General features: G+C 69.9%; 48 protein-coding genes and 6 pseudogenes (1 of these 54 running past the window's edge). 28 read left to right on the top strand and 26 right to left on the bottom strand.

Annotated elements, in window-relative coordinates:
* From BLU79_RS34055 to BLU79_RS34045, 3 genes are all read left to right on the top strand, one after another.
* A protein-coding gene (locus BLU79_RS34055) for a beta-galactosidase (RefSeq protein WP_093909837.1) crosses the window boundary here: on the top strand, window positions 1–1751 show its 3' portion. It extends 613 nt beyond the left edge of the window; the window shows 1751 of its 2364 coding nt (coding positions 614–2364); its start codon lies off the left edge, out of view; the stop codon is at window positions 1749–1751.
* A gap of 100 nt (window positions 1752–1851) precedes the next feature.
* Complete coding sequence (locus tag BLU79_RS34050) at window positions 1852–2919, top strand: LacI family DNA-binding transcriptional regulator (RefSeq protein ID WP_093909836.1); 1068 nt, start codon at window positions 1852–1854, stop codon at window positions 2917–2919.
* Window positions 2920–3106: 187 nt separating this feature from the next.
* On the top strand, window positions 3107–3274 hold the full coding sequence (locus BLU79_RS34045) for a hypothetical protein (protein ID WP_177001287.1): 168 nt from the start codon (window positions 3107–3109) through the stop codon (window positions 3272–3274).
* 66 nt (window positions 3275–3340) lie between these two features.
* On the opposite strand, the gene BLU79_RS34040 is transcribed toward BLU79_RS34045, so the two are convergent.
* From BLU79_RS34040 to BLU79_RS34015, 6 genes are all read right to left on the bottom strand, one after another.
* Window positions 3341–5320 (bottom strand): heavy metal translocating P-type ATPase, encoded by a 1980-nt coding sequence (locus BLU79_RS34040; protein ID WP_093909834.1) that lies wholly within the window; start codon window positions 5318–5320, stop codon window positions 3341–3343.
* A gap of 83 nt (window positions 5321–5403) precedes the next feature.
* Window positions 5404–6276, bottom strand: coding sequence for a metal ABC transporter permease (locus tag BLU79_RS34035; RefSeq protein WP_093909833.1), 873 nt, complete (start codon window positions 6274–6276; stop codon window positions 5404–5406).
* The gene (locus BLU79_RS34030; protein ID WP_256333571.1) at window positions 6273–7100 is read right to left on the bottom strand and encodes a metal ABC transporter ATP-binding protein; all 828 of its coding nucleotides are present in this window, start codon (window positions 7098–7100) and stop codon (window positions 6273–6275) included. Before BLU79_RS34030 ends, BLU79_RS34035 begins: the two co-directional genes overlap by 4 nt.
* Entirely contained in the window at window positions 7097–8038 is a 942-nt protein-coding gene (locus BLU79_RS34025; RefSeq protein ID WP_093909832.1) for a metal ABC transporter solute-binding protein, Zn/Mn family, read from the bottom strand. Before BLU79_RS34025 ends, BLU79_RS34030 begins: the two co-directional genes overlap by 4 nt.
* Window positions 8039–8181: 143 nt before the next feature.
* The gene (locus BLU79_RS34020; RefSeq protein ID WP_093909831.1) at window positions 8182–8928 is read right to left on the bottom strand and encodes an SOS response-associated peptidase; all 747 of its coding nucleotides are present in this window, start codon (window positions 8926–8928) and stop codon (window positions 8182–8184) included.
* Window positions 8929–8962: 34 nt separating this feature from the next.
* Window positions 8963–9865, bottom strand: coding sequence for a LysR family transcriptional regulator (locus BLU79_RS34015; protein WP_093909830.1), 903 nt, complete (start codon window positions 9863–9865; stop codon window positions 8963–8965).
* 74 nt (window positions 9866–9939) lie between these two features.
* On the opposite strand from BLU79_RS34015, the gene BLU79_RS34010 reads away from it, so the two are divergent.
* The 3 genes from BLU79_RS34010 to BLU79_RS34000 are packed head-to-tail and all read left to right on the top strand — an operon-like array spanning window position 9940 to window position 11908.
* On the top strand, window positions 9940–10644 hold the full coding sequence (locus BLU79_RS34010) for an RraA family protein (protein WP_093909829.1): 705 nt from the start codon (window positions 9940–9942) through the stop codon (window positions 10642–10644).
* Window positions 10641–11300 (top strand): RraA family protein, encoded by a 660-nt coding sequence (locus BLU79_RS34005; protein WP_093909828.1) that lies wholly within the window; start codon window positions 10641–10643, stop codon window positions 11298–11300. The genes BLU79_RS34010 and BLU79_RS34005 overlap by 4 nt, the downstream gene beginning before the upstream one ends.
* Window positions 11297–11908 carry an RraA family protein gene (locus BLU79_RS34000; protein WP_093909827.1) on the top strand — a complete coding sequence of 204 codons (612 nt, stop codon included), beginning with the start codon at window positions 11297–11299 and terminating at the stop codon, window positions 11906–11908. Before BLU79_RS34005 ends, BLU79_RS34000 begins: the two co-directional genes overlap by 4 nt.
* Here the strand turns inward: BLU79_RS34000 and BLU79_RS33995 are convergent.
* Window positions 11878–12696, bottom strand: coding sequence for an alpha/beta fold hydrolase (locus BLU79_RS33995; protein ID WP_093909826.1), 819 nt, complete (start codon window positions 12694–12696; stop codon window positions 11878–11880). The two genes, BLU79_RS34000 and BLU79_RS33995, sit on opposite strands and share 31 nt — an antisense overlap.
* A 92-nt stretch (window positions 12697–12788) precedes the next feature.
* Entirely contained in the window at window positions 12789–13343 is a 555-nt protein-coding gene (locus BLU79_RS33990; protein WP_093909825.1) for a GNAT family N-acetyltransferase, read from the bottom strand.
* Between the two features lie 177 nt (window positions 13344–13520).
* Here BLU79_RS33990 and BLU79_RS33985 point away from each other — a divergent pair, with 177 nt between their 5' ends.
* From BLU79_RS33985 to BLU79_RS33975, 3 genes are read left to right on the top strand one after another with little or no spacing between them, the layout of a single operon-like run.
* The gene (locus BLU79_RS33985; RefSeq protein WP_093909824.1) at window positions 13521–14894 is read left to right on the top strand and encodes an MFS transporter; all 1374 of its coding nucleotides are present in this window, start codon (window positions 13521–13523) and stop codon (window positions 14892–14894) included.
* Complete coding sequence (locus tag BLU79_RS33980; protein ID WP_093909823.1) at window positions 14891–16270, top strand: alpha/beta hydrolase family protein; 1380 nt, start codon at window positions 14891–14893, stop codon at window positions 16268–16270. Before BLU79_RS33985 ends, BLU79_RS33980 begins: the two co-directional genes overlap by 4 nt.
* Before the next feature lie 52 nt (window positions 16271–16322).
* Window positions 16323–17183, top strand: a complete 861-nt coding sequence (locus BLU79_RS33975; RefSeq protein WP_256333570.1) for a PaaX family transcriptional regulator — start codon at window positions 16323–16325, stop codon at window positions 17181–17183.
* 387 nt (window positions 17184–17570) lie between these two features.
* Here BLU79_RS33975 and BLU79_RS33970 read toward each other — a convergent pair whose 3' ends face one another.
* Window positions 17571–18164 carry a TetR/AcrR family transcriptional regulator gene (locus tag BLU79_RS33970; RefSeq protein WP_093909822.1) on the bottom strand — a complete coding sequence of 198 codons (594 nt, stop codon included), beginning with the start codon at window positions 18162–18164 and terminating at the stop codon, window positions 17571–17573.
* Between the two features lie 84 nt (window positions 18165–18248).
* On the opposite strand from BLU79_RS33970, the gene BLU79_RS33965 reads away from it, so the two are divergent.
* Entirely contained in the window at window positions 18249–19172 is a 924-nt protein-coding gene (locus tag BLU79_RS33965) for an SDR family oxidoreductase (protein WP_093909821.1), read from the top strand.
* 27 nt (window positions 19173–19199) lie between these two features.
* Here the strand turns inward: BLU79_RS33965 and BLU79_RS33960 are convergent, their stop codons facing one another.
* Window positions 19200–19613 (bottom strand): aldehyde dehydrogenase family protein, encoded by a 414-nt coding sequence (locus tag BLU79_RS33960; protein ID WP_256333569.1) that lies wholly within the window; start codon window positions 19611–19613, stop codon window positions 19200–19202.
* A 200-nt stretch (window positions 19614–19813) separates the two neighbouring features.
* Here BLU79_RS33960 and BLU79_RS33955 point away from each other — a divergent pair, with 200 nt between their 5' ends.
* Window positions 19814–20653, top strand: a complete 840-nt coding sequence (locus BLU79_RS33955) for an NmrA family NAD(P)-binding protein (protein ID WP_093909820.1) — start codon at window positions 19814–19816, stop codon at window positions 20651–20653.
* 76 nt (window positions 20654–20729) lie between these two features.
* On the top strand, window positions 20730–21389 hold the full coding sequence (locus BLU79_RS33950) for a nucleoside deaminase (RefSeq protein ID WP_256333568.1): 660 nt from the start codon (window positions 20730–20732) through the stop codon (window positions 21387–21389).
* An 85-nt stretch (window positions 21390–21474) separates the two neighbouring features.
* Here BLU79_RS33950 and BLU79_RS33945 read toward each other — a convergent pair.
* Window positions 21475–22026: pseudogene (locus tag BLU79_RS33945) on the bottom strand (cation transporter); the annotation flags it as partial.
* A 26-nt stretch (window positions 22027–22052) separates the two neighbouring features.
* Between BLU79_RS33945 and BLU79_RS33940 the strand changes: the two are divergent.
* Window positions 22053–24008 (top strand): bifunctional copper resistance protein CopD/cytochrome c oxidase assembly protein, encoded by a 1956-nt coding sequence (locus BLU79_RS33940; protein WP_093909818.1) that lies wholly within the window; start codon window positions 22053–22055, stop codon window positions 24006–24008.
* Window positions 24005–24673 carry a DsbA family protein gene (locus BLU79_RS33935; RefSeq protein WP_093909817.1) on the top strand — a complete coding sequence of 223 codons (669 nt, stop codon included), beginning with the start codon at window positions 24005–24007 and terminating at the stop codon, window positions 24671–24673. Before BLU79_RS33940 ends, BLU79_RS33935 begins: the two co-directional genes overlap by 4 nt.
* 62 nt (window positions 24674–24735) lie before the next feature.
* On the opposite strand, the gene BLU79_RS33930 is transcribed toward BLU79_RS33935, so the two are convergent.
* The 3 genes from BLU79_RS33930 to BLU79_RS33920 all read right to left on the bottom strand — a co-directional run bounded on the left by BLU79_RS33930 (window position 24736) and on the right by BLU79_RS33920 (window position 27321).
* Window positions 24736–25812 (bottom strand): sensor histidine kinase, encoded by a 1077-nt coding sequence (locus BLU79_RS33930; RefSeq protein ID WP_093909816.1) that lies wholly within the window; start codon window positions 25810–25812, stop codon window positions 24736–24738.
* On the bottom strand, window positions 25805–26500 hold the full coding sequence (locus BLU79_RS33925; RefSeq protein WP_093909815.1) for a response regulator transcription factor: 696 nt from the start codon (window positions 26498–26500) through the stop codon (window positions 25805–25807). Before BLU79_RS33925 ends, BLU79_RS33930 begins: the two co-directional genes overlap by 8 nt.
* Window positions 26501–26616: 116 nt before the next feature.
* Window positions 26617–27321 (bottom strand): VanZ family protein, encoded by a 705-nt coding sequence (locus BLU79_RS33920; protein ID WP_093909814.1) that lies wholly within the window; start codon window positions 27319–27321, stop codon window positions 26617–26619.
* A 361-nt stretch (window positions 27322–27682) separates the two neighbouring features.
* Here BLU79_RS33920 and BLU79_RS33915 point away from each other — a divergent pair.
* The 4 genes and pseudogenes from BLU79_RS33915 to BLU79_RS33900 all read left to right on the top strand — a co-directional run.
* Window positions 27683–28552: pseudogene (locus BLU79_RS33915) on the top strand (chitinase); the annotation flags it as partial.
* A gap of 105 nt (window positions 28553–28657) precedes the next feature.
* Window positions 28658–30811 (top strand): RICIN domain-containing protein, encoded by a 2154-nt coding sequence (locus tag BLU79_RS33910; protein WP_093909994.1) that lies wholly within the window; start codon window positions 28658–28660, stop codon window positions 30809–30811.
* Between the two features lie 88 nt (window positions 30812–30899).
* Window positions 30900–32015, top strand: a complete 1116-nt coding sequence (locus BLU79_RS33905; protein ID WP_093909812.1) for a chitinase — start codon at window positions 30900–30902, stop codon at window positions 32013–32015.
* A 26-nt stretch (window positions 32016–32041) separates the two neighbouring features.
* Window positions 32042–32809 carry an NPP1 family protein gene (locus BLU79_RS33900; RefSeq protein WP_093909811.1) on the top strand — a complete coding sequence of 256 codons (768 nt, stop codon included), beginning with the start codon at window positions 32042–32044 and terminating at the stop codon, window positions 32807–32809.
* Window positions 32810–32854: 45 nt separating this feature from the next.
* On the opposite strand, the gene BLU79_RS48645 is transcribed toward BLU79_RS33900, so the two are convergent.
* From BLU79_RS48645 to BLU79_RS33885, 3 genes are all read right to left on the bottom strand, one after another.
* The gene (locus BLU79_RS48645) at window positions 32855–33097 is read right to left on the bottom strand and encodes a hypothetical protein (RefSeq protein WP_093909810.1); all 243 of its coding nucleotides are present in this window, start codon (window positions 33095–33097) and stop codon (window positions 32855–32857) included.
* Window positions 33098–33105: 8 nt separating this feature from the next.
* Complete coding sequence (locus BLU79_RS33890) at window positions 33106–34215, bottom strand: acyl-CoA dehydrogenase family protein (RefSeq protein ID WP_093909809.1); 1110 nt, start codon at window positions 34213–34215, stop codon at window positions 33106–33108.
* 349 nt (window positions 34216–34564) lie between these two features.
* Entirely contained in the window at window positions 34565–35422 is an 858-nt protein-coding gene (locus tag BLU79_RS33885) for an ABC transporter substrate-binding protein (protein WP_256333567.1), read from the bottom strand.
* Window positions 35423–35479: 57 nt separating this feature from the next.
* On the opposite strand from BLU79_RS33885, the gene BLU79_RS33880 reads away from it, so the two are divergent.
* The gene (locus BLU79_RS33880; RefSeq protein ID WP_093909808.1) at window positions 35480–36406 is read left to right on the top strand and encodes an amidohydrolase family protein; all 927 of its coding nucleotides are present in this window, start codon (window positions 35480–35482) and stop codon (window positions 36404–36406) included.
* Between the two features lie 85 nt (window positions 36407–36491).
* Here BLU79_RS33880 and BLU79_RS33875 read toward each other — a convergent pair whose 3' ends face one another.
* Window positions 36492–37667, bottom strand: coding sequence for a cytochrome P450 (locus tag BLU79_RS33875; RefSeq protein WP_093909993.1), 1176 nt, complete (start codon window positions 37665–37667; stop codon window positions 36492–36494).
* Between the two features lie 273 nt (window positions 37668–37940).
* On the opposite strand from BLU79_RS33875, the gene BLU79_RS33870 reads away from it, so the two are divergent.
* Window positions 37941–38801, top strand: a complete 861-nt coding sequence (locus BLU79_RS33870) for a S1 family peptidase (protein ID WP_371132001.1) — start codon at window positions 37941–37943, stop codon at window positions 38799–38801.
* A 141-nt stretch (window positions 38802–38942) separates the two neighbouring features.
* Here the strand turns inward: BLU79_RS33870 and BLU79_RS33865 are convergent, their stop codons facing one another.
* A complete protein-coding gene (locus BLU79_RS33865) occupies window positions 38943–39971 on the bottom strand; it encodes an isopenicillin N synthase family dioxygenase (protein ID WP_093909806.1) in 1029 nt (342 codons plus the stop codon).
* Window positions 39972–40616: 645 nt separating this feature from the next.
* Here BLU79_RS33865 and BLU79_RS33855 point away from each other — a divergent pair.
* Both BLU79_RS33855 and BLU79_RS33850 read left to right on the top strand, forming a co-directional pair.
* A complete protein-coding gene (locus BLU79_RS33855) occupies window positions 40617–41447 on the top strand; it encodes a DUF1684 domain-containing protein (RefSeq protein WP_093909805.1) in 831 nt (276 codons plus the stop codon).
* Between the two features lie 579 nt (window positions 41448–42026).
* The gene (locus BLU79_RS33850; protein ID WP_093909804.1) at window positions 42027–43247 is read left to right on the top strand and encodes a metallophosphoesterase; all 1221 of its coding nucleotides are present in this window, start codon (window positions 42027–42029) and stop codon (window positions 43245–43247) included.
* Window positions 43248–43782: 535 nt separating this feature from the next.
* Here BLU79_RS33850 and BLU79_RS33845 read toward each other — a convergent pair.
* Window positions 43783–44271, bottom strand: a complete 489-nt coding sequence (locus BLU79_RS33845; protein ID WP_177001286.1) for a GNAT family N-acetyltransferase — start codon at window positions 44269–44271, stop codon at window positions 43783–43785.
* A gap of 585 nt (window positions 44272–44856) precedes the next feature.
* A pseudogene (locus BLU79_RS33840) lies at window positions 44857–45021 on the bottom strand (pirin family protein); the annotation flags it as partial.
* 121 nt (window positions 45022–45142) lie between these two features.
* Between BLU79_RS33840 and BLU79_RS33835 the strand changes: the two are divergent.
* The 5 genes and pseudogenes from BLU79_RS33835 (at window position 45143) to BLU79_RS48415 (ending at window position 50182) form a co-directional block, all read left to right on the top strand.
* Window positions 45143–46270 (top strand): tyrosine-type recombinase/integrase, encoded by a 1128-nt coding sequence (locus tag BLU79_RS33835; RefSeq protein ID WP_093909992.1) that lies wholly within the window; start codon window positions 45143–45145, stop codon window positions 46268–46270.
* Between the two features lie 219 nt (window positions 46271–46489).
* Window positions 46490–47037 (top strand): annotated as a pseudogene (locus BLU79_RS33830) (transposase family protein).
* 772 nt (window positions 47038–47809) lie between these two features.
* Window positions 47810–49048: an IS256 family transposase gene (locus tag BLU79_RS33825; RefSeq protein ID WP_093909801.1), complete on the top strand. Its 1239-nt coding sequence runs from the start codon at window positions 47810–47812 to the stop codon at window positions 49046–49048.
* A 462-nt stretch (window positions 49049–49510) separates the two neighbouring features.
* A complete protein-coding gene (locus tag BLU79_RS49380) occupies window positions 49511–49690 on the top strand; it encodes a hypothetical protein (RefSeq protein ID WP_256333566.1) in 180 nt (59 codons plus the stop codon).
* A 318-nt stretch (window positions 49691–50008) separates the two neighbouring features.
* Window positions 50009–50182 carry a hypothetical protein gene (locus BLU79_RS48415; RefSeq protein WP_177001284.1) on the top strand — a complete coding sequence of 58 codons (174 nt, stop codon included), beginning with the start codon at window positions 50009–50011 and terminating at the stop codon, window positions 50180–50182.
* A 90-nt stretch (window positions 50183–50272) separates the two neighbouring features.
* On the opposite strand, the gene BLU79_RS33810 is transcribed toward BLU79_RS48415, so the two are convergent.
* Both BLU79_RS33810 and BLU79_RS33805 read right to left on the bottom strand, forming a co-directional pair.
* Entirely contained in the window at window positions 50273–51103 is an 831-nt protein-coding gene (locus BLU79_RS33810; RefSeq protein ID WP_093909800.1) for an ABC transporter permease, read from the bottom strand.
* The gene (locus BLU79_RS33805) at window positions 51100–51711 is read right to left on the bottom strand and encodes an ATP-binding cassette domain-containing protein (RefSeq protein WP_177001283.1); all 612 of its coding nucleotides are present in this window, start codon (window positions 51709–51711) and stop codon (window positions 51100–51102) included. The genes BLU79_RS33810 and BLU79_RS33805 overlap by 4 nt, the downstream gene beginning before the upstream one ends.
* Window positions 51712–52161: 450 nt before the next feature.
* On the opposite strand from BLU79_RS33805, the gene BLU79_RS33800 reads away from it, so the two are divergent.
* On the top strand, window positions 52162–54189 hold the full coding sequence (locus BLU79_RS33800; protein WP_256333565.1) for a polyprenyl synthetase family protein: 2028 nt from the start codon (window positions 52162–52164) through the stop codon (window positions 54187–54189).
* Window positions 54190–54264: 75 nt separating this feature from the next.
* On the opposite strand, the pseudogene BLU79_RS49375 reads toward BLU79_RS33800, so the two are convergent.
* From BLU79_RS49375 to BLU79_RS33785, 3 genes and pseudogenes are all read right to left on the bottom strand, one after another.
* Window positions 54265–54381 (bottom strand): annotated as a pseudogene (locus BLU79_RS49375) (nitroreductase family deazaflavin-dependent oxidoreductase); the annotation flags it as partial.
* 433 nt (window positions 54382–54814) lie between these two features.
* Window positions 54815–55825: an RNA-binding protein gene (locus BLU79_RS33790; protein ID WP_093909798.1), complete on the bottom strand. Its 1011-nt coding sequence runs from the start codon at window positions 55823–55825 to the stop codon at window positions 54815–54817.
* Between the two features lie 207 nt (window positions 55826–56032).
* Window positions 56033–56687: pseudogene (locus BLU79_RS33785) on the bottom strand (IS5 family transposase); the annotation flags it as partial.

The raw sequence follows: 56687 nt of genomic DNA, 5'->3' as shown, positions 1-56687 counted from the left end.
GCCTGAGCGCGCCGCTGTGGACGTCGACCGCGTGGGGCGGAGTCCAGCTCCCGCCCGACGAACTGCTTCCGCTGTACGGCGGCTACCCCGAGGCCTTCTGGACCGAGGCGGACGGCGGCTGGCCCGACACCTGCCGCAAGCACTACTTCTTCACCCACCAGCGCGACGACGAGGGCATCGGCGCCGACCTGCGGCCGACCACCGTCCGAGGCGGCGACCCGGACGCCCTCGCCGACCGATTCCCGTGGGCCACCTGCGAGTTGGGCGGCGGCATGGCGGTGGCCTACCACCGACGGCCACGCCTGGACGCCGCCGACATCGGCGCGCTCGGGCTCGCCAAGATCGGCTGCGGCTCGGTATGGCAGGGCTACTACATGTTCCACGGCGGCACCAACCCGCTCGGCGAGCAGTCCACGCTCCAGGAGTCCCACGCCACCGCCTACCCGAACGACCTGCCCGTCCTCACCTACGACTTCCAGGCCCCGCTGGGCGAGTACGGCCAGTACCGGCCCTCGTACGACGAACTCCGCCTCCAGCACCTGATATTGGCGGACTTCGGGCACCTCCTCGCCTCGATGGAGTCGGTGCTTCCGGAGCGCCTGCCCGACGGTCAGCACGACCGGGAGACACTGCGGTGGGCCCTGCGCGGCGACGGTGCCTCCGGGTTCCTGTTCGTCAACAACCACCAGCCGCACGAGCCGCTGCCGGATCACCCGGGCACCTCCTTCACGGTCGAATTCCCGGGCGGGGCACGGACGTTGACGCTGCCGAGCTCTCCGGTGACCGTGCCTGCGGGCGCGTACTTCTGCTGGCCGCTGCGGCTCGATGTCGCGGGTGTGCGGCTGGAGTGGGCGAGCGCGCAGCCGGTGTGCACGGTCGAGGTCGGCGGGCGTGCGGTCCTGGTGCTCGCCGCCACCGACGGCATCGCGCCCGAACTCGCCCTGGACGCGGCCACGGTGACGTCCGTCAGCGCGCCGACCGGGGACATCGCCGAGGTCGACGGCCGGGTCCTGGTGACGGGGCTGCGGCCCGGAACCGACGCCCTCGTCGAGGTGGAGACGGCGGAGGGCACACGGGTCGGGCTGCTGGTGCTGGACGCGGCGACGGCTCGTACCGTCTATCGCGGTGAGGCATGGGGCGCCGAGCGGCTCGTGCTGTGCGCGGACGGGGTCGTGTTCGACGGCGACGAGGTACGGGTGCACAGCACTGCCGTACGGTCGTCGTTCGCCGTGCTGCCCGCGCCCGAGCAGGCGTTGATGGTGGACGGGGAGACGGTGGCCGGTGCTGCGGACGGGGTGTTCGCCCGCTATCGCGTCGGGACCGGCGGCGGTGCGACTGTTGAGGCGCCGGTGGTCGTGGTCCGGCCCGCGGGCCCGGCGCCCGAGCCCGCGACGGGTGTGCTGGGGCGGGCGAGCGTGCCCGCCGACGAGTACTTCGACACGGTGGCCGCCGAGTACCGCATCGACGTACCCGAGGATCTTCCGGAGGGGAGCCTGCTGCGGCTGTGTTGGAGCGGGGACGTGGGGCGGGCGTATGTGGGAGACGGGCTCGTCGCCGACCAGTTCTTCTCGGGGCGTGTCTGGGACATCGGACGGCTCCCGGCGGGAGCGGAGCTGCGGGTGCGGGTGCTGCCGTTGCACGCCGATGCCGAGGTGTACGTGCCGCAGGACGCCCGGCACGCGACGCGGACGGCTGCCGTGACCCATGCCGAGTGGGTCACCAGCCGTGCCTGGTCGGTCCGGTCGGGCTGAGGGGGCTCATGTGCGGGGTCCCGCCCCGTGGGCCTGCCTATGCTGGGGACCTGCCGGGGCGGGATGCCACCGCCGTACCGACGTCGAGGAAGCAGCCATCATGACCCGAAGCTCCGCCGACGGCTCCGCTCCGAGAGGGCGCAGCAGACGGAACTTCGCGGGCGCACGGCCCGTGATGGACGACGTGGCGCGGCTGGCCGGGGTGTCCAAGCAGACCGTGTCCCGTGTCCTCAACGACCATCCGTCGGTGCGGCCGGAAACCCGTGAGACGGTCCTGACGGCCATGCGGACGCTGGGCTACCGGCCGAGCCGCAGCGCCAGGTCGCTGGCCAGCGGGCGGACCCGGATGGTCGGTGTGATCTCCTTCGATGCCGCCCGTTACGGGCCTGCCAGCATCCTGACCGCGATCAACACCGCGGCCCAGGAGGCCGGTTACCTGCTGAGCTCGATCGCGCTGGACACGGCCGAGCCCGACACGGTGGTCGAGGCAGTGAACCGGCTGTCCGCCGAGGGCGCGGACGGCGTGATCGCGATCGCCCCGCAGCTGTGGGTGGGCAAGACCCTGGCGGACACCCGCCTCGACACCCCCCTGGTCGTCCTGGAGAACGGCCTCGCCACCGACACCCAGCAGGTCACCGGCGACTCCCGGACCGGCGCCCGCAAGGCCGTCGAGCATCTGCTGAGCCTGGGTCACCGCACCGTGTGGCACATCGCGGGCCCGACCGGCTGGACCTCGGCCGATCACCGCACGGGCAGCTGGCAGGCCTGTCTGGAGGCGGCCGGCGTCGAGGTCCCGGCCCCGCTGATCGGCGACTGGAGCGCCGACTCCGGCTACGAGCTGGGACGACGGCTGGCCGCGCGCCCGGACGTCACCGCCGTGTTCGCCTCCAACGACCAGATGGCCCTCGGCCTGCTGCACGCCCTGCACGAAGCGGGCCGCTCCGTCCCCGGCGACATCAGCGTCGTGGGCTACGACGACATCCCCGAGGCCGCGCACTTCCTGCCCCCGCTGACCACCGTACGCACCGACTTCGCCGAGATCGGTACCCGTTCGCTGCGCCTGCTGCTCGACCGGCTCGACGGCAACGCCGAACCGCCCCGGGTCGACTCGCTGGTCCCGGTCGACCTGGTGGTCCGCCGCAGCAGCGGCCCGGCGCCCGGTCACTGACGGCCCTCGCCCTCGACGACGGCCGGACGTCATCTGTGGGCACACCCGCCCCGTTGAGGGAACACCGAGCGCAACCGATCGGTTTACCGGGTGCGACGGCGCTGTTGAGCGTCGTCGCACTCGTCGTCTCGGCGGCTCCCGCCGACGCGCCCCCGATCCGATGGCACCGCCGCCGAGCCCGGGCGAGGTGATCCCTGGACAGCGGACGGACACGCCGGCGCTGGTGCGGGGCATCCGGGAGCAGGCCCCGGTCAAGGGCAGCGCGGCAGCCGCCGCGCGCGCCTATCTGGACGGCGAGCAGGGCCGGTACCGGATCCCGGACGCCGAGCGCGCGCCGGCTGGTCGCTGCGACTGACGTCAAGTAGCGGAGCAGCGGGGGCCGTTGACCGCCGGGTGAGTCACTGGCGGCCCACGGCTCCTGTCAGCCGGTCCCCTCGGCCGCCGCCCGCTGCCAGGCCGAGTCCCGCAGCAGCCGCAGCCCGTTCAGGCCGACGAGGACCGTCGAGCCCTCGTGGCCCGCGACGCCGAGTGGCAGGGGCAGGGTGCCGAGCAGGTCCCAGGTGACGAGGCCGGCGATGAACACCCCGGCGATGACGAGGTTCTGCGTGACCAGTTTCCGGGCGCGGCGGGACAGGGCGACGGTGGTGGGGACGGCGGCGAGTTCGTCGCGGACGATCACCGCGTCGGCGGTCTCCAGGGCCAGGTCGGAGCCCGCCCGGCCCATGGCGACGCCGATGTGGGCGGCGGCCAGGGCGGGCGCGTCGTTCACCCCGTCCCCGACGACCAGCACCTTGCGTCCCGCACCCTGCAACTCCTGTACCGCGCCCATCTTGTCCTGCGGCAACAGCCCGGCGCGCACATCCTCGATGCCGGCCTCGGCCGCCAGGTGGGCGGCGGCGCGGGGGTTGTCGCCGGTGAGCAGGAGCGGGGCGGAGCCGGTGAGCGTGGTGAGGGCGGCGACCGTGGTGGCGGCGTCGGGGCGCAGCCGGTCCGCGATGCCCAGCACTCCGACGGGGGTGCCGTCGACGACCACGAGGACGGCGGTGCGTCCGGACTCCTCGCATTCCTCGGCGAGTTGAACGACCGCGGAGTCGGGGTCGGCGAGCAGCCGGGCCGGGGCGCCGACCTCGACCGTCCGGCCTTGGACCACGGCCCGCACGCCGACCCCGGGCGCGGAGGTGAAGTCGTGCGCGGCGGGCAGGTCGAGGCGGCGCTCCCGCGCAGCGTCCACCACCGCCCGGGCCAGCGGATGTTCGCTGGGGTGCTCGGCTGCCGCGGCGAGCGTCAGGACTTCGTCCTCGTCCAGGCCGCGGGCGGCCAGCGGCCGCACGTCGACGACCCGCGACGTGCCCTCGGTGAGGGTGCCGGTCTTGTCCAGGGCGACGGTGTCGACCTCGCCCAGGCGTTCCATCACCACCGCCGACTTCACCAGCACACCGTGCCGGCCGGCGTTGGCGATGGCCGACAGCAGGGGCGGCATGGTGGCCAGGACCACCGCGCACGGCGAGGCCACGATCATGAAGGTCATGGCGCGCAGAAGCGCCTCGGAGAACTCCTCGCCGAACGCGAGCGGGACACCGAACACGGCGAGCGTCGCGGCCACCATGCCCAGCGAGTAGCGCTGTTCGACCTTCTCGATGAAGAGTTGCGTGGGCGCCTTGGTCTCGGACGCCTCCTCCACCATCCGCACGATCCGGGCGATCACGGAGTCGGAGGCGTCGCGTTCGACGCGGACGCGCAGTGCGCCGGTGCCGTTCAGGGTGCCCGCGAAGACCTCGTCGCCGGGCTGCTTCGCGGCGGGGAGCGGTTCGCCGGTGATGCTCGCCTGGTCGACCTCGCTGGCTCCGTCCAGCACCCGGCCGTCGGCTCCGACGCGTTCGCCGGGCCGTACGAGGATGGTGTCGCCGACCACCAACTCCCCTACTGCTACGGCTTGTTCGGTGCCGTCGGGGGCGAGCCGGGCGGCCGTGGCGGGGGCCAGGTCGAGCAGCCCGCGCACCGAGTCGGCGGTGCGGGCGGTGGCGAGGGCCTCCAGCGCACCCGAGGTCGCGAAGATGACGATCAGCAGGGCGCCGTCCATCACCTGCCCGATCGAGGCGGCGCCGAGCGCGGCGACGACCATCAGCAGATCGACGTCGAGGGTCCTGTCCTTGAGCGCCTTGAGCCCCTCCCAGCCCGGTTCCCAGCCACCGGTGGCGTACGACAGCGCGTACAGCGTGCCCCAGGTCCAGGCGGGTGCCCCGGCGAGCTGCAGGGGCAGCGCGAGCAGGAACAGCGCGGTGGCCGCGACGGCCCAGCGGACCTCCGGCAACGCGAGGAGCCGGGTACGCCGCCGGGGCACCGACCCGGCGCGCGCGGATGCGGCCCGGTCGACCGACGGCGGGGTGAGCGTGGAAGTCATGCGCGGCACGATACAGGAACAGATGAATACTCATTCATGCCTTCATGCCACGTGGTCGCGGGTCTCCCCTCGGGGGCTTCACGTCAGGGGGTCGCTCGCGCGGCCCCCCACTGCCGGGTCCGGTGGCGGCCCACCAGTCGGCAGACCACGTAGATCGTGAACGAGATGGTGGTGACGTACGGGCTGATGGGGATGCTGCTGCCCAGGGCCAGCAGGATCCCGCCCTCGATCGAGGCGACCGCGAAGAGCACGCTCAGCGCGGGCAGCAGCACCGGCGAGGCGGTGACCCGGGCCGCCGCGGCTGCGGGCGTGACGACCAGGGTGAGGACCAGCAGTGCGCCGACGATCTGCACGGACAGCGCGACCGCGAGGCCGAGCACGAGCATGAAGGCGAACGACAGCGCCCGTACCGGCACGCCCCGCGCCTCGGCCACCTCGGGGTCGGCACTGGCGAAGGTGAGCGGACGCCACATGACCGCCAGCGCCACGAGCACCACGGTCGACGTGCCGAGCAGCCAGGACATCTGCGGGGTGTCGACGGCGACGATCTGCCCGGTGAGGATGCCGAACTTGTTCGCCGCCCGGCCCTTGTACAGGGCGAGGAAGAGCACACCGAGCCCGAGACCGAACGGCATCACGACGCCGATCACGGAGTTCCGGTCCCGGGCGCGCGAACCGAGCAGGCCGATGACGCCGGCCGCGATCAGGGAGCCGACGATCGAGCCACCCACGATGTTCACGCCGAGCAGCAGCGCGGCCGAAGCGCCGGCGAACGACATCTCGCTGATCCCGTGCACCGCGAACGGCAGGTCCCGCATGAGGACGAAGACCCCGACCAGCCCGCCGACCAGGCCGAGCGCGGCACCGGCGACGAGGGAGTTGCGGACCAGGGCGAGCAGTTCGCCGTAGTGGTCGAAGTCGAAGATCTGCTGCCAGATCCCGTCGGCGATGGTCATGGCCGTACTCCGTGCGACGGTTCGGGGTGGTGCGGCGGCTGAGCCACCTCGTCGGGGGCGCCCACCACCGTGATGCGGTCCCGGACGCGGATGACGTCGACCTGGGTGCCGTACAGCCGCGACAGCGCCTCGGAGGTCAACACCTCGTCGGGTGCGCCGACTTGGAAGCCGCCGCGGGCGAGGTACAGCACACGGTCCACGAGTCCCAGCACGGGGTTGATCTCATGGGTCACGAACACCACGGCCGTGTTGTGGGAGCGACGACGGGCGTCCACCAGTTCCGTCACGGCCCGCTGGTGGTGCAGGTCGAGGGAGAGCAGCGGTTCGTCGCAGAGCAGGATCCGTGGATCGGTCGCGAGCGCCTGCCCGATGCGCACCCGCTGCCGTTCGCCGCCGGAGAGCAGGCCGACGGGTACGTCCGCGTAGGCGGCGGCCCCGACCGAGGCGAGGATGTCGTCGACGCGACGGCGTACGGCGCCTGCGCGCGGTCGGGGTCCGAAGCGGTGCCCGTCGATGCCGAGGCGGACCAGGTCGCGGGCGCGCAGGGTCGCCTGCGTGGACAGCGACCCCTGCTGGGGGACGTAGCCGATGGCCCGACTGCCGCCTCGAGGTGGGCGCCCCAGGACCGTCAGCGTGCCGGCGGACAGCTGCCGCTGCCCCAGCAGGGCGCGTACGAAGCTGGTCTTGCCCGATCCGTTGGGGCCGAGCACGGCCAGGAACTCGCCCGGGCGTACGTCCAGATCGAGTCCCTGCCACAGCACCCGCTCGCCATAGGAGAGGGCCGCTCCGCGCAGGCTGATCACGACCCCGTCGGTCGTCCTCACTTGGCCAGCGCGCTCGCGAGCGCGTCGACGTTGGCGGTCATCCAGCCGACGTAGTCCTTGCCCTCGGGGAGGGTCTCGGTGACGGGGACCACGGGGATTCCGGCGGTCTTCGCCGCCTGTTCGGCCTTCTCGGTCTGCGGGCCGGAGGTCTGCTCGTTGTAGACCAGCGCCTTGACCTTCTTGCCGGTGAACAGTGCCAGCGTGTCCCGCAGGGTCCTCGGGGAGACGTCGTCGCCTTCCTCGATGGCTTCGCTGAACGCCTCGGGGGTCGCGTTCCTGAGCCCACTGGCTTCGAGCAGGTACAGCGGCACGGGCTCGGTGACGGCCACCGCCTCGCCGCCGTGGTCGGCCTTGATGCGGGCTTCCTTCCGCTCCAGCGAGGTCAGCTTCTCCTTGAAGGCCTTCGCCTTGTCGGTGAAGGTGGCGGCGTCGTCCGGGTCGGCCTTGGCGAGGGCGGCGGCGATACGGTCGGCGAGCTTGGCGGACGTGGGGAAGTCGTACCAGACGTGCTCGTTGAGCTCCCCGCCGGCCGGGGCGCTCTTGCCGGAGACCTTGACCGCGTTGATCACCTCGGGGGACGAGTCGCCGCTCCCCAGCATGCGGTCGACGAAGTCGTCGTAACCGCCGCCGTTCTCGATGACGACCTTCGCCTTGGACAGCGCCAACTGGTTCTGCGTGTTGGCCTCGTAGGAGTGCGGGTCCTGGTCGGGATCGCTGATGATCGAGGTGACCGCCACCTTCCCGCCGCCTATCTGCTCGGCCATGTCCCCGTAGACGTTCGTCGAGGCCACGACCGGGATGACGGAGGCTGCGGCGGGGCTCTGCGAGGCGTCGCTGCCGCTACCGGAATCCGACGAACTGCCGCAGCCCGCAAGGAAGATGAGGCAGACGCCGGATATCAGCGGCGGCGCGAGACGTCGGGACGAGGACATGGGCATGGATGCCTCCGGGGCAGCGCGAAATGGTGCGCCGAGCTCCATCCGTCCCGGCCGCTGCCCCACGCTAGATGAAAATGACTGTCAGGAGCGTCTTCCGGTCGTCCGCCGGGGCAACCCTTACCGAGAACTCACCTTCCGCGAGGTCAGGGGGCGGCGACCTCGTCCAGCAGCTCGGGGCCGTCGTTCCGGACGCTGTTGACGGCGGGAGAGACGGGCCGGGCGTCCAGGTGGCCGTCTGCCGGCGGGGTGAGCAGGGTGCGCAGGTCGTCGGTGCTCTGGTGCCGGGGGTCGAGCCAGGCGTCGTAGTGGTCCGGGGTGAGCGCGAGGGGCATGCGGGGGTGGATGCGGCCGGCCGCGTCGGTGGCCTCGGTGGTGATGATCGTGCAGGTCAACAGCCACGCGGCGGGGTCGTCCGCATCCCTGATCTCCGGATCACGCCAGTACTCGTACAGCCCGGCGAGGGCCATCACCTGCCCGTCCTCCGGGTGGATGTAGTACGGCTGCTTGCGGGACTTGCCCGTCTTGCCGTCCTTGACCGCCTCCCACTCGTAGAAGCCGTCGGCGGGCAGCAGGCAGCGGCGTTTGACGAACGCGCTCCGGAAGGCGGGCTTCTCGTGGACGGTCTCCACGCGCGCGTTGATCAACCGCGCGCCGATCTTCGCGTCCTTCGCCCACGAGGGCACCAGGCCCCATCGCAACGGCCGTAGCCTGCGGTGCGCCGGCGCGTCCTCGTCGGCATCGCGCGCGGTGCGCTCCAGGACGGCCCACACCTCGTCGGTCGGGGCCACGTTCCAGCTCGGCGCCAGGGTCTCCTCCGGATGCCAGTCGGTGACCTGGAACATCTGGGCGAGGTCCGCGGGGCTGCGGGTGGAGGCGTAGCGGCCGCACATACGGCCACTGTGCCACGGCGCGGTGCGTCGGTCCTCACGAGCGGGTCTCCCGCCGGTGCTCCGTGGCGTGGCGGAGGAACTCCTCCACCAGGGGCTCGTGCGTACCGGCCCGGGTGACCAGGGACAGTTCGACGATGTCGGCGAGGTCCGTGAGGGGACGATGGGTGAGCGGGCCCTGGATGGAGCGGACGGCGACGTTAGGTACGAGGGTGACGCCCAGGCCGCAGGAGACCATGGCCAGTTGGGTCAGGATGGAGTTGGCGATGTGGCGGGCGTCGGGGGTGAAGCCCGCTCGGCGGCAGGTCGCCATGAGGTGGTCGTGGTAGTCGGGTGAAGCTTCGCGCCGGAGCCAGACCCAGGGCTCGTCCGCGAAACGGGCGAGGTCGACCGGGTCGGCGGTGTCCCCGGCGAGGGGGTGCTGTGCGGGCAGGGCGATGACGAACTCGTCGTGCCGCCAGGGCTGTGCGCGCAGCCCGCGGACCGGTGCGCTGGGCCGGATCACGGCGATGTCGATCTCGCGCCGGGCGAGGGCCTGCTGCCCCTCCCCCGTGTCGACCTCCGTGAGGTGCACGTCGACGCGCGGGCGGCCGTGCCGGAAGGCGGCCAGCGTGCCCAGCAGGGGCTCGCCGAGGGCCGAGGTCACCACGCCGATCCGCAGCGCGCCCACCAGTCCGGCCTCCGTCTGGGCCGCCACCTCGTGGGCGTGCCGGGCCGCCGCCACCAGCTTGCGGCACTCTTCGGCGAAGGTGCGGCCGGTCGCGGTGAGCCTGACCCGGCGTTCGCTGCGGTCGAAGAGCCGTACGCCCAGCTGCCGTTCCAGCTGGAGGATCGCCTGGCTGAGGGGCGGCTGGGACATGCCGAGCTGCTCGGCCGCCCGGCCGAAGTGGAGGGTCTCCGCGACAGCGAGGAAGTAGCGGGCCTGGCGGACTTCGATCATCAGTCGCTCTCCCTATGAATCGCAGAGGAAATCAGACCTTCAGTATATGGATCAGGGTTGTTTCACTGAGGGGCATGACAGCTGGAACTTCCTTGTTGGCCCAGTTCGCGGCCCTGGACAGCGCGACCGTGTCCGACGCCCTCGACGCCTGCGGGCTGTCACCCGGACAGGGCGGGCTGCGGCCGATGTGGGGGACGCCGAAGGTGGCCGGGTTCGCCCGGACCGTCCAACTGGAGCCCCTGACGGGCGCACTCGACCCACCGCCCGGCGGACCCGCGCCGCTGACCGACCGTCACGGCGGCCCCCACATCCTCACCGGCGCGATCGCCGAGGCCGGCCCCGAGGATGTGGTCGTCGTCGCGAACGGCGGCCGTACGGATGTGTCGTCCTGGGGCGGAATCGTCAGCGTCGGCGCCTCGGTGCGCGGGGTGCGCGGGGTCGTCACGGACGGGGCGTGCCGGGATGTGGGGCAGGCGCGCGCGCTCGGTTTCCCGGTGTTCGCGCGTGGCCGGGTGCCGGTGACCGCGCGGGGCCGGCTACGGCAGACGTCGGCCGGCGAGCCGGTGTCACTGGGTGGCGTGACGGTCGTGCAGGGGGACGTGGTGCTGGCGGACGAGGGCGGGGTCGTGGTGGTACCCCGCGAGCGCGCCGACGAGGTCCTCGATGCCGCCCGGCGCCTGGCCGACCGGGAGGCGGCCATCGAGGCCGACGTACGCGCCGGAGTCCCCCTCCCGGTCGCGATGCGGGACGCGCGCCTGGCCGGAACGGAGACACGGTGACGACCGACCTTCTCGCACGGCTGCGGGCGCTGCCGACTGCCGCGCTCTCCGACGCCCTGGACCGTTCCGGGATCGAGGGTGCCCTGCACGGCATCGCCCCGCTGGCGAACGACTTCCGCGCGGTGGGCCCGGCCTTCACCGTCCGCTACGCCCCCGTCGACGAGTCCGGCACCGGCACGGTCGGCGACTTCCTCGACGACGTACCGCCGGGTGCGGTGGTCGTCGTCGACAACGGCGGCCGTACGGACGTCACCGTCTGGGGCGGCATCATGACGGAGGTCGCGGCGCACCGCGGCATCGCCGGCACGGTCGTCAACGGGGTCTGCCGGGACGTGTCGGCGTCCCTGGCCCAGAGCTATCCGCTGTTCAGCCGCGGCCGGTTCATGCGCACCGGCAAGGACCGGGTGCGCCTGGTCGCCGTTGGCGAGCCGGTGACGGTGTCCGGTATCGAGATCCGGCCCGACGCCGTCGTGTGCGCGGATGCCGACGGCGCGGTGGTCGTACCCGCCGTCGAGGCCGAGCGGATCGCCGAGACCGCCGAACATATCGAACGCGTCGAGGCCGGCATCGTCGCCGCCGCCCGCACCGGCAGCACCCTGCGCGCGGCCCGCGAGAGCTTCGGGTACCACTCCCTCCAGACCAGGAGCCGGACATGACGGACGCAGCCCGCGGCCACAGCACCGCCACCCTCTACGAGGCGTCCGCCTCGGCCGCCCAGGTCTGCGACCCTGCGCTGCGCGCCGCCTGGCCGGGGGCGCGGGTGGCCGGTCCGGCGTTCACCGTGCACGGCATCGGCGGCGACAACCTCGCCCTGCACCGCGCCGTGGCCGCGGCCCCGGCGGGCAGCGTCCTCGTCGCGGACCTCCAGGGCGCCCGGCACGGCCACTGGGGCGAGATCCTCGCCGTCGCCGCGCAGCAGCGGGGCATCCTCGGCCTGGTCGTGGACGGTGGCGTACGGGACGTCGCCGAGCAGGCGGAGCTGGGCTTCCCGGTTTTCGCCCGCCATGTCACCGTGGTCGGCACCGGCAAGGAGCATCCAGGACGGTTCGCTGTCCCGGTGCGCGTGGGGGGTGTGGTCGTACGGCCCGGAGATCTCGTGGTCGGCGACGCGGACGGGGCGGTGGTCGTGCCCGCCGACGCCGTGGAGGAGACCCTCGACCGGGCCGACGCCCGGGTCGCCGCGGAGCTGCGCGCCCTCGATGCGATCCGTACGGGTGTGACGACGCTGGAGTACTACAACCTCTCGGTGGGGCCCGGCACTTGAGAGATGAAGTCGGCGATCCGTTCCCACAGCGCCACGGCGTTGGAGTACATCGGCCAGTGGCCGCTGTGCGGGATCGCCGCCAACTCGACGTCGTTCGCGGCGAGTTTGGTCAGATACGACAGGGTGGAGTTCTGCTCGCCGTACAGGAACATGCGCGGGAAGGGCAGCGACAGGAACTTCGTCATCAGGTCGCCGTGGTCGGACAGGTCGACCATCGACTCGAAGATGCCGCGCACGGCACCGGGACGGACCTTGTGGCGCACGCTCGCCGCGTACAGGGCACTGGAGAACTGCGGTGACCGGCGCACCCGTTCGGTGAAGTCCGCCACGAAGTGCTCGGGGTCGTCCGAGGGATGGGTGACGATCTGCCGACTCAGGAAGCAGTCCTCCGGGGACAGGTTGCCCTCGATGTCCACGAAGCTCAGGAACCGGTCGGGTTCCCGATCCGCCAGCAGCAGTGCGGTCAGACCGCCCATGGAGTGCCCGACGAGGTGGCACCGCTCGATGCCGTGCCGGGTCAGCACGGCCCGGGCGGTTCGCACCAGGAACGGGATCGAGATCCGCGCCAGGTCCCCGCAGGTCGTCTCTCCGCAACCGGGCGCGTCGTAGGCGAGGAACGGACGCCCGGCGAACGCCGGGTGCAGCGCGATGTCGGCGTAGTCCTCCTTGGTCGAGCCGAACCCGTGCAGGAGGACGACGGGGACGCCCTCGCCGTCCCGGCGGACCATCGCGATGCCGAGATCCACGCCGTCGACCCGCAGGTCAAGGCGTTCGTTGGTGACTGCCATGCCGTCGAGTCCACCAGACGGCGTCCATAGACTCAAAGTCTGATCCGGACTTTCAGTGATACGGACTGCGTCTTGGCGATAGGTGCTGCGCCTTATGGGGTCGGGCGGGGCACGGCTTCGCGGGTCGTGTCGATGCGCAGGTCCCGGATGTACCAGTCGAGCCTTGTCCCCTCCCCGTCGTGTGCCCGCCTGCCGGGGCTGAACCCCGCCCGCCGGGCGACCGCGACGGATGCGGCGTTCTCCGGCTCCACCCGGATCACCGCCTCCTTGCCACCCTCACTTGCCGCGTACCGGGAGACCAGGAGGACCGCGCGGGTGGCCAGGCCACGCCCCCGCCAGGACGGATACAGGCCGTAGGCGACATTCACCTGACCGGGGGCCAGCCCCTCCGCGGTGAACCGCAGGTCGATCGTCCCCGCGAGCTGCTCGTCGGCGCCGACCCGGATGCCGAATGCACGGAGCGGCCCACCGGTGTCCCACTGTTCCTGGCAGTGGCGGATGTAGGCGTCGACGCCTTCGCGTGTGCCGGGGCCGCCACTGAGCCAGCGAACCAGCGCCTCGTCCTCCCCCGCGAGATGCGCCTCGGAGTCGTCCGGGTGCAGCGGCGACAGAACGATGATCCCGTCGGAGAGCCTCGCTTCACGCATCGGGCGATTCTTGACGCCGGGGCTGCGTTGCGCCACCGGATTCCGCGGGACAAGCCGCGGAGCCCCGCGCCACCACGGATCACCGGCTGCACCCCGTCAATGTTGTGCACTTTATTGACGGCAGTAACCACAGAGCCTACCTTCGCGGTGTCCTTCCCCCTGTCATGGGAGACCGCGATGCCCCCGTCCCCCGCCGCATCCCCGTCACCGGCACCCGCACCGTCCCCGAACCCCGAGCACACCCGCCGGCTGCGCCGCGTCGCCCTCTCCGGGCTGCTCGGCACCGCCGTGGAGTTCTACGACTTCCTCGTCTACGGCACCGTCGCCGCCCTCGTCTTCGGCGAGCTGTTCTTCCCCGGCGCCGATCCGGCCGTCGGCACCATCGCCGCGTTCGGCACCTTCGCCGCCGGCTATGTCGCCCGGCCGCTCGGCGGCATCGTCTTCGGGCACTTCGGTGACCGGCTCGGCCGCAAGTCCATGCTGCTGCTCACCATGGGCCTGATGGGCGGCGCCAGTTTCCTCATCGGCCTGCTGCCCACGTACGACACGATCGGCGTCTGGGCACCGGTCCTGCTGATCACCCTGCGTGTCGTCCAGGGCATCGCCATCGGCGGTGAGTGGGGCGGCGCGACCCTGATGGTCGTCGAGCACGCCGGGGAGCGGCGGCGCGGGCTGTGGTCCAGCTTCACGCAGATGGGAGCCCCACTCGGCTCCCTGATCTCCGCGGCCGTCGTCGCCCTCGTGTCCACCCTCCCCAAGGACCAGTTCACGGCCTGGGGCTGGCGCGTACCGTTCCTGCTCAGCGTCGTCCTGCTCGGTGTCGGGCTCTTCGTCCGGCTCAAGGTGGTGGAGAGCCCGCTCTTCGCCGAGGTGAAGAAGGACCGCGGCGAGGCGCGCCTGCCGATCCTCGACGTGCTGCGCCGCCCGCGTCCCGTCCTGCTGGCCTGCTGTGTCGGCATCGGCGCCTTCACCGCCCAGTCCCTGCTGACCAGTTACCTCATCGCGTACGCCACCGGCATCGGCTACCCCCGCCCGCAGGTGCTCACCGCGCTCACGGTCTCCGCCGCGGTCGCCCTGGTCGTGCTGCCGTGCGCCTCGGCGCTCTCCGACCGCGTCGGCCGCCGCCCGATCGTCCTCGCCGGAGCCCTCCTGTCGGCGGCCACCGCCTTCCCGGTCCTCTCGCTCGTCGACTCGAAGTCGCAGGGCGCGCTGATCCTGGCCGTCGTCCTCGGCCACGGCATCGCCCAGTCCCTGATGTACGCGCCGCTGGGCGCCCTGTTCAGCGAGATGTTCGGCACCCGGGTCCGCTACACCGGCGCCTCCCTCGGCTACCAGGGCGCCACGCTCGTCGGCGCCGGCTTCTCCCCCGTGATCGCCGGAAGCCTGGTCGCCGGCAGCGGCAACAGCACCCCCGTCGCCCTGCTGCTGTGCGGCGGTTCGCTCATCACCGCGCTGACCGTGTGGTTCGTACGCGAGACCAGTCGTACGTCCCTCTCCGGCGCCGCCGCGGAAGTCCCCACCGCTCCCCACACGGAGGAGATCACCGCATGACGACCGGCACCCGCGCCCGCACCTCGTTGGTGGCCGCCCTCCTGCTCGCGGTCACCGCGCTCCCCGCCTCGGCCGCCGCCGCGGACACCACCCACGTGGACGGCCGACTCCCCTCGGGCGCCACCTACTTGATGGACGTGCCCGCCAACTGGAACGGCACGGTCCTGCTCTTCAGCCACGGCTACGCGTCCGGCCCGGCCAACCCCGCCCAGAACGCCCCGGACGACGCCACGAAGGCCCTCCTCCTGCAGCGTGGTTACGCCCTCATCGGTTCCTCCTACGCCACCACCGGCTGGGCGGTGACGGACGCGGTGCCCGACCAGCTCGCCACCCTGTCGGCGTTCACCGAACGCTTCGGTGCGGCCTCCCGCACCATCGCCTGGGGACGGTCGTACGGCGGATTCGTCACCACCGCCATCGCCGAGCGCCACCCCGACCGCATCGACGGTTCGATCTCCCTGTGCGGCCTGGTCCAGGGCGGCGTCGCCAACTGGAACAACACGCTCGACCCCGTCTTCGCCCTCAAGACGCTCCTCGCACCGGACTCCGACGTCCCGCTGGTGAACATCGCGGACCAGACGGCAGCCGACGCGGCGGCGAACACCCTGACCGCCGCGGTGGACTCGGCGCAGACCACTGCCGAGGGGCGGGCCCGCATCGCGCTGGCCGCGGCCCTGCACAACATCCCCGGCTGGAACCAGCCCACGCAGCCCCGGCCCGCCGCGACCGACTGGGACGCCCAGCAGGCCAACCAGTACGAGGCCGTCAAGGGACTGCTGAAGATCGCCGCCTTCAACCGGCGGCAGGAGTCCGAGGTCCGGGCGGGCGGCAACCCGTCCTGGAACACCGGTGTCGACTACGCGAAGCTGCTCGGCCGGTCCTCGGTCCGCAAGGAGGTCACCGAGCTCTACAAGAAGGCCGGTCTGTCCCTGCGCGCCGACCTCGCCACCCTCAACCGCGCCCCGCGCATCAGCGCCGACCCGGCCGCCCTGGCATGGATGAGCCGCACTAGCACCTTCACCGGCAGGCTGACCAAGCCTCAGCTCTCCGTCCACACCATCGGCGACGCCCTCGTCCCCGTCCAGACGGAGAGCGCCCTGAAACGGGCGGTCACGGCCGCCAGGTCGGGGTCCGAGCTGCGGCAGGCGTACACCGACAACGCCGGCCACTGCACCTTCAGTCCCGCCGAACAGCTCGCCGCCCTGCACACCTTGGAGGACCGCCTCACCACCGGCAGGTGGACCGGCACCGACCCGGCGTCCCTCACCTTCCGTGCCACGAAGGCCGATCCGACCACGCCGGCCCGCTATGTGCCGTACCGCCCCACCCCGTACCCGCGTCCGTACGACCTTGCCCACCCTGCCGACGGCCGGTGAAGCCGTACGACCGCCTGCCGTGTCCTCGGCGGGCGGTCGTACGCTTGCCTCCGTGGAGGACGACGACATCCTGGACACCCAGGACACCCAGGACAGCTCGGAGGGCCCGCAGCAGCGCCCCCAGTCGCTCATGCTCGCCTTCTTCGGCAATCACGTCCTGGAGGAGGGCGACCTGTGCGTGTACTCGGGCAGCATCATCGACGTGCTCGGCCGGGTCGGCATCGGTGAACAGGCCGTACGCTCCACCCTCACCCGGATGGTCAACCGCGGCCTGCTGATGCGCCAGCGCGAGGGCCGCAAGATGTTCTTCGGTCTGACCCCGCAGGCGACGCGCGTCCTCCAGGACGGCCGTACCCGCATCTGGCAGCGGGGCGCGGTCAACGACGACTGGGACGGCTCCTGGACGCTGCTCGGCTTCTCCCTCCCCGACTCCTGGAAACGCCAGCGCCACGATCTGCGCTCCCGGCTCACCTGGTCCGGGTTCGGCGCGCTGTACAGCGGGCTGTGGATCGCTCCGGGTAACGTGGACGTCGCCGCCATCGTCTCGGAACTCGGGCTGGCCGCCCACGTCAAGATCTTCCATGCCCGGGCGGACGAGGCCACCGACATCGAGCACATGGTCCGCGACACCTGGGACCTGGAGAGCATCGCCGCCCGCTACGTCACCTTCGACAAGCGCTGGACCGCTCACCTCGACGCCGGATCCGGAGACGACCCGATCGGCACCCGTCTGCGGCTGGTCAGCGAATGGCTCTGGACCATCCGCACGGACCCCCGGCTGCCCGCCCGGCACCTGCCCCCCGACTGGCCGGCCCGCCCCGCCCGGGAGACCTTCCGCCGTGTCGCCGACCAGACCGCGCGGCCCGCGCAAGGGATGGCCCGCGAACTGCTGGAGACCACCCGCTTGCGCTAGGCGAGCCGGAACCTCTCGGGCGGGCTAGAACTCCTTCTGCGTGGCCCAGGTCGAGTGGTCACCGGGGTTGAAGACGTTGAAGGTGTCGCCGGACAACTTGTGGTCGGCGCCGCGGCGGCCCTGGTATCGCCCTCGCTTGCCGTCCGACCAGGTCCGTCGCCGTTGTGGGTCAGGTTGAGTGCGGCGTTGACCCTGTTGCTCTGGAAGAGCGTCCAGGATCCACCCGCGTTGAAGTTGGCCCCCATGGTGTTCCCCCTTGGTCGAGTGGATCCACCATCGCGAGGGGGCCGCACACCGGTCAACGACAGGCCGTTCAAATCACTTCATCGGGCGATTCGGGCGTGCGCGGCTCCAAAGTGCCTGTCCACAGGCCCTGTCGCCGCCGTCTCACAACCCTGACCGCACCTTCGCCCCCTGGCCGCCCGCCGTCACGGCCTTGAGCTCCTCCAGTGATTCCCGCATCACCTGCGACAGGGTGCGCGCCTCGGCCGCCGCGATCCACCGCTCGAAGCCGACCTTGAAGACGGCGACCCCGGCCTCGGCGGTCAGCTCGGCGGCCGGTTCCGTGACGCCGCGTCGGCGCAGGGCGTCGGCCAGCGCGGCCGACAGGGAGGCGAGCTTGATCAGTTCGCGCTCATGGAGTTCCGCGTTCGCCGTGATGACGGCATGCCGCTGCCGTGAGTGTTCGCGGCGACCGTCGAACACCGCGGAGACCGCCTCCAGCCCCGCCGCCGTCGCGTCGATCGGCGCCGCGGACTCCGGGGCCTCGGCGACGGCGTTCACAAACAGTTCCTGCAACGCGCCCGAGCCGTCGAACAGCACCTCGCGCTTGTCGGCGTAGTGCCGGAAGAAGGTCCGTTCGGTGAGGCCGGCCCGTTTGGCGATCTCGGCGACCGTCGTCTGCTCGTAGCCGCGCTCGCTGTAGAGCTCCAACGCCGCTTTCGCCAGACGTTCACGCGCGTTCGGCTCCCATCTACCCATGCGCAGATCCTAGCGATGACAGTCACTGACATCACATGTTAACGTCGATGACAGTCACTGACATCGACAGTTTGGGGCTCTCCCATGCGCATCTTCGTGACCGGCGCGTCCGGCTGGATCGGCTCCGCTCTCGTTCCCGAACTCATCGACGCGGGTCACCAGGTCGTGGGGCTCGCCCGCTCCGACGCCTCCGCCGCCGCCCTCGCCACCGCCGGCGCCGCAGTGGTCCGCGGCACCGTCGACGACCTCGACGTCCTCGGCAGCACCGCCGCCGCGTCGGATGGGGTGGTCCACCTCGCCTTCAAGCACGACCTCGCCTTCACCGGCGACTACCGGGGCGCCGCCGAGGCCGACCGCGGCGCCGTCGACACCTTCGGCGACGCGCTGGCCGGCACCGACCGCCCCTTCGTCCTCGCCTCCGGCCTGATCGGCCTGAAGCCGGGGCAGTTGTCGACCGAGCGGGACATGCCCACCGCCGACGGCTCACCGACCTCCATCCGCTCGGCCACCGCCACAGCGGCCCTCGCACTCGCCGAGCGCGGAGTGCGCTCAGCCGTGGTGCGACTCGCTCCGACCTGCCACGGCGAAGGAGACAACGGGTTCATGGCGACCCTCGTCGCCATCGCCCGCGCCCGGCATGTCTCCGGCCATCTCCACGACGGTGCCAACCGCTGGCCGGCCCTCCACCGCCTCGACGCCGCACGGCTGTTCCGCCTCGCGGTCGAGAAGGCTCCCGCCGGAACGGTGCTGCACGGCGTCGCGGAGGAAGGCGTCGCGATCCGTGACGTCGCCGAAGTGATAGGCCGCCACCTCGGCCTGCCGGTCACCTCCGTGGCTCCCGAGGCCGCTGCCGAACACTTCACCTGGCTGACCGGCTTCCTCGGACTCGACACCCCGGCGTCGAGCGCCCTGACCCGCGAACTGCTCGACTGGCGGCCGACCGAGCCCGGCCTCCTCGAAGACCTGGACAAGGGCCACTATTTCCGCACCCCTGCCGCTACCCCCTGACCAACCCCCGGGACGCGGACCGTCGTGTCAGGTGGCGACCCAGTACGTACGCGTGTTGGTGAATTCGCGGATGCCGGCGGCGGCGAGTTCACGGCCGTAGCCGCTGCGCTTGGTGCCACCGAAGGGCAGGCGTGGGTCGGAGGCCACGATCGCGTTGACGAAGGCCGCTCCGCTGGTGACCCGGCGAGCGAGGGCGAGGCCTCGGCCGGGGTCGGCCGTCCATATGCTCAGGCCCAGTCCGTACGCGGTGGCGTTCGCGAGGCGTACGGCGTCCTCGTCGTCCTGGGCGACGGCGATGGCGGCCAGCGGGCCGAAGGTCTCCTCGTCGAAGGCGGGCATGCCCGGACCGGTGTCGACGAGGACGGTCGGCCGATAGAAGTAGCCGTCGCCCGGAAGCGGTGTGCCTCCGGCCAGGAGACTGGCGCCGACGGTGTAGGGCATGAGGCTCCTCGCGCACAGGCGGGTTGGGTTGGCCTGGTGCTGTATTCGCTATGTATTCACTCCTGTATACAGGGACTCAGGGACTGACCGATCTCTGTATACAGCACTGCCCTTGACTGGATGTCCCGGGAGGACGGGCCTGAGCCTGCCTGCCGGACTTGCGGACAGAAGCTGACCGCAAGTCTCCCTACCGTCGTGCCATGACCCAGACACAGAAGATCCTCGTAACCGGCGCCACCGGAACCGTCGGCCGCCAGATCACCGCCGAGCTGCTCGCTCGCGGCCATGCGGTCCGTGCCCTCACCCGGGACGCGGCGAAGGCCGATCTCCCGGCCGGCGTCGAGGTGGTCCAGGGCGACCTGACCGAACCCGACAGCCTGATCCCGGCCCTGGACGGCATCACCGGCCTCCACCTGATCACCTTCGGCGGCCCTTACTTCGCCCCGCTGGAGTCGGGCCCGCGGATCCTTGAGCTGGCCCACGCGGCCGGCGTGCGCCGGGTGACCGTGCTGCACGGCGGCGGGCCGTCCCTGCTGGAGGACGCCGTGCGGGCGGACGACCGTGTGGACTGGACCGTCCTCATGCCGGTCGAGTTCATGGCGAACGCCCTGGAGTGGGCGGACGGGGTCGTGACCTCGGGTGAGGTGCGCGAGCCGTTCGTCTCCCGGCTGAGCGCCATGGTCCACGAGGGCGACATCGGCGCCGTCGCCGCGGTCGCACTCACCGAGGAGGGGCACGGGGGCCAGGAGTATGTGATCACCGGACCCGAACTGCTCACCGTCGCCGACAAGGTGGCGACGATCGCCGCCGCCCGGGGCCGGGAGATCGCCCTGGTCGAGCTGACCGAGGAACAGGCCGTCGAGCAGTGGCAGGCGGCGGGCCACCCGGAGGACGTGATCGGCTTCCTCCTCGAGGCGTACGGCAACACCCCCGAGGTGGGCCGCACGGTGGTCGACACCGTGGAGAAGGTCACCGGCCGACCGGCCCGCACTTTCGGCCAGTGGGCCGGGGAGCATGTGGACGCCTTCAGGATCCCGTGATTCCGGCTTGAAACAGAGGCTCCTTGCAATGGCTCGGATACTCTGCGGAGTCGTCGGCGTCAAGGGAGGAGATGCGATGGATTCGGGCAGGCGTCAGTTGCTCGGCAGGTGGGGAGCCGTGGTGGCGGGAGTGGTGGCTCCCGTCGCGCTCCATCGCCACACAGCCCAGGCGAGCCACGCCCGCCCGGACCCCGGCGCCGGTGCGACCATCGCGACGGACCTGCGGACGGGCGAGGGCGCCGGCGCCCTCGCCCGTCACGAGCGATTCATGTGGCTGGCCGTCGAACAGGCCCGAAGGAACCCCAAGTGGCCGTTCGGCGCGGTGATCGTCGGCACCCGCACCGGTGAGGTCCTGGGGTGGGGCGTCAACACCGGGGCGGAGAACCCGATGCTGCACGGCGAGGTGGTCGCCATGAACGACTACGTACGCCGGCACGGCAACCAGGGCTGGGCCGACACCACCCTCTACACCACGGGTGAGCCCTGCTCGATGTGCATGAGTGCGATGGCATGGGCCGATCTGCGGCGCGTCGTCTGGGCAAGCTCGATCGACGAGATCCGCCGCACCGACATCATCCAGATCGACCTGCCCGCACGGGAGGTGGCGGCCTCCGCGCGGTCCTTCTACCACCCGGAGTTGCTACTGGGCGGCGTGCTGGCCGACCACACCAACAGCCTCTTCGAGGAGGCACAACGACTGCGCCGGAAGGACCCGGACGCGCCGAAGCCGACGTGACGTAGTTGACCTCGATGCCCGCCCAGCCGGTTGTAGGTGTTAGGCGACGACCCCTACTGCGCCAGGGCCGCCCATGCCCAGCCGGTCATCGGGCGTCCACCCCCCTCTCCTCGGCGGGCGTGCAGCAGCCACAGCCGTCGCTCTGCTCACCCTCCGCTGCCGCCATCCCACCGATGGGGACGGCACAGCAGCTGTCCCCGCGCCGCGCCTCGCGCCCCTCCTTGACCGCTACGGCGGCGATGACCAGGACAGCGATCGGATCCGCCCAGTTCCAGCCGAACAGGGAGTTGGCGAGCAGGCCGACCAGGACGACGGCCGACAGGTAGGTGCACAGCAGCGTCTGCTTGGAGTCGGCCACGGCGGAGGCGGAGCCGAGTTCACTGCCGGCGCGACGCTGGGCGGCGGACAGGAACGGCATGACGGCGAGGGAGAGCGCGGCGAGGACGATGCCGGGCGTGGAGTGCCGGGCTTCGCCGGTGCCGGCGAGGGCGCGGACCGAGTCGACGGTGACGTAGGCGGCGAGGGCGAAGAAAGACAGCGCGATGATGCGCAGGGCGGTCTTCTCGCGGGCTTCGCGGACGGCGTGGTCGGTGGCGGAGAACTGCCAGGCGACGGCTGCCGCGGAGGAGACCTCGATGCGCCTCGCTCGCCGTCGCGGTCGCGGTGACGGCGGTCGCCGTGCGGGCCGGTGGCGGCGCGGCGGTCAAGGTCCCGGGTATCCCGGATGCCGGGGCGCTCACCACCTGGGGCCTGCCGGTGGCCCGTACGGTCGTGGACGCGTCCGCCGTGGCCGCCATCGGCGCGCTGCTGCTCGTCGCCGTGCTGCTGCCCGGCGGCAGGAAGCTCGGCCCGACCCAACTGCGCTATCTCACCTGGGCCGCGGTCGGGGCGGGTCTGTGGGCCGCCGCATCGGCCGTGACCCTCGTCCTCACGCTGTCGGACCTGTTCGCCCAGCCGGTCGGCGAGGTGGCGTCCGCCGCCGTGGTGGCCGACTTCGTCACCACTGATGCCCAGGGTCGCGCGTACGCCCTGATGGCGGCTGCCGCAGCAGTTGTCGCGACCCTTTGCGTGGGAATCGGCACGGCGTGGTGGGCGCGCCTGGCTTTGCTGGTCGCGCTCGCGGGGCTGCTGCCGCCCGCGTTCACCGGGCACTCCTCGGCGGCGGGCAACCACGACGCGGCGGTCACCAGTCTCGCCCTGCACCTGGTGGGTGTGGCCGTGTGGGTCGGCGGGCTGGTCTTCGTTCTCGTGGCGGCCGCGCGCCGAGAGCCGGATGCGGTGACCGCGGTCCGGCGGTTCGGTCCGCTCGCCGGCTGGGCGCTGATCGCGGTCGCGGCCAGTGGGTTCGTCAACGCGGCGGTCCGGTTCCCGACCGTGGGCGAGGTGTTCGGCAGCCGATACGGGCTGATGGTGCTCGCCAAGACAGCGGCGCTCGTCGTGCTCGGCGGCATCGGCCGGTGGCACCGGCGGCGGACCCTGCCCGCCCTGAACGGGGGCAGGCCGCGTGCGTTCGTGCGGCTCGCGGCCGGCGAACTCCTGCTCATGGCGGCCGCGATGGGCCTCGCCGTCGGACTCGCCCGCACCCCGGCACCCGGCTCAGGAGACGCCGCGCTCGCCCCCACCGAGGAACTCCTCGGCTTCGCCATGCCGCCACCGCTCGGCGACTTCCCGTGGACGCCGCTGTTCACCCGGTGGCACTTCGACCCGCTGTTCGCCTTCGGTACGGCCGCGGCGGCACTGCTGTACCTGGCGGGCGTACGGAAGCTCCGCGCCCGGGGCGACAAGTGGCCGGTCGGGCGGACGGTTTCATGGCTCGCGGGCCTGGCGGTGACCGTGCTGGCCACCATGAGCGGGCTCAACGTGTACGGCAAGGTGCTGTTCAGCGTGCACATGGGCCAGCACATGATCCTCGCGATGACGGTGCCGATCCTGCTGGTCCTGGGCGCCCCCGCCACCCTCGCCCTGCGCACCCTGCCCACCGCCCCCAAGGGCGGGCCGGGCGGGCCGCGCGAGTGGCTGACGAAGCTGCTACACAGCCGCTACGTCAAGGTCCTCTCCCACCCGGTGGTGGCGAGCGTGCTGTTCATCGGCAGCGCCTTCGTCGTCTACTACACCTCGCTGTTCGAGACGCTGATGCGCAGCCACCTCGGGCACCTGTTCATGCTGGTGCACTTCCTCGCCGTGGGCCTGCTGTTCTTCTGGGTGGTCATCGGCATCGACCCCGGCCCGCACCGCCCGCCGCACCTGGGCCGGCTGTTCGTGCTGATCCTGACGATGCCGTTCCACTCCTGGTTCAGCATCTCGCTGATGAGCTCCACCGCGCTGATCGGCGAGGGCTGGTGGTCGCTGCTGGACCGGCCGTGGGTCGAGCGGGCGATGGACGACCAGTACGACGCCGGCGCGATCGCCTGGGCCACCGGCGACATCCCCGTCCTGATCACCACGATCATCCTGGCCATCCAGTGGGTCCGCTCCGACCAGCGCGAGGCCCGCCGTATCGACCGGCGGATCGACCGCGGCGACCACAACGACCCGCTCGCCGCCTACAACGCCTACCTGGCCGGACTCCACGCCCGCGACCGGCGACCCGCCCCCACCCGTACCCCCGAGGAATCATGAACAAGCTGCAGAGAAACCTGATCGTCGCCGCCGTGGTCGTGGCCGGATTCGCCGCCGCCTTCGGCTCGTACCTGCTGTTCTCCCCCGACGACCGCAACCGCGGCGGCCTGGACGTACAGCCGGCCGTCGAGGCGCTGCCCGTCCGGGAGTCCAGCCACCGCCTGACCGAGCCGAAGAAGAGCGAGCTCACCATCGTCGAGTTCCTCGACTTCGAGTGCGAGGGCTGTGGGGCGATGTACCCGATCGTGGAGAAGCTGCGCGAGGAGTACGGCGACCGGGTCACCTTCGTCGCCCGCTACTTCCCCATGCCCGGCCACCGCAACGGCGAACTCGCCGCCCGAACGGCCGAAGCCGCCGCCCGCCAGGGCAAGTTCGAGGAGATGTACAACAAGCTCTTCACCACCCAGAAGGAGTGGGGCGAGTCGCAGGACTCGAAGGAGTCCGTCTTCCGCGGCTTCGCGAAGGAACTCGGCCTGGACCTAAGCCGGTTCGACGCCGACCTCGCCGACCCCGAGGTGGCCGCACGCGTCCAGGACGACCAGCGCGACGGCCTCGGCCTGGGCGTGCAGGGCACCCCGACCTTCTTCGTCGACGGAACCCCGATCCGGATTCCCGGCTCCTACGAGGCGTTCAAGGCGCTCGTCGACGACCGGCTGGCCGGATGAGGGGGCGATGACTTCGACTGGGTGACCGCCGTACGGCGTGCCGACGCGGGCCGGAGGCGTTTCTACGGCCTGCGAAGCCGGACCGTGACAAGGAGGCCGCCGGCGGGGCGAGGGGCGAGGTCGAGGGTCCCGTCGTGGGCGCGGACGATGCTGTGCACGATGGCCAGGCCGAGGCCTACGCCGACGTGCTCGTCGGTGCGTACGCGTTCCGTTCCGCGCTGGAAGGGTTCGGTGAGGGTCGGCAGCAGTTCCGGTGGGAGCCGACGGCCCGTGTTCTCGACCCGCAGCACGCTCGTGTCGCCGTGCGCCTCGGTCCGGACCGTCACGGTGCCGCCGGCGGGGAGGTTGTGGACGATGGCGTTCTGGACGAGGTTCGTCACCATCCGCAGCAGGAGCTCCGCGGAGCCGCTGGTCCGGGCCGCCCCGCCGGTGACGTCGAGCGTGGTCCGGCGCTGTTCGGCGAGGGGAAGCAGCGTTTCGGCTGCTTCTTCGGCGATGAGGGAGAGGTCGACGCTCTCGCGCGTGAAGTTTCCGCGGTCGCCGCGGCTGAGCAGCAAGAGGGCCTCGGTGAGGTCGACCGCCCGCGTATTTGCGGCATGCAGGCGTTCGATGAGTTCGCCCCGGTCCCGCGTGGGGTCCTTGCGGGCGACGTCGAGGAGCGTCCGCGAGATCGCCAGCGGGGTGCGCAGTTCGTGGGAGGCGTTCGCGGCGAACCTCCGCTGCTCGGCGACGTGGGACTCGAGTTGTTCGAGCATCGAGTCGAACACATCGGAGAGTTCACGGAATTCGTCCTTGCGGCCCTTCATACGGATCCGGTGGGACAGCGACCCGTTCCCGGCCATCCGCGCCGCATCCGTGATCTGTGTGAGTGGTGCGAGCATCCGGCCGGCGAGGATCCATCCCCCGACGAGGCCGAACACGAGCAGGAACGCCATCGCCACGGCCGCGGCGGGGGCGAAGGTCCGCACAAGGAGGTAGCGGTTGGGCGAGATCCCGAGAAGGCCCTGCGAGTTGTCGGGTACGTAGCGCAGCAGGAACATCCACACCACGGCCAGCAGGAGAGCACCGGCGACGGCGAGGAATCCGGCGTAGCTGAGGGTGAGTTTCAGTCGGGTGCTGAGCCCTGGGCGTCTATCCATGGGTACTGCCGGGGGCGCTGGTGTCCATACCGGTGTCGATCCGGTAGCCGATACCGGGCACCGTGGCGATGATCCATGGTTCACCGAGCCGTTTGCGCAGTGCGGAGACGGTGATGCGTACGGCATTGGTGAGGGGGTCGGCGTTCTCGTCCCAGGCCCGTTCCAGCAGTTCCTCGGCGCTGACGACCCCGCCCTCGGCGGCGACGAGGACTTCCAGCACGGCGAACTGTTTGCGGGTGAGGGCGACGTAGCGTCCGTCGCGGAAGACCTCCCGGCGGAAGGGGTCGAGCCTGAGGCCCGCGATCTCACGGACCGGGGGCCGGGCGTACGCGCGTCTGCGATCGAGCGCCCTCAGCCGCAGGACCAGCTCCCGCAGGTCGAACGGTTTGGTGAGGTAGTCGTCGGCGCCGAGCTCGAACCCGGAAGCCTTGTCGTCGATCCGGTCGGCGGCGGTGAGCATGAGGATCGGGATGCCGCTGCCGGAGGCGACGATGCGCCGGGCGACCTCGTCGCCGGAGGGGCCGGGGATGTCGCGATCGAGGACCGCGAGGTCGTAGGAGTTGACGCTGAGCAGCTCCAGGGCGGAGTCGCCGTCGCATGCGATGTCGGCGGCGATCGCCTCCAGCCGTAGACCGTCACGGACCGCTTCGGCCAGGTGGGGCTCGTCCTCCACGATCAGTACGCGCATGTCCGAAGCCTAAGCAGCGCAACATATCGCCGACGTATGCAAAGACATGTGTGCAGAGGTGTGCGGAGAGGTGTGCGATGACGTATGCGCTGACGGGTGCACACTGGACGCGCGACTCAGCCCGCCGGTGCCGGCGCGGGGCGAGGCCGGTCCGACGGCGCGTCCGCCGCGGTGCGCCACCAGCGGCGCGACGCCAGCCCGGCCAGCACGGCACCCGCGGCGTTGACCAGTACGTCGTCCACGGAGGACACCCGGTCGAGCCGCAGGACGTACTGCGCGGTCTCGACCAGGACCGAGCATCCCGCCCCGAGCGCCAGGATCCGCGGCACGGACGCCAGCGCCGCGAACCGCATCGGGGCGAAGAACCCCAGCGACGCGAAGACCAACAGGTTCCCGACGATCCCGAGCGACCCCATCGTCACGAGGTCCCGCAGCGGTACCAGGCTCACCCGGGCGGGGACGGTGCCGGCCCCGGCGCCCGGCATCATGGTCAGCCACAGGAACGGCACCGTCCCGTGCACCATGCCCACCTCGGCCAGCGACCTCCGCCACGCCGACGTGGCGCCGGCGGCACGCCGACGGTGCGCCAGAGCCCACGCCACCAGCACGGCCAAAGGCAGCGCGACCAACGTCATGAGCACCACACCGTTGAACGTGTCGAAGCAGCCGTGCCACTGCCCGGCCATGCACCTCGGAGCGGACATCATGAGCGGCCCCCGCACGAGGAACACGGCGCTCGCCAGACCGAGGATCGCCAGGCTGAGGAGCACGATCCTGCGCGTACGGCCGGGCGGTGCTGACAGGGCTGCGTCGTGATTCATGCCCCTATTGGAGGCGGAGGGCCGTTGCGGTGGCGTATGCGATTTTCGATACGCCCGCGATACACGGGCCCGCTCCCCGCGCGGACGACCGACTCCTGACCGGAAGCAGCAACTCAACTGCTTCACCACTTACTTCACGTCTTGACGAAAGTGGTACAGACCTTTAGGTTCACGGGTCAGCATCTCAGCGCGTGACGCATTCACCGTTCATGCAGTGAACGCGGCCTCGGTTGTTCACCCCCCACGAAGGGCCTCTGCACACATGCCCAAAACTCTCCTCACGGCTGTCTCCCTCGCCGCTCTCTCCCTCGCCTCCGGCCTGGCGGCCTCGCCCGCCCCCGGCGACGGCATCGCCCCGTCCGCGTCGACGGCCGTGGCGCCGTACCTCTACAACGGCTGGGGCAGCCCGCCGAACCCCACCACGGTCACCAACGCCACCGGCGTCAAGTACTTCACCCTCGCCTTCGTGCTCAGCAACGGCTACTGCAACCCGCAGTGGGACGGCAGCCGGGCGCTGACCGGAGGTGTCGACCAGCAGACGGTCAACACCGTGCGGGCGAACGGCGGCGACGTCGTGCCGTCCTTCGGCGGGTGGAGCGGAAACAAGCTGGAAAGCTCCTGCTCCAGCGCGCGCGAACTGGCCGCCGCGTACCAGAGGGTCATCACCGCGTTCGGTCTCAAGGCGATCGACATCGACCTGGAGGCCGACGCCTACGACAGCCCCACCGTGCAGCAGCGCACGGTCGACGCGCTCAAGACCGTGAAGGCAAGCAACCCCGGCCTGAAGGTCTACGTCACCATCGGCACCGGGCAGAGCGGCCCCGACACCAGCCTGATCAACCGGGCCGCCGCCTCCGGTCTGACCGTGGACGCCTGGACGATCATGCCGTTCAACTTCGGCGGCGTCGGCCAGAACATGGGCAACCTCAGCACGCGGGCCGCCGAAGGCCTCAAGAACGCGCTGAAGAACGCCTACGGCTACACCGACGACCAGGCCTACCGGCTGATGGGCATCTCGTCGATGAACGGCGTCACCGACCAGGGCGAGACCGTCACGGTCGCCGACTTCCGCACGATGCTCGCCTACGCCCAGCAGCACCACCTGGCCCGGCTGACGTTCTGGTCCGCCAACCGCGACCGTCCGTGCACCGGCGGCCCCGCCGACAGCTGCTCCGGCGTGAGCCAGTCCGACTGGGACTACACCCGCGTCTTCGCGGCGTACACCGGCTGACCCGACCACCCCACACCCGCACTCCTTCGGCAAGGAGAACCCGTGCTCACCTCTTTGCGCTCCGCGCTCAAGCGCCGCCGCAGATCCACCGCTTCCGGTGTCGTCATCGCGGCCGTCGCCTCCCTGCTCACCACCGCACCCGCTCCCGCGCCCGCGAGTGCGGCGGAGAGCGCGGCCGCCGCACTGCCCGCCGACTTCGCGACCGTGATGAACGCCGCGAGCGGCCGATGCCTGGACGCCCGGTCGGCGGCCACCGCCAACGGCACCGTGGTGCAGCAGTACTCGTGCAACGCCTCCACGGCCCAGCAGTGGAGCTTCACCACCACCGGTGACGGCTACGTCCGTATCAACAACCGCAACAACACCGACCAGGTCGTGGACGTCGCCGACGTGTCCACGGTCGACAACGCGCCCGTACACCTGTGGGCCTACGGCGGCGGCACCAACCAGCAGTGGCTGCCCGTCCACGAAGGCGGCGGCGCCTACCACTTCGTCAACCGCAACAGCGGCAAGTGCCTGGACGACCCAGGCGCCTCGACGGCCGACAGCGTGCAGTTCGTGCAGTACACGTGCAACGGCAGCGCCGCCCAGCGCTTCCAGGTGGTCCCCGTGACCCAGTCGGCCACCAATCCCGACCTCGGCCCGAACGTGGTCGTCTTCGACCCGTCCATGTCGGCGGCCACGATCCAGAGCAGGCTCAACACTGTCTTCCAGCAGCAGGAGACGAACCAGTTCGGCTCCCAGCGCTACGCCGTCCTGTTCAAGCCGGGCTCCTACAACGCGGACGTCAACGTCGGCTTCTACACCCAGGTCGCCGGTCTCGGTCTGACCCCGGACGCGGTCACGATCAACGGCGCGGTGCACGCCGAGGCCGACTGGTTCCAGGGCAACGCGACGCAGAACTTCTGGCGCGGCGCCGAGAACCTCTCGGTCAACCCGACGAACGGCAGCGACCGTTGGGCGGTCTCGCAGGCGGCGGCGTACCGCCGGATGCATCTGCGCGGCAACCTCGCCCTGGACGACAGCGGCTGGTCCAGCGGTGGCCTCTTCGCCGACACCAAGGTCGACGGTCAGGTCAACTCCGGCAGCCAGCAGCAGTGGCTGACCCGCAACTCCCAGCTCGGCAGCTGGACCGGCTCCAACTGGAACATGGTCTTCGTCGGCAGCCAGGGCGTCCCGGCCACCAGCTTCCCCAGCCCGCCGTACACCGCGGTCGCGCAGACCCCGGTCAGCCGCGAGAAGCCGTTCCTGTACGTCGACGAGAACGGTGCCTACCAGGTGTTCGTGCCGACGACCCGGGCCAACTCCACCGGCATCAGCTGGGCGAACGGTGCCTCGGGCAGCTCGCTCCCGCTGAGCCAGTTCTTCGTCGTCCGGCAGGGCACCACCGCCGCGCAGATCAACTCCGCGCTGGCCTCGGGCCTGAACCTGCTGGTCACGCCCGGTGTCCACCACCTCGACCAGACCCTTCAGGTCAACCGCGCCGACACCGTCATCCTCGGTCTGGGCCTCGCGACCTTCATCCCGGACAACGGCGTCACCGCCATGCGGGTGGCCGACGTCGACGGCGTCAAGATCGCCGGTGTGCTCTTCGACGCCGGCACGACGAACTCCAGCACCCTCGTGGAGATCGGCCCCGGCAACTCCTCCGCCTCGCACGCCGCCAACCCGACGTCCCTGCACGACGTGTACTTCCGCGTCGGTGGCGCCGCCGTCGGCAAGGCGACCACCAGCCTGGTGATCAACAGCGACAACGTCATCGCCGACCACACCTGGATCTGGCGCGCCGACCACGGCAGCGGCGTCGGCTGGACCAGCAACACCGGCGACACCGGCCTGATCGTCAACGGTGACAACGTCACCGCGTACGGCCTGTTCGTCGAGCACTACCAGAAGTACCAGACCATCTGGAACGGCAATGGCGGGCGGACGTACTTCTACCAGAACGAGATGCCGTACGACCCACCGAACCAGGCGTCCTGGATGAACGGCTCGACGCAGGGCTACGCGGCCTACAAGGTCGCCGCCTCGGTCACCAGCCACCAGGCCTACGGTCTCGGCAGCTACTGCTACTTCAACGTCAACCCGGGCGTGGCCGCCGAGCGTGCCATCGAGGCGCCGAACAACTCGGGCGTCCGCTTCACCAGCATGGTGACGGTCTCCCTGGGCGGCACAGGCACCATTCGGCACGTCGTCAACAACACGGGGGGCCCGTCCAACTCCACGACCAACGTGGCCAATCTGACCAGCTACCCCTAGCGCGCCACCCAGCTCCGCCGTCGGCCGTCCCGCTCTGCCCGAGGGGCGGCCGACCCACCCCCGACACCTCCAAGGAGCGTCCTCAGTCATGTCCCTGACCCAGCGCAGACCCCGGCTCGCGGTCCTCGCCGTTCTCTCCGCCCTTCTCACCACGCTGTTCACCGTGACTCCCGCCCAGGCCGCCGACGGCACGATCACCGGACTCGCCGGCAAGTGTGTCGACGTCGCGGGTGCCTCCAGCGCCAACGGCACCGCCGTACAGCTCTACGACTGCAACGGAACGGGCGCCCAGACCTGGTCCAACCCCGGTGACGGGACGCTGCGCGCGCTCGGCAAGTGTCTGGACGTCGTCGAGCGCGGCACCGCGGACGGCGCGGCGGTCCAACTGTGGGACTGCTCCGGCGGCAGCAACCAGCAGTGGGTGGTCACCGCGGCCCGCGACATCGTGAACCCGGCCGCGAACAAGTGCCTGGACGTCCGGGACAACAACAGCGCCAACGGCACCCGGCTGCAGATCTGGACCTGCACGGGCGCCGCGAACCAGAAGTGGAACGCGCCCGCGGGCGGAGGCAACGGCAACCCGTCCGGATTCGTCGTCACCGAGGCGCAGTTCAACCAGATGTTCCCGAGCCGGAACTCGTTCTACACGTACAGCGGCCTGGTCGCCGCACTGAGCGCCTACCCCGGCTTCGCCAAGACCGGCAGCGACACGGTGAGGAAGCAGGAGGCCGCGGCCTTCCTCGCCAACGTCAACCACGAGACCGGCGGACTGGTCCACATCGTGGAGCAGAACACCGCCAACTACCCCCACTACTGCGACTGGAGCCAGTCATACGGCTGCCCGGCGGGCCAGGCCGCCTACTACGGGCGCGGCCCGATCCAGCTGTCGTGGAACTTCAACTACAAGGCCGCCGGGGACGCGCTCGGTCTCGATCTGCTGGGCAACCCGTGGCTCGTGCAGAACGACGCCTCCGTCGCCTGGAAGACCGGCCTGTGGTATTGGAACACCCAGTCCGGCCCCGGCACGATGACCCCGCACAACGCCATGGTCAACCAGGCCGGCTTTGGCCAGACCATCCGCTCCATCAACGGCTCCCTGGAGTGCGACGGCAAGAACCCGGCCCAGGTGCAGAGCCGGGTGGACGCCTACAACCGGTTCACCTCGATTCTCGGCGTCTCGCCCGGCAACAACCTCTACTGCTGACGGCCAGTACTCAACTAGGAGTAGAGATGCGCAAGTTGGGCCCCCTGGCCAAGCTCCTCCTCGGAGCGGTCGGCGCGCTGACGCTCGTCGTCGCGGTCCCGGCGACCGCCCACGCGAATGTCCTGACCCTGCTGCCGCAGAACGCGGACGGCCTGGACCAGACCTTCTCCCCCGCCTACGACTACGACGGCGACGGCTGCTACGCCACCGCCGCCATCGGCGCCGACGGCACCCTCAACCCGGGTCTGAAGCTCGGCGGCGACGTCAACGGCAAGTGCCACGACTACGTCCAGCTGGCCAACGCCAACACGTATTCGCGCTCGAAGTGCAACAACGGCTGGTGTGCCGTGATGTACGCCAGCTACTTCGAGAAGGACCAGATCACCCTCGGTCCGGCGGCCCTCGGTCACACCCACGACTGGGAGCACGTCATCGTGTGGATCCGCGACAACGAGGTCCAATACGTGTCGGTGTCCCAGCACGGCGGCTACCAGGTGGCCGCCCGTTCGGCGATCCGCTTCGACGGCACCCACCCGAAGATCGTCTACCACAAGGACGGCGTCTCGAGTCACTGCTTCCGCTTCGCCAACGGCAACGACGAGCCGGCGGAGAACGCGACGGGCAACTGGTTCTACCCACGCCTCGTCGGCTGGAACGGCTACCCGGCCGGCTACCGCGACAGGCTCATGAGCGCGGACTTCGGCTCGGCGACGATCAAGATCGACGACGGCGACTTCCAGTGGGCCCTGGACCACGCGAAGCCGTCCGGAATCCCCTTCGATCCGAACGGCTGAGGCTCGGCCCTGCAGCGTACGGGACATTCTCCATCGCGGTGATCTTCACCGTACGGCCTCCTCGACCACGTCGGCCACGCCGAGCAGTCGGCCCACGCGGTCGGGGTGGCCGTGTCCGCTCAGCGACTCGGGATACTCGGCCTTGGTGGCCAGGGTGCGGGCGGCCTCGTAAGCCATGACGACAGCGTGAGTGTCGGCCAACTCTCTTGAGCAGTCCGGGACTTCGACCTTCATGCCGTCGACGGCCACTGTCACCCCGGCCAGTTCGGAGACTTGCTTGGTGAGCAACCCTGCCTTCAGAGGTAACCGGCGAAGGGTTGGACACCCATCAGGACCGCACCGGCGCCGTCGTACATGCCCTCCTGGAGGAAGGCGTGCTGCGGGACGACCGACGCGTCGCGCAGGTGGCGCTGGAGGGGGCTGCCGTCGGCGATGGCGCCAATTCCGCCGAGTTGGTACGCGGCCCGTACGACCTCGAAGGAGGTCTTGGCGAGATGCGCGGACGCCAGACGCAGCGCGCTCGCCTGCTCGTCCGTCGCCGGGTCTCCCGCCTTGACCGTCGCCCAGGCCTCCTCCGTGGCCTCGTAGAAGAAGGCGCGCGCGGAACGGAGTTGGGCCTCCGCCTGGCCGACCGCGATGCGGTACGTGGCGCGGTCTGCGGGCTTGGGGGCGCCGGTGTAGCCGGAGCGGGCGCCCTGCGCGATGACGTGGTCGAGGGCGGCGCGGGCCGTTCCCAGACCGACGACGGCCAGGACCTGCGCGGCGTAGGGGACCGTCGGGTAACGGTAGAGCGGTTCGTCGACCGTGGCATCGCCGCCGCGGACGAACGTCCACTCTTCGGGTACGACGGGCCCGTCGACCACCAGGTCATGGCTACCGGTGCCGCGCAGGCCGACGACGTCCCAGTTCTCGGCGATCTCCACCTGGTCCGGCCGCAGTACGGCGGTGAGGGGCCGGCCGGCCCTGTCCTCGCCCGCCTTGACGCCGACGCCGAGGACGTCCGCGCCCTTGCAGCCGCTGGCGAACCTCCATCGGCCCGAGACCCGGAAACCGCCCTCGACGCGTTCGGCGGGCTGTACGGGGAACAGACCGCCCGCGAAGACGACATCGGGTCCGGCGGCATACAACTCGGCCTGGGTGTCCAGCGGCAGGGCCGCCAGGTAGACCAGGGACGATCCGAAGCTCGCGACCCAGCCGGCCGAGGCGTCGACGGCCGATATCCGCTCGATGAGGCGGAGGAACTCCGCGGGCGGAAGGGCGTCGCCACCGAAACGCTTCGGCGCGCTCGCCCGGTAGATTCCCGCGTCCTTGAACACGGCGATCACATCCCGCGGAACGTGCCGCTTCTCCTCGAATTCGGCCCGCCGTTCGGCGACCAGCGCCAGCACCTGATCGAAGTGCGTCATGAGGGGATCTCCTCGCATTGTCGGGCGGTTCAGGTGCCCGCCATGTCCTCACGCTGAGCGGTCAACAGGCCCCCCATCATGGGGACTTGAACCACGTCAAGTAAGGGAATTCCCTAGGGCCCGGAGGCGGAACGCGTGACGACGGCGGTAGTCGGCCCGCTCTAGATCCTTCATGGGGCCTCCCGGTTCCCTACGGGAGAAAGCTGACTCCTGGATCGGTCCGAAGCCCAGGGCGCCCGACCTCATCGGCCCGCGGGCGATCCCGGCGGGTCCCCGCACTCCTGCCCTGTGTGCGGGGAAGAGTGCGGGGAGTTGTGCGCGGAGGACGATGTCGGCGTGGCCGAACCGGTCAGGTGGTCGTGAGGCCGGCCTTCGTCAGCCACTCCTTGGCGACGGTGGCGGCGTCCTCCTTGTCATTGACCAGCTTCTTCATCATGTCCAGCAGGTCCGTGGTGGTGAGCTTGGCCGAGACGCCGTTGAGTGCCGCCTTGGCCGTGTCGTTGACCCCGGACTTGTGGACCAGGGGCGTGAGGTTCTGCGAGGAGAAGAGGTTCTTCGGGTCCTCCAGCACCACCAACTTGTCCTCGACGATGGCGGGATCGGTGGTGTAGATGTTCGCGGCCTGCACCTTGTCCGAGTTCAACAGCTTCAGCAGGGTGCTCTGGGCACCCGCGTCGAGCGGCTGGAACTTCCCGAACTCGACGCCGTAGATCTTCTTCAGACCGACCCAGCCCTGCGTACGGGTCTTGAACTCCGAGCCGGCGCCGATCGTCCACTCCCCCGCGACCGGCTTGAGGTCGGCGAGGGTCTTGAGGTTGTACTTCTTGGCCGTCGCGGCGGTGACCGTGACCGAGTCCTTGTCCTGGGCCTCGGCGGAGTCGAGGATCTCCACCGACGACGGGAGCTTCTTCCTCAGTTCGGCGTTGATGTCCTCCGTGTCGGTCGCGGTGCTGGCCTTGTCGACCGCCGTCGCCAGCAGGGCGCCGTTGTACTCCGGGAAGACCTGGATGCCCCCCTTGACCACCTGGTCGTAGTAGACCTCACGGGCCCCGATGTCCGCCCTGGGGCGGGGACCTCGGTTCCTGCACCGCGCGATCCGGGAGATCGTCCACCGCCTGGACGACGACCGGCCCTGCGGCGTGGACGTGGAGGCGGTGCACCGCGACGTCCTGGGTTCCCATGGCGTCCGGAGCGCACTGCGCACCATCGTGGGAGGGACGCCGGCCGTAGCAGGAGGGGCCTCAACCGTGGTGGGAGAAGCTTCATGACCAACGTCGACGTGCACCAGCATCTGTGGACCCCGCCACTGGTGGCGGCCCTGCGTTCCCGCACTGAACCGCCGTTCCTGGACGGCTGGACCCTGATTTTGAACGGTGAGCCGCCCTACGAGATCCCGCCCGCCGACCACGACGTGACACGGCGCGCAGAGCTCGCGGTCGCCGACGGCCTCGGCCGGGCACTCGTCTCGCTCTCCGCCCCGATCGGCGTGGAATGGCTGCCCTCGGCCAAGGCACGCCCCCTGCTCGACGCCTACCATGAGGGCGCGGCCGCACTCCCCGAGCCGTTCGGAGCCTGGGCCGCCGCCTGCGTACGGGACATTGATACGAAGGCGACGGCCGAGGATCTAGCCCGGGGTTTCGTCGGCCTCCAGCTCCCGGCGAACGCCCTTGCCGACGCGGGCGGTTACGCGCGGTGCGCCCCGCTGCTCGACCTGCTCGAAGAGCGCGATCTCCCGCTGTTCGTCCACCCGGGCCCGGCGGCCGGCCAGTCCGAGGGGCCCGGTTGGTGGCCCGCGATGGTCCCCTACGTCCAGCAGATGCACGCGGCCTGGTTCGCCTTCCGAGCCTTCGGCCGCGCACGCCATCCGCGCCTGCGGGTGTGCTTCGCCCTGCTGGCCGGGCTCGCTCCGCTGCACGGGGAGCGCTTCGCCGCCCGGGGCGACGGGGGCGGCGTCGAAGTGGCCCCGGATGTGTTCGTCGAGACGTCCTCGTACGGCCCACGCGCCGTCGACGCGATCGTCCGCGCCCTCGGTGGGGACGCCGTCGTCCAGGGCTCGGACCGGCCCTACGCGGAGCCGCCGCAACATCCCGGCTTCGGTCTGGGCGGAGCAGCGGCGGACGCCTTCCGCATCGCCAATCCCCGACGACTGCTCACCGGAAACAGCCGTGCCGGTCAATCGCCCGTCCGGTGAGACACTCGGCTACGTACCCACATACAGCGATGCCCATGAACACGGCCGCGATCGACACCACCGCGCTCCGGGCCTGGCGGGCGAGTCAGACAGGGTTGTCCCACAGCACATGCAAGGTGGGCGGCTTGCGGAAGACCAGACCGTACGGCGCAGTGGGGAAGTCCGGGTCGAGGCGCAGGGCGGGGAGTCGTTCGAGCAGGTGCCGGAGGGCGATGCGGGTCTCCAGTCGGGCGAGGTGCGCGGCGATGCAGTGGTGCGGGCCGTGGGCGAACGCCAGTTGGAGCCGGACGTTCTCGCGACGGACATCGAACCGATCGGGGTCTGGGAAGACATCCGGGTCGCGGTTGGCTCCCGCCAGGGAGACCGTGACCGCTTCACCCCGGCGGATCGTGGCCGAGCCGAGGACGGTGTCCCGGGTGGCGTAGCGGTCCACGAGCGCCGCGCCGGGTTCGAGACGCAGCGACTCCTCGATCGCACTGTCCAACAGGTCGGCGTCGCCCCGGACAAGAGCGAGCTGGTCGGGGTGTCGCAGCAGATGCAACAGCGCGTTGGTGATCATCGCTTCGGTGGTCTCGATGCCTCCGAACATCAGGACCGCGGCATTGGACACCACCTCGGGCAGATCCAACTGCCTGGCAGCGGAGACGAGGAGCGAGGGAACTGTCCGGTCGGTGACGGTGGTCTCCACAGCCGCCCGTAGCTGCGCGTACGCCGCGGCACCGGCGGGCCCCGCGGCATGTCCGGCGGTGATGTCCGAGACCGATCGCACGATGGAGTCGTACCAGGCAAGCACCGTGCCCGCATGGACGCCTACCAGCCCCAGTGCCTCGGCCACGACGGCGACGGCGAGCGGAGCGGCGAACGCACCGCGTATCTCGCCGGCGCCCGCAGGCTCCAGTGCGGCCATGAGCCGGTCGGACTCCCGCTCGATGAACGAGGCGAACCCGGCATGCACCTCCCGAGGGCGGAAAGGAGCGGCGAAGGGCTCACGGTGCCGGGTGTGCTCGTCGCCGTCCAGGGACAGCATGCTCGGCCCGACGACCTGTGCGGTGGAGAACCGGGGATCGTCGACGGTGAAGGTCGCGGCGTCCCGCATCACACTCACCGCGAGGTCGCGACGGGTCACCAGCCAGCCGTCCAGCTCGGGCAGCCAGGACACGGGCTCGTGCGCACGGAGCAGCGCCAGCCGTCGATGCGGATCCTGGGCGAGTTCGGCGATCGTGGTCGCGGCACCGAGCGGGAAGGACTCGACAACCCTCATCCATTGCTCGACTCTCTGCGCGCGGCGCGACTGGAAGATCCGTACCGTGATCACGTACCCCGGAAAAGGCTCAGCCTCACCTGCCGGTCCGGATCGTCACCTACCCCCGGCGAGCGCACCCGGGCACACTGAGGCGTTGGCCCGCACCGAAGCACCACGGCACGGAAGCGCAGCACACCCGCCGGCCAGGCGGGCGTGGTGCGAACCTGACCCACCGTCCACGGGGAGACTTGGGTGACCAGAGCACGCCGTACCACCGTCAGACGTTCACCGCTGATCGCCTCGGTGTTGAGCTTGCTTGTCGTAACCGCTCTCGCGGTGTCCGACACCAGCGCGGCAGCAGCGCCTGCGACGGGCACCGCACCATCCGCCGCCGCAGTGTCCAGAGTTGCCTCCGCTGTCGAATCCCTGGCAATCGCCGGAACGACCTGGGCCGTGGACGAGCGCACCGGGAAGCTGCGGGTTCTCGCCGACACCACGGTCGCGGACGCGGACCTGGCCAGACTCAGCCGTGCCACCGGGCGTTCTGCGGGTGCCATAACCCTCGAACGGCTCGACGGCCGACTGCGCACCCTTCTGTCGGGCGGCGACGGCATCTACGCGGCCGGTCGGCGCTGCTCGGCAGGGGTCAACGTGCAAAGCGCGTCCACGTACTACTTCGTCACCGCCGGCCACTGCACCGACGGCATGCCCACCTGGTACACCAGCTCCGCCATGACCACGACGATCGGCCCCACCACCGGCACCAGCTTCCCCGGCAACGACTTCGGCGTCGTCCAGTACTCCCACCCGGCCGTACCCCACCCCGGTGCCATCGGAACCGTCGATGTCACCGGGACCGCGACCGCCCACGTCGGCCAGAGCGTCTGCCGTCGGGGAGCGACCACCGGTGTCCGATGCGGCGTGGTCACCGCGCTGAACGCGACCGTCAACTACGGGAGCGGCGACATCGTCTCCGGGTTGATCCAGACCAACATCTGCGCCGAGCCGGGCGACAGCGGCGGCCCGCTCTACGCCGGCGACAAGGTCATCGGCATCCTCTCCGGCGGCTCAGGAAACTGCACCACGGGAGGGACCACTTACTACCAGCCGATCCAGGAAGTACTGAACGCCTACGGGCTGTCCGTCTACTGACGGGACGTTGGGGCCCGGTCGGCCGCGGGCCCGCCCGTCACGGCAAGGTCGGTGCCTGATGAAGCTGCCGCTCGCCTCGTCATGGCGGAACGCGTCGTCCTCGAAGGAGTCCCACAGCCCCGCCGCCGAGTTGTTGGGCGGTCATCGGGCGCCACCCTGTTCGACCAGGACGTCCGCCCACCAACGTTCGGCCACCCGTGGATGCGAGCGGAGCCAGCCGACCACGGCGTTCTCGCCGTAGGCCGCCAGGAGGGGGTTGTTCGGATCGTCGGTGACGCCGCGGCTGCGCGCCGCCAGTTCCGTCGGCAGGTGCAGCGGCTCGACGACCGCGTCGAGGCGGGGGCCCAGGAAGAACGGGATGGAGAACCGCTCCACGCCCGACTGCGGGCTGACGACGCGGTGCTGTGTGGCCTTCAGATAGCCCTGGGTTGCTATCTCCAGCATCTCGCCGATGTTCAACACGAAGGCGCCGGGCACGGGCGGGGCGTCGATCCACTCGCCGTCCTCGCGCTGCACCTGCAGCCCGCCGACCTCGTCCTGCTGCAGGAGGGCGAGGTAGCCGTAGTCCTTGTGCGCACCCACTCCCTGGTCGGCGTCCTGAGCGACGCGCGGCGGGTAGTGGACGATCTTCACGTACACGGCCGCCTCGTCGTCGAACCACGTGTCGAAGTAGCCCTCGTCCTGTCCGAGCGCGGCCGCCAGGGCCCGCAGGACCTCGCGGCTCACGCGGAGCGCCTCCGCCTGCCAGCGCAGGACGATCTCCCTCAACTCCGGCTGCGCGGACGGCCATTGGTTGGGGCCGATCAGACGCAGGTATGCGGGGTCGTGCGGGCCCGTGTCGAGCGCCGCGCGTTCCGGGCCGATGTCGATCTGCTCACGCCAGTCGGCGTTGCCCCCGGTGTGCTCGGTCCCGGTGCGCGTATAGCCGCGGAACTGCGGTGAGTTGACGTTCTCGATCTCCAGCCGCCGCTCCTCCGGCAACGCGAAGAAGGTGCGGGCCGCGCCGAGGATCTCGTCCTGCAGCGATACGGGGACGCCGTGCCCGGTGACGTAGAAGAAGCCCACCTCGTGGGCCGCGGCACGCAGTTCGGCGAGGAAGCTGTCGCGGTCCGCGTCCGGGGCACTGAAGCGGGAGATGTCGATGACAGGCAGGGCTGTGGGCTGGGCCATGGGGTTGTTCCTTCGTGGGGACGGCCGACCGGTCACGGCGACACACGTCAACGGGGCTGCCGGGTAGGTCAGTTGCCCGAGGGATGCGCCGAGAGCGGGGTGGGACAGGAGAGAAGCGTCGGGGTCGTGGGCCGTGGAACGGCGATCAGCAACAGACCTCGTCGAACTGGTCGGCGCGGCGGCTCACCCAGAACGGGTCGAGCAGCACCGTGTGCACCTGGCCAGTGGTTTCCATGGCCGGATCAAAGCACACCCGACAACGTGAGTCCACTGCGTCTCCCGGTCGACGGGGACACCCCGATCGAGCTGGTGCACCCATGCCACCGTGTGGTTACCTGACTCCATGACCGTGCTCGTGACCCGCCGCCACGTCGACTACGTGCGTGTCACCACCACGGGTTGTTCCGCCGTGAGCTGACTCCGTCCTCCGGCGTCCGACCAACCCCGGCCCTGGCCACGGCGGACCTCCTCCCGCAGGAGCTACCCGACCGCGAGACCTCCGCCCGCGAGCAGCGACCTCTGGCGGGGACGTTCTTCACCCAGAGCGGGGGCAACCCGCTTCCGGTGGGCCCCTGAACCTCAACTCCCCCCTTGCCTTGCCGCACTCCCCTCTGACCACCAGTGCCGTACTCAGCAGGAGCACACATGACCGTCCAGGACTCCCTCGCCGACACCGACACCTTCGCCGCCGAATGGGAGGAGTGGCATCAGCGCAAGGATTCCGCCCTCGCCCATGAGCACGGATTCCTCGCCGTCACCGGCCTGCACTGGCCGACCACCGACCCCCAGCGCTTCCCCGGTACACCCGGCACCTGGTCGACGGGCGACGACGGGGTCACCGTCGTACTCGACGCCGGAGAGGAACTCGTCATCGACGGCACCGCGGTGCGCGGACGGCACGCTTTCGGTGTCATCCCGGAGCGCGGTGGTGTCAACGCCGTCTGGGGCGACGCTGTGATCGAGGTCGCCAAACGCGGGGGCCATGACGTGATCCGGCCACGGCACCCGGAGCATCCTTTGCGCACCGAGTTCGCCGGGACACCCGCGTATGCGCCGGACCCGCGCTGGGCGGTCACCGGCACGTACACGCCGTTCCCGGAGCTGCGGCCGACGACCGTGGGCGCCGCCGTCGAGGGACTCCAGCACGTCTACGACGCACCCGGCGAGATCCGCTTCCGGATCGACGGTCAGGAACTCACCCTGACCACGTTCAACGGTCACACACCCGGCAGCCTCCTGGTGCTGTTCACCGACGCGACCTCCGGCGTGACCACCTACCCGGCCAACCGCGCCCTGCAGATCGAGGCACCCGGGCCCGACGGAACCGCGGTGCTGGACTTCAACCGCGCCACCAACCTGCCCTGCGCCTACACCGACTTTGCCACCTGCCCGCTGCCGCCCGCCGAGAACCGGCTCCCGGTCGCGATCGAGGCGGGTGAAAGGATCCCCTACGAGCGCGAGCAGATCGCGCAGTGAGCAACCCAGGCCGATGAGGTCGAGACGTCATCCCGCCCTGGGCCCTGTCGTTCGGATCAGCTCGGCGTCGCGCACGAAGCCGTTCCTGCAGCCGGCCTGATCCGAAAGACAGGCCCTGGCAGGGTGAGGGCGAGTGCCGTGCCCGCGGCCGCGATGCCGTCGCCGCAGTACAGGACGATGCCGGGCACCCTGCGGACCCTGGCCGCGAGTAGGACACTTCGGTCAGGCGCGTCATGGGTCAGACCCCGGAACCGGGACAGCACCCACCCATCCTCCCGCCCGTCACAGCATCCCCACCCAGAAATACTGAGCATGACAGGCACCGGCATGTGGATCTCACCCGGCCCACGACCATGGGCTGTACCTCTCCACTGCTTCCGGAGCTTCTACGCCTCACCGTTCGAAGCCGCCGCGGCCCCGGTCAGGAGCAGAGTCACCAACCGCGTGAGCCGGGGGCGAACTCGGAGGCCACCTCGCCACCTGGGGCTGCCCACCATGAGCACCCCGTCCGTCCGACCGGCCCGGGACGGCCGGATACAGTGCGCGCAACGGCAGCCTGGTTGCTCAAGGAGGGGAAGCGTGACTGACACCAGCGAAACCCGATCCGCCGACAGCACGGCGCACGCGACTCAGCAGAGCCGACTGCACCGCCTGATGCGCTACCTCCCCCTGATCGCCCCCGTCCTGCTGTGGACCGTGCCCTGCTGGCTGCTGCTGCACACCGGCCAGCACTGGCCGCTCCCTGTCACGCTCGCCGGCACCGCCCTGTTCGCCCTCGGCCTGATCGGTATGCCGCTCGCGATGGTGCGCGGCCACGGCCGACGCCAGCAGGACTGGGCTGCGATCGTCGGAGACACCCTGCTGGGCACCATCTGGACCCTGTTCACATGGTCCGTCGTGCTCGGCGTCCCGCTGCGGCTCGCCCTGACCGTGACCGGCGTCGGCGACGGCCATGACCGGGCCCGGATCGTCACCTGGGCGGTCCTCGGCACAGCCACCGTGCTGCTCACCTGGGGGTACGCAGAGGCCCGCCGGGTACCACGGGTGCGCCGCCTGGACGTGCAACTTCCGCGCCTGGGGGCCGGGTTGGACGGCCTGCGTGTCGTCCTCATCACCGACACCCACTACGGCCCGCTCGACCGCGCCCGCTGGTCGGCGCGGGTCTGCGAGACGGTCAACACGCTGGAGGCCGACCTGGTCTGCCACACCGGAGACATCGCGGACGGCACGGCCGAACGCCGCCGCGCACAGGCCGCTCCACTCGGCACCGTGCAGGCCACCCGGGCCCGGGTCTACGTCACCGGCAACCACGAGTACTACAGCGAGGCCCAGGGCTGGGTCGACCTGATGGACGAGCTGGGCTGGGAGCCGCTGCGCAACCGCCATCTGCTGCTCGAGCGCGGTGGCGACACCCTCGTGGTCGCCGGCGTGGATGACGTCACGGCCGAGTCCTCCGGCCTCGCCGGCCACGGCGCCCACCTCGCCGGAGCCCTGCACGGCGCCGACCCTGACCACCCCGTTCTGCTCCTGGCCCACCAGCCCAAGTTCGTCGACCGGGCGGTAGCCGGCGGCGTCGACCTCCAGCTCTCCGGCCACACCCACGGCGGCCAGATCTGGCCCTTCCACCACCTGGTCCGCATCGACCAGCCCGCCCTCGCCGGCCTCAGCCGCCACGGCACCCGCACCCTCCTCTACACCAGCCGTGGCACCGGCTTCTGGGGCCCGCCCTTCCGCGTCTTCGCCCCCAGCGAGATCACCCTGCTCGTACTCCGCTCCCCGCAGCGGCCCCCCACGCCGTAGCGCTGGACGGGCCGACCGTTCCGGCAGACCATCGCCATCGTCGACGCCTACGACGACCCGAACGCCGAGTCGGACCCGGCCACCACCCACGACAGTCAGGCTCTGACGCCCCTGTCCGGAACTCCCTCCGATCCGCTCCACCGCGGGCCGCACGACGCCGGTCGGCCAAGCTCCACGGGGCAAGGGCCGTGACTCCTTCCACGTGCGCTGATGACTGCACTGGCAAGGCATCACCCCCTTCAGCGCTGACGGTGGACTGTGGCCACTTCGTCTCGCAGATCAGGGTTGTGTGAACTACGCATCACGCATTCATGCGGCCGGCCTCGATCGTGTGTCGCACGAGCCGAGGTGCACGCGATCTCGATGGCTCTGGGAGCGCCGGAGGCGAGGGAGTCTCCGGGAGAGGCCGCTGGCGCAGGCGATCTCCCCGCCAGGGCAGAGACGACGGCACACAAGGAGCGCGCGGCGTCCAGCGGCTCCTGCATGCCAGCCACCATGCAGGCGAAGCCGGTGCCCTGCGAACCGGCACACCGCGTCATTCCGAAGGAATGCGAAACTCGAATCTGGGACGGTCCCACGGGACGGCGGGCGGGTTCGCGAGCGCGGTCCCGGTCCGCACTGCACCAACGCGGTGGTAGAAGTCAGCGGCGGGAAGATGCGACACGACCTTGACACGGTCGAGCCCGGCGGCACGGGCCTCGGACTGCATGTGCGCGACGAGCAGCCGTCCAATACCACGTCCTTGCGCTTCGTCGGCGACGAACAGCAGGTCGAGCTCCGGTGGAGCGAGGACGAGCGAGTAGAACCCGAGGACCCGGCCTCCATGCTCGTCGGCGCCGACGGCTACGAAGGTGCGGTGGGCTTCGATGTAATCAGGACCGACCCGGTAGCCCGCCACTGCGGCTGCGTACTTACCCTCGTAGGCGCCTGAACCACGCACGAGCCGCGTGAGCCGTTTGGCATCCCGCGCGACTGCCCTCCGTATCGTGATCGGCTGGCTGATCGGGGAAGTGCGTGAACCCATCGGGAGAGTATGTCTCACCGGGAAGTGCCTTCCTGCGGCGGGTCGACTGCTCGGGCAGGCGTTCCTCCGGCGCGGCTTCGGCGCCACCTGTGCCAGGTGGGACCATCAGCTCGGAGCGGGCGGGCTACGGCCAATCCGACATGGCCGCAGTCCCACGGTCTGCATCAGTCGAGATCCGGACCATTCCCGGGCCAGCAGTCCCGGCAAGGTCTCCGCTGCTGCCATACTCGCAGGTCAGCGAGTTGCTGCCGCTGCACCACCAGCAGACGAAGAACCTCCTGGTACCGCTCAGTCGCCTCTGCAGCCCGCTTCGAGAAGCGCCCGACGGCAATCGCGCAGTCTTGTCGTCTCCCTACAACGCCACACGAAGAAGGCCTCACGCCTCGCCCCAGGCGAGACCGCAGCATCAGGTCAGCACGCGTCCTGCCACAGCCGCCCACAGACATCCGCACCATGGAATCGTCCGCCACCCGAAACCACTCCCGACACCCGCTTTGCCGCGCTCCCGCCAGCGATCCAAAAGCGGGAGGCAACGCCCGACCGCCTCCCGCTCGTCAGCCGCCCGAATTCAAGCATTCCCGCAGGTCAACGCACCCTCCCCCGCGGCTTCAACGGCACCGCCGGCAGCTTCGGAGCAGGCAGCGGATCCCCGTCGTACCCCTTCACCTCACCGAACCGCGAGCCTTCCATCCAGTCCCGCCGCGCCGCCGCGATCTCCTCCTGGGACCGTCCGATCCAGTTCCAGAACATAGCGAATCCTGCGCGCATCAGTGCAGGTCAGCGCTGTTCCGAACCGGTGAGGGTCAGCAAGCTGCCAGCATCGGTCGTGGAGGAGTCAGCAACCATGGGTTCCGCTGTCCTGGTTCGTGGGATGGGGTCGTTTTTCAAGGAGTGTGAGCATCCGCGGTCGCGGTGGTCGAAGTGCCCTCACCCTTACAAGATCCGGTACAGGTCGGCGGCGGGGCGGCAGTTGGAGGAGTCCGGGTTCACGACCCAGGATGCGGCCATCGAGCGTTTGACGGAAATCTACAAGGCGAAGAAGACGGCCCCCCGGGGCCAGGCGAAGGCTGACCGCATCGCCCGGTACGGGGCGATGCGGTTTGAGGAGTACGCCACCGAGTGGAAGGCAGGACAGCGGGATCTGGGGCCGGCTTCTGTGGTGCACCTGGAGTCGCTGCTGAACATCCATCTGCTGCCGCTGCTGGGCAGCCGGCGGATGAACTCCTTCGACCACAAGGTGGTCGAGGTCTTCTTGCAAACCCTGGAACGTAATGGCATCGGCCTGGCCGCCCAGGCGAACGCCTTCGACAAGCTGAAGGCGATCCTGCTGGACGCGAACCGGCTCGGGCTGTTCGACGACAACCCGGTGGCCGGGGTGAAGCCGCCGCAGTACGACCCCAAGCGGGTGGTGATCCCCTCACCGGAGCAGCTGGGTCAGATACGCACCGCCGGTGACGACAGCTTCCTGCTGGTCTCCGACCTGATGAGCGGGTGCGGCATGCGCAACGGCGAGGCGTTCGCGGTGAACCTGAACAACATCGTCGCCGACGACGTCTACCGCATCACCGAGCAGGTCAACCGGACCACCTGCCAGTACGAGCGGCTCAAGCACCGCAAGGCGGGCGAGTACCGGGACGTGCCCCTGCCCGCGCGGGTGCGGCAGACCATCGAGTGGTACGCCGCCAAGCACGGTAGCGTCGACGGCTACCTGCTGCGCCACCCGAGCGACCCGTCCCGCACGTTCCCGCACTACCACATCGCCAACCAGTGGCAGCGGATCAAGAAGGCCGGCCAGGTCGACATCCCCGACGGGATGGTCGTCTACGGCATGCGGCACTTCTTCGCCTCCAACTGCCTCACCCACGGCATTCCCATCACCGACGTAGCCGAGTGGATGGGCCACAAGACCATCGAGATCACCTTCAAGATCTACCGCCACCTCATGCCCGGCTCCATCAGCAAAGCCGCCAAGATCCTCAACCTCGACCTCGCCGCATGAAAAGCACGCTCCGGGTGACAGCAGGAGCGGTTCAGACATCGCCAAGCGCGTAGGCCCCGACACTGCCTCAACTACAGCGACGCCGAGGCCGACCACCTGGCGCTTATCGGCCGAGTCTGGTGGCCAGCAGGAGAATGCCGTATCCCCGCTAATGCGTGTTACGCAAGGTCGTGAGCTGGGCATCTCCGCGGTACAGCCGGGGCGTTAAGGGCTGAGTGGCTGCGGTGGAGACGTTCATAGGGCTGCGAGTGACACAGTTTCAGCGTCTGTTGATGATAGTGCAGGAGCGCGGCGGTAATGGCACCCTTCGGGGCCTGCCGTTCCTGGACGACCCTGGCGCCCGCGACCGGAGCGTGGGCGCGTCCTCGCGTAACTACCGATTCTCGGCGAGTGTGCAGGTCATTGTGGAGGCCGACTCCCGGCTCGTAGTGGCCGCGGCCCGGCCGCTGCCGGGCACCGCCGCGGACGCGCATGCCTGGCGGCGCTCCGGCCTGGCCGAACGCTGTGACGGGGTGACGGTGCTCGGTGATGGCGCCTACCTCAAAACCGGCCTGATCGTCCCGCACCGCAAACGCCCCGGACGCCCACTGCTGAAGGGCGCAGAGGAAGACAACGCCGAGCACCGCAAGGTCCGTCCCCGCGTGGAGCACGTGATCGGATGGATGAAGAACTACAAGATCCTTCGCGAATGCCGGCAGCGCGGCGACGGCCTCCACCACGCCGTGCAGGCCGTCGCCCGCATGCACAACCTCGCCCTCGCCGCATGACCAGACAGACCAACACCCCAGCTCATGCTGCCTGATCACAGCCTTGTGTCCACACCCGCGGGTGCACCAGCACGCTCTGCTCGGCCGATACCTTGGCCCCTACTTCCCAGAGATCCTGGAGGAATCCCTCTCAAAATGGACGGGCCGCGCCACTCGTTCATCACGGCCAACGAGTGATCGCTACACAGGTCCACCCATTGCGAGTGCTGGTCTGGAAAGGGCACGGCTCGGAAAGCGCGGCAGCCCCCTTCCTTGTCGCAGGCTGAGCACGGCTTTGCCAGGGGCGCGGTGCAGCTTGCCCTGGTGTGCACGCGGTCGGGTTCGGCCGGTGCGAGATCGAGGCGCGTCGCGCCCAAAGCCGCCAGTCACAGGGAGTTCTGTTCCCGCGCTTGGAGCTCCTCAGCAGACCGAGCCGGAGCCAACGCAGCCCAGCGCCAGTCATCGCCGCTTGCAGGGAGGGCGCAGTCAAGCGTCACGGCAATGACTGACACGTCCTCCTGTTGTCGCTGCGTCTCCGCCTCCTTCTCTTGGTACTGCCTCACTTCGGCCAAGCTATGGGCACTGGCCGGGCATTTACGTTGCTTTGCGACGCCCCAACGATCACAGTGAAAGTAGGCCGTGAGGAAGATCCTGCGGCAGGGTTGCGTCCATGGAGATGGTGTATGGGTTCGACCCGATCCGGGGGTTTGCTCCGGCATCGGGATGGTGCCCGCATAGATGAACGGCCACCGGCTGATCTTCGAGGTGTCGAAGCTCGAAGGAGATCAGCACGATGACCGCATCCGACAGTCTGCCCCTGCACGCCCTCGCCGAGGACAACCTCGCCGCGGCGAGTCCCGATCTGCTGCGCACGATGGTCAAAACGTTCGCCGACGCGCTGATGTCCGCGGAGGCGGACGCCCTCTGCAACGCCGAATACGGCCAGGTCAGCGACGAGAGAGTCAATCACCGCAACGGATATCGCCCGCGCGAGTGGGACACGAGGGCGGGCACCGTCGAACTGGCCATTCCCAAGCTGAGGCAGGGCAGTTACTTCCCGCACTGGCTCCTCGAACGCCGTCGTCGGGCCGAGCAGGCCCTCATTTCAGTGGTCGCCACCGCCTACCTGCTGGGCGTCTCCACCCGCAGAGTCGAGAAGCTCGCCGAGTCCCTGGGCGTCACCCAGCTGTCGAAGTCCCAGGTCAGCGCGATGGCCAAGCACCTGGACGAGCAGGTCACAGCCTTCCGCAACCGACCCCTGGACGCCGGGCCGTATGCCTTCGTCTGGGTCGACGCACTGACCCAGAAGGTCCGCGAAGGCGGCCGCATCATCAACGTCCACGCGCTGATCGCGGTCGGCGTCAACGCCGATGGCCACCGCGAGATCCTCGGGCTGGACGTCGCCTCCAGCGAAGACGGGGCCGGCTGGCTCGCCTTCCTGCGCTCGCTCATCGCCCGCGGCCTGTCCGGCGTCCAGCTCGTCATCTCCGACGCCCACGCCGGCCTGGTCGACGCGATCGGCGCCGTGTTGCCCGGCTCGTCGTGGCAGCGATGTCGGACTCACTACGCCCGCAATCTGCTGAGCCAGGTCCCCAAGTCGGCCCAGCCCTGGGTGGCGACGCTGCTGCGGACGGTCTTCGAACAGCCCGACACCGACGCCGTCCAGGCCGAGATGCGGCATGTCCTCGATGCGCTTGAGGCCAAGTTCCCCAAGGCCGCAGCCCACTTGGACGCCGCCCAGCACGACCTCTTGGCGTTCACCGCCTTCCCGCGCGAGATCTGGCGGCAGATCTGGTCGAACAATCCGCAGGAGCGGCTGAACAAGGAGCTCCGCCGCCGCACCGACGTGGTCGGCATCTTCCCCGACCGCACCGCCCTGGTCCGCCTGGTCGGCGCGGTGCTGGCGGAGCAGAACGACGAGTGGACCGAGGCCCGCCGCTACATGGGCCGCGAACTGCTGGCCAAGGCCCGCCTCCACGCGATCGAGTCAGAAAACGACGACACCGTCCTGCCCACCGAACTCACCGCATAGCCTCAAAACGAGATCACCGAGTGGCCGTCAATACACCACTCCAGCGGACGCGACCCCCGGACTATCTGCTGATCACCGGCCAGGGACTGATCGTGGTTGACGTCAAGTCACGTCAACGGCTGCGTCGGCCCGAGGTGGCATCCACCTTCGACTGGACCCGGCGTGCGGTGGAGTCCCGTTGCTGACGGTACGAGGTCTGGAATGAGCCGCCGGAGGCGGAACTGGAGAACATCCGCTTTCTGGCCGGCTACTGGCGGGACTGGTTATTCTCATCCAGGATCCTGGATGAGCTACGCCGAGCCGGCCTCGACGGCGTCCTGCTGGACGAGGCAGTCCGGTGCCTGCCCCGTTGGCTAGAGCCCCACGTCCGTGCCGCGGTCTATCACTTGCTTTGGGCGAACCATCTCCGCACAGATCTCGACCAACCCCTCAGCCCTGCACATGTGTTGAGGCAGGGAGAGCGTGAGCGGGGCCGGAGCCCGGGTGGGGGTCGGAACACGTTTTCGCTACGACGGGGAGGCCGTCGAGGTGGTGGAATTGGCCGCGACCACGGCAGGCAATGAGGTCGTTCTCAAGGACGGTCGGGGCCGGCTTCTGCGCCTGTCGTTGAAAAAGTTGCTGTTCTCCGATCGGGCACCTTGATTCCCGACCAGCCCGGCCCAGCGGCTGACGATGCGAGGAGATCGCCTCGGTGGTGCTGGACCAGCTGCAGGAAGGTGAACGGCTCCAGGTCCTCGAACGGGCCGCACATGTCCGTGAGCTGTTGACAGGTTTCCGTTCTGGAAGTCCTGAGCCCTCCGGGTGCGCGGATGGGATGCCCGGCGAGGCGGCAACGCAGCGCCGGAATCCCCGCGGACCAGCACCCACGCCCCGCAGACGGACAAGGTTCCCCGAATCGCGTACGGCGACTTGTTTCTCCTCGCTTCGGCGCGGGCGTGGGCGTGCCAGGGAGGACTCCCGATGACCCGTGACCGCCGCCGCAAGCAGGACATCCGCGTCCTCTGTGACGACAGTGATCCTCGGTACACCCGTGTACGCCGCCGGACGGCCAGCGCCACGGGTGCGAGCATCCGCGACTACCCCGGAGAGATCTACATGTGCACGGGCTGCGGACAGCCGGCATACGCCAGCTGACCTGGGCCCCCTGATTGCATCGGCCGACGCAGGGGGCTGACGTCGGCGTTCGGGGACGCTGGCTTCCCGGCCCGGAGCGGTGTTGGCTGGTCAGGCGTGTTCGGAGTCTGCTGCGCTGAACTTGGTGTGTCGGCTATGGGGGATGTGGGTGCGCGTCGGGAGGGTGTTGCGGGTGCGGCGGTGGAAGGTGGCGAGGCTGATGAGTGCGGCGGCGGTGAACCAGAGCAGCTGGATGCCGAGGTAGCTGGGCAGGGCGGTGGTGGAGAAGCCGGCGGCGGTGCTGGCCTGCATGGCCCCGTAGGAGGGCAATAGGCGTACGACGGGGCTGTCGGAGCCGGAGTTCGCGATCGGGTTCTGCAGGGCGAGGTCGATGACGCTGATCATGACGATGGTGAACATGCCCTCGACTTCCTTCCTCAAAAGTGAGCCCAGGGCGACCCCGATGGCGCCGTAGGTCATGGCGGCGCTGAACAGGGCGGCGGCGAGGTAGAGGGGCTGCTCGGGGGTCCAGAGCAGGTGGGTGAGGGCGGTGGCGTAGGCGGCGACGGCGCCGGAGGCGAGGGTGAGAGAGGTGATTTTGGCGAGGAGGAGGTGGGTGCGGGGGTAGCCGGCCAGTGCGAGGCGTCGGTCGAAGTTGCCGCCGGCGAAGGCGGAGGCGAACATCATGAAGCCGATGATCAGGGTGACGGCGTTCAGGGCACCGGTGATTTCAGTGAGCTGGTTGCCGGCCGGGGTCAGGATGTCCTTGGTGGCGCTGAGCTGGAATCTGGTCCGGGTGCTGGGGATCGAAAGGTAGGCGAGGGTGGTCCACAGCGGGATGAAGCCGGCGATGAGAACCATCGCGAAGCGGTTGCGCAGATGCTCGGCCAGCGCGTACCGGGTCGCGGTGACAAACAGCCCTGCGTGGCCGTGACTCTTCATGAGACCAACGCCTCCTGTACAGGCTGCAGGAGGCCGTCTTCCAAGCGCCAAAGCTCGTCCAGGCGGGCGGTGTCGTAGGCCAGGTGGGAGACGACCAGGACGGAGCGACCTTCCTGGCGCAGCAGCGCGGCCAGGTCCCAGAAGCGTTGGTAGGTCTCCCAGTCGAAGCCCTGGTAGGGCTCGTCCAGCAGCAGCACTTGCGGGTCGTGCATCAGAGCGAGGGTGAGGTTGAGTTTCTGGCGGGTGCCGCCGCTGAGCGTTTTGGCCTGCTGCTGGTCGTACTGACGAAAGTGCAGCCGGTCCATCACTTCTTCGGCGCGGTGCAGGTCGGGGAGTGCGTAGGCGGCCCTGAAGAACTCCAGGTGCTGACGGACGGTGAGCGCGTCGTTGAGGACGGCCGCCTGCGGACAGTAGCCGAACCTGCCGTCGTGGCGGACCGTGCCGCGATCCGCGCGCAGCTCACCGGAGAGGATCTTCAGCAGAGTGGTCTTGCCCGCCCCGTTCTCCCCGACGATCCCGGCCAGTACCCCGCCGCGCAGCCTCAGGTCCACCCCGCGCAGGACCGCGCGCCGACGGCGGTAGGCGTGGTGCACACCGCTGACCTCCACCGGGCCCCCTTCCCAAGTTTTCGCCGTTGCCGGCCGGGTGGCCAACGCCACGACGTCGGCGGGGTCACGGGTTAAGCGGCAGGCCGGCCCATGAACCATCCGTACCGGTGAGAACCCTGGTTGTAAGGCAGCCGCTGGTCACGACCGCCCTAGGTTTTGTCCGTGACCCACGACACCCGCTCCATTACCGCGCCTGCGGCGCCGCTGCCCGCACCTCGCGCCGATGCTGCCACCGCACCGTTCGGCACGCCGCACCCTGAGGCCGAGATGGAGGCATGGTGTCTCAGCGGTGATCTTCGCGGTGAGAGTGGCGGTGCCTACCGTTGGACGGCCGCTGTCTTCCGGGAGGGCCATGGCTGCGGGTCGGGCACCGGCCCCGGTTATGGGCTGCTCTTCAGTTGCAGCGGCCCGCAGGGACCGGTGTGCGGCAGCTGGTTGAGTCCTGATCTTGTGGAAACGATCCGTGCCTCGGTCTGCGGGGACGAGGCGATGGATCCGCGGGTCCGCAGTGCCCTGACGGACGTTCTGGCCGAGGGAGTTCCCCTGCCCGACCGCCTGCTCAAGGGCGAGGTCGCCGACTGCGCCGAGCGGCTGGACCTGGTGCTGGGCGAACAGGCCGCGCTGCGTGCCGAGGACGACGGAAGTTTCCTCTTCACCGTCCGGGGCGAGGTGGAACTGGAACTGCGTCTGACGCCACAGAAGCCGGCCGTCCCGCAGTTCGACGTCCATGGCCACTACCCCGGGCCTCGCCCCGACGGGAGCGATGCGACGACTTCGTACTTCATCCCCCGCCTACGTGCCAGCGGTCGTGTGCGGGCCCAAGGCAGCGCCTGGGAATGCGTCGAGGGGCGCTCCTGGTTGGAGAACGACTGGGGCGGTAGGCTCCGCCGCTCCAGTCGGGTGCAGGGAATTGCCGACCGCTCCTGGCTGTGGAGTGGTGTGCAGCTCGCCAACGGCTGGGACATCGCCGTCATCCGAGGCCAGCACACCGATCCCGTCACCGCAGAAAGCACGCCGTTGTTCACCAGGGCGACCGCCGTCGCCCCCGACGGCTCGGTCAGCTATCACCACGACCTCACCTGGCAGGCCACCCAGCACTGGACTTCCCTGGCCAGCCTGGAGAGTTACCCCACCACCGCCGTGCTCAGCATTCCCGGCCTCGGCCTGGACCTTGTGGTCGCGGGCACTGCCGCCGGTCATGAGATCCGCACCGTTCTGAGCGGCAGCGCCTTCTGCGAGGCCCCCGCCGCCGTCAGCGGCACCATGAACGGCACGCGCGTCTCTGGGAACGCTTTCATGGAAACCCTGCCCTCCGGCACGGTCGGCGACGTGGAACGCTACATGCGCCGGATCTCCCACATCTCCATCTCCGAGGCCGCCGCCGTCTATCCGGCGAGCCCCGACGTTGCTTCCCTGCACGCGCTCACCGGCGCCGACACCAGCCCCCCGCTGGACGATGACACCCTCGACCGACTCCACCAGTCCCTTATCGCCCCGCTGCGCCATCTCCTGGACAACCCGGGACGCTCCTGGCGCCCCTACATCACCGGCGCCGTCTTCTGCCTGCTGGGCGTCGACCCAGAGCCCTACCGGCCACTGACCGCCGTGTCCGAACTCCTCCACACCGCCTCCGTCGTCATCGACGACATCGAAGACGCCTCCCTGCTGCGCCGCGGGCGGCCCACCGTCCACCACCGCTTCGGCATTCCCACCACTATCAATGCCGGCACACTCGCCTACCTCACCTTCGATCCCATTCTGCAGCGCATCCCTCAGCACGACGGGGCCACGACGCTGCGCGTCTACCGCCTCTGCCTCCAGGCCCTGCGCACCGGACACACAGGGCAGGCCCTCGACCTGACCGGACCCCGCAGCGTCTTCGAACACGCTGCGGCCACCGGCAACCACCACCAGCTCCTCTCCCAGGTCCACACCGCCCACCGGCTCAAGACCGGCGTCCCTGTCCGGTGCATGGCCGAAGCCGCCGCGGTACTGGCCGGTGCCGGCGAGGAACAGATCGCGGCGCTGGGCCGGTACTTCGAAGCCGTGGGCACCGCCTACCAGATCAGCGACGACGTCGCAGGGCTCGACGGTGTCACCAGCGCGGAAGACCGAAAGCAGGGCCGATCTTCCAAGACACCCGCCGAGGACCTCCTCAACGGCCGCATCACCTACCCCGTCGCACACGCCACCGGCCTCCTCGATCACGAAGACCGCCACCGTCTGCGCGACAGCCTCTACCAGCAAAGTCCCGACGGCGCCGCCCACGCCGCGGAACTCCTCACCCACAGCGGCGCCTTGGAAGCCTGCCTGGACGACGGCCGGACACTCGTCAACGAGGCGTGGAAACCCCTCAATAGCCTTCTCCCGCCCAGTCAGCACAAAGCCCTCATCCGAGCCCTGGGCTGGTACGCAGCCCAACGCCAAACCGACCCCGCCGCCAAGGGACCGGGCACGGCGGCTGTCAGAGTGCGGTAAGCAGGGTAATGCCCGTTTCGGGCTTGGAGTTGGGTGAGGATCCCTGGTCAGTGGGGTGAGCCGGCGGTCAGGTGCGGGGCTGCCCGTGTCCCACACCGTCGCGCCCTGCGTGCCGCTCGAACTCTCATAGAGCTCGACCTGTTCACGCGCCCACCGCGCCGGGCTCGGCTCGTACTCGCCCTCAACAGGCATCGCGGTCACCCTGTCGTCACTTACGGATCGTGTTGCGCAGTTCAGCACAAGCCTCGCGCGGAGACGAGACCGCCGTTCCCGCTCTGCCGACAAGTTCAAGTGAGACAGCAAGGTTCCGATGTCGCACCCGACTGAGTCTCTCCGCAGGTCAGGGCGTCGCCCGGCGGCAAGATCGATTGGGGCGGGACATCAGCGGCCTGCCGGTACGCCGTCCTCTCTGTTCTCCCCGGGGAAATGCAGCGGGAGTTGAGACAGATCTTGGTGAAGCAGCGTGCGGCAGCCGGAGAAGCCGCAGGTCACGGGGCCTTCGCATGAAGAGGAGCGCGAGATTCTACACCAATTGTGGGATCTCAGATTCCGTGGCCGAATCTCACGACCGATGGCCACTCGGTGGCCGGTCGGCCACCAATCTGAGACTGGCAGGTCGAAGCGCTCACCCTTGGGGCTGACGAAGTGCCCAGTCGCGGTCACTCGGCGTCGGCTCGGTTCGCCAACGAGCCCGTAGGACTCCGTCGTTGTCGGGCATGACAGCAGTGCACAGAGGCACAGATTCACCCGCATATACAGACAGGAGCGCGGCGGAATGAGCACGGGATATCCGGGCGGCCAGTTCGGGGAACTCGTCCTCTTCGGCGATGGCGCTGCGGATGTTGCCGTCGTCGTTCTGCCACACGCCTTCGACGAGGCCATCAGCGGGCAGGGCTCTCAGGATGGCGTCGATGTCGGTGGACAGGGGCGGCCAGACGGCAAGACGGGCGCGGGGAGCCAGTCCAGCGCGAACGGGGTCGATGGTGTCGCTGGTGAGGTGGTGCCATCGTGAGGCACCTTCGAGATACGTCTCTTCCAGAATTCCTGCTTGGCCGGTGACGACTGCCCTGTGCAGGTCGGCCCAGAAGTCGTCATCGCCGGGACGCTGGATGACCTGCTCTTCCTCCTCGGCCTCGAAGGCGTACGGGGAGGCGTCCAGGCGTTCTGGGAACAGTCCGAGCTCCCGGGTGTGGGCCAACGCTTCCTCGCAAGGCCGGCTGCTGCTGATGTAGAGGTACTGGTCCCATCCCACATGGACCGCGAATGCGCCTTCCGCTTCCAGCCGGCACCAGGCGCCGTTGTCGCGCAACATGGCGCGCACCAGCTGCAGCCCGATTTCGAGCGGTACTTCTGCCCCGTCGCGAAAACCGGTAGGGCCGCCAGGGAAGAGCCCGTCCAACCCAAAGCCGTCCACCGGAGGCTCCACACCGAAGTGCGCCAAGGACGGGACCTGTGGTTCACGTACGGCCAGGTGATCGACGCCGCTGTCCCCGGCGAAGGCCGCGACCGCCTGAAGATAAGACGCCTCGACCTCGCCGTGATCGCTGACGGTGTCCTCACTGCCGGTGTAATGCCCGTGTTCGTCACGGTTGGCAGGGTCGTACTTGGTGACGCGGTAGACGTAGGGGAGCTGCACCGCCCCATCATCCAGCACGCTTGTGTCGCCCCACGAGGAAATGCCATCGGAGGTGAGACAGAGTCGTAGGCCAACATCCTGAGACAGATCAGGAACCTGCTCGTCAGCGCAATGCTCTATGACACGAGCCGCGAGACCCTACACCAATCGAGTCGTTTGACAGCGAACCCAGTCGTTTCGGCTTCTTTGACAGTGAACTTACAACAGCTAACACAATGAGCCGAGTTGTCGTTGGGTGATGAGGCAGCAGGCGAGTTTGAGGAACGCTTCGTGGATGTCGGCTCTGCGTTCCCAGCGGATGCGCAGACGACGGAAGCCGTGGAGCCAGGCGAAGGTTCGCTCAACCACCCACCGGTAAGTACCCAGCCCGGTGCCGTGTCGGGTGCCGCGTCTGGCGATAGCGGGCACGATGCCGCGATCGCGGACCTGATCGCGGTAGACGTCGTGGTCGTAGCCCCGGTCGGCGAAGAGCGAGTCGGGCTTGCGGCGGGGCCTGCCAACTCGGCCGCGGACGGGCGGGATCGCGTCGAGCAACGGGATCAGTTGAGTGACGTCGTTGCGGTTGCCGCCGGTCAGCAGGACGGCGAGCGGGGTGCCGTGCCCGTCGGTGATGACGTGGTGTTTCGAGCCGGCCCGGCCCCGGTCGACCGGCGACGGTCCCGTCTGGCTCCCCCTTTTAACGCCCTGACGTGGGAGGAGTCGACCACGCAGCGGGACCAGTCCAGGCGCGAAGCCGCGTTGAGTTCGGCGAGAAGGACCTCGTGCAGCCGCTGCCAGACGCCGGCCTCGTTCCAGTCCCGCAGACGGCGCCAGCAGGTCATGCCCGAGCCGAAGCCGAGGTCTTGCGGCAGGTACTCCCACT

This window comes from Streptomyces sp. cf386 (genome assembly GCF_900103585.1).
GTDB lineage: Bacteria > Actinomycetota > Actinomycetes > Streptomycetales > Streptomycetaceae > Streptomyces.
This window is presented reverse-complemented; position numbering and strand designations above follow the sequence as displayed.

Excerpts from the sequence above, each read along its gene's own strand:
- BLU79_RS33965 (WP_093909821.1), top strand. The coding sequence starts at position 18,249 with ATGCGCATCTTCGTGACCGGCGCGTCCGGCTGGATCGGCTCCGCTCTC.
- BLU79_RS33930 (WP_093909816.1), bottom strand. The coding sequence starts at position 25,812 with ATGGATAGACGCCCAGGGCTCAGCACCCGACTGAAACTCACCCTCAGC.
- BLU79_RS33900 (WP_093909811.1), top strand. The coding sequence starts at position 32,042 with ATGCGCAAGTTGGGCCCCCTGGCCAAGCTCCTCCTCGGAGCGGTCGGC.
- BLU79_RS33885 (WP_256333567.1), bottom strand. The coding sequence starts at position 35,422 with ATGGTGCGCAGTGCGCTCCGGACGCCATGGGAACCCAGGACGTCGCGG.
- BLU79_RS33905 (WP_093909812.1), top strand. The coding sequence starts at position 30,900 with ATGTCCCTGACCCAGCGCAGACCCCGGCTCGCGGTCCTCGCCGTTCTC.
- BLU79_RS33990 (WP_093909825.1), bottom strand. The coding sequence starts at position 13,343 with ATGCGTGAAGCGAGGCTCTCCGACGGGATCATCGTTCTGTCGCCGCTG.
- BLU79_RS33810 (WP_093909800.1), bottom strand. The coding sequence starts at position 51,103 with ATGAAGAGTCACGGCCACGCAGGGCTGTTTGTCACCGCGACCCGGTAC.
- BLU79_RS33825 (WP_093909801.1), top strand. The coding sequence starts at position 47,810 with ATGACCGCATCCGACAGTCTGCCCCTGCACGCCCTCGCCGAGGACAAC.
- BLU79_RS33925 (WP_093909815.1), bottom strand. The coding sequence starts at position 26,500 with ATGCGCGTACTGATCGTGGAGGACGAGCCCCACCTGGCCGAAGCGGTC.
- BLU79_RS33865 (WP_093909806.1), bottom strand. The coding sequence starts at position 39,971 with ATGGCCCAGCCCACAGCCCTGCCTGTCATCGACATCTCCCGCTTCAGT.
- BLU79_RS33880 (WP_093909808.1), top strand. The coding sequence starts at position 35,480 with ATGACCAACGTCGACGTGCACCAGCATCTGTGGACCCCGCCACTGGTG.
- BLU79_RS34010 (WP_093909829.1), top strand. The coding sequence starts at position 9,940 with ATGACAGCTGGAACTTCCTTGTTGGCCCAGTTCGCGGCCCTGGACAGC.
- BLU79_RS33835 (WP_093909992.1), top strand. The coding sequence starts at position 45,143 with ATGGGGTCGTTTTTCAAGGAGTGTGAGCATCCGCGGTCGCGGTGGTCG.
- BLU79_RS33960 (WP_256333569.1), bottom strand. The coding sequence starts at position 19,613 with ATGCCCTACACCGTCGGCGCCAGTCTCCTGGCCGGAGGCACACCGCTT.
- BLU79_RS33985 (WP_093909824.1), top strand. The coding sequence starts at position 13,521 with ATGCCCCCGTCCCCCGCCGCATCCCCGTCACCGGCACCCGCACCGTCC.
- BLU79_RS33875 (WP_093909993.1), bottom strand. The coding sequence starts at position 37,667 with ATGAGGGTTGTCGAGTCCTTCCCGCTCGGTGCCGCGACCACGATCGCC.
- BLU79_RS34050 (WP_093909836.1), top strand. The coding sequence starts at position 1,852 with ATGACCCGAAGCTCCGCCGACGGCTCCGCTCCGAGAGGGCGCAGCAGA.
- BLU79_RS33980 (WP_093909823.1), top strand. The coding sequence starts at position 14,891 with ATGACGACCGGCACCCGCGCCCGCACCTCGTTGGTGGCCGCCCTCCTG.
- BLU79_RS33995 (WP_093909826.1), bottom strand. The coding sequence starts at position 12,696 with ATGGCAGTCACCAACGAACGCCTTGACCTGCGGGTCGACGGCGTGGAT.
- BLU79_RS33970 (WP_093909822.1), bottom strand. The coding sequence starts at position 18,164 with ATGGGTAGATGGGAGCCGAACGCGCGTGAACGTCTGGCGAAAGCGGCG.
- BLU79_RS34025 (WP_093909832.1), bottom strand. The coding sequence starts at position 8,038 with ATGCCCATGTCCTCGTCCCGACGTCTCGCGCCGCCGCTGATATCCGGC.
- BLU79_RS48415 (WP_177001284.1), top strand. The coding sequence starts at position 50,009 with ATGACCCGTGACCGCCGCCGCAAGCAGGACATCCGCGTCCTCTGTGAC.
- BLU79_RS33950 (WP_256333568.1), top strand. The coding sequence starts at position 20,730 with ATGGATTCGGGCAGGCGTCAGTTGCTCGGCAGGTGGGGAGCCGTGGTG.
- BLU79_RS33855 (WP_093909805.1), top strand. The coding sequence starts at position 40,617 with ATGACCGTCCAGGACTCCCTCGCCGACACCGACACCTTCGCCGCCGAA.
- BLU79_RS33845 (WP_177001286.1), bottom strand. The coding sequence starts at position 44,271 with ATGGGTTCACGCACTTCCCCGATCAGCCAGCCGATCACGATACGGAGG.
- BLU79_RS34000 (WP_093909827.1), top strand. The coding sequence starts at position 11,297 with ATGACGGACGCAGCCCGCGGCCACAGCACCGCCACCCTCTACGAGGCG.
- BLU79_RS33955 (WP_093909820.1), top strand. The coding sequence starts at position 19,814 with ATGACCCAGACACAGAAGATCCTCGTAACCGGCGCCACCGGAACCGTC.
- BLU79_RS34015 (WP_093909830.1), bottom strand. The coding sequence starts at position 9,865 with ATGATCGAAGTCCGCCAGGCCCGCTACTTCCTCGCTGTCGCGGAGACC.
- BLU79_RS34020 (WP_093909831.1), bottom strand. The coding sequence starts at position 8,928 with ATGTGCGGCCGCTACGCCTCCACCCGCAGCCCCGCGGACCTCGCCCAG.
- BLU79_RS33890 (WP_093909809.1), bottom strand. The coding sequence starts at position 34,215 with ATGACGCACTTCGATCAGGTGCTGGCGCTGGTCGCCGAACGGCGGGCC.
- BLU79_RS33935 (WP_093909817.1), top strand. The coding sequence starts at position 24,005 with ATGAACAAGCTGCAGAGAAACCTGATCGTCGCCGCCGTGGTCGTGGCC.
- BLU79_RS33920 (WP_093909814.1), bottom strand. The coding sequence starts at position 27,321 with ATGAATCACGACGCAGCCCTGTCAGCACCGCCCGGCCGTACGCGCAGG.
- BLU79_RS34040 (WP_093909834.1), bottom strand. The coding sequence starts at position 5,320 with ATGACTTCCACGCTCACCCCGCCGTCGGTCGACCGGGCCGCATCCGCG.
- BLU79_RS34035 (WP_093909833.1), bottom strand. The coding sequence starts at position 6,276 with ATGACCATCGCCGACGGGATCTGGCAGCAGATCTTCGACTTCGACCAC.